This window comes from Planotetraspora phitsanulokensis (genome assembly GCF_016863295.1).
Classification (GTDB): Bacteria; Actinomycetota; Actinomycetes; order Streptosporangiales; family Streptosporangiaceae; genus Planotetraspora; species Planotetraspora phitsanulokensis.
Genome location: NZ_BOOP01000024.1, coordinates 1 through 57,671 on the forward strand (window position 1 = coordinate 1; position 57,671 = coordinate 57,671).

Consider the following 57,671-nt stretch of genomic DNA (forward strand, 5'->3'; position numbering starts at 1 on the left):
TGCACCCGATCCGCCCGGCTCACCTGATCCGCATGATCCGGCTGACCAGGCTGACCAGGCGGCCTCGGCGGAGAGGTTCGGCTCGGCGGGTGGATCCTGCTCGGCTGATGGATCCTGTTCGGGCGATGGGGTTTCTTCTGGTCGGCCAGGCTCGGCCGACGCGTTCTTCTGCCCTGGGTGTGCGCGGCCGATCGAGTCGAACGGCGATGAGCCGTCGGATGCGGAGTTCGGCGGCATCGAATCCGAGGATGGCAAGTCCGGCCACGGATCGGCCAGGGGTGGCGAGCTCAATGCCGAGCTGCCGTCTGATGACCAGGATCGGGCGCGTGCCGTCATCTGAGCCCACCACTGTGGGCCGCAGGGCAACTCATCGGCTGTCTCATCGGTTGACGAGAAGGAGTGACGTCTCCCGTGAGAGTCGGCCACGGCGGCACCCCTTCCGCTCATCCGTATCGAACGCCTGTCTGAATAATCTCGCGCTGGGTAATCGTTCCGCTACAAATATCGAACGAAGGTTCTAAGCCTGGAGCGAACAGATAGATCTGCGGCGGGCCGAGCACAAGCGGGTGCGCCAGGCGCTGTCCAGGGTCCGTCGAAGAACCACGCCACAAGGCAGGAAGAAGAGAAGCCGGAGACCTATCTGTTCATGGCGTGAGCAAGAGTCCGTCGCCGCTGACACTGCACGCCGTCCGGGTTCTCGCATCAGCGTTTAGTGGCCGCTTGGGACGTGCGCCCCTCTCGTCGATCGGGTGCGCCCGCGTGCGGCTGGACGCAAGGTTTGTCATGAAAACAGGCGGATAAGCTGGAAGAGAACTGAAATGGCGCCGGTTGGCTGAACTCCGCCGCCTACGCGGAGGACATTCGCCAGGCGTTCCTGGCGAAGCGATCGTTCCGCCTCGTCGTGTTCACGTAGTGAAGGCGTCGTATTCACGCCGTGAAAAGCGTTCACGCCGTGAAAGCGTCGTGATCAACGCCGTGAAAGGCGTCCTGTCCGTGGTGGGGGGCGCGGAAGGTCCAGAGGTGGCGGGCGAGGCGATGCCAGGGCCGGACCGGCTGACGTCGCAGGACGCTCGGGGCTGTGCCGTCCTGCCCGATCTCGGAGAGGGCACCCATGGAGACTGCCCCGAAGGCCATAGCAGGAGTCGCAGGGTTCCTCGACGACCGCCTCGGTACGGGCAGCTTCCTCAAACGGAACCTGAGGAAGATCTTCCCTGACCACTGGTCGTTCCTGCTGGGTGAGATCGCGCTCTACTCGTTCATCATCCTGCTGCTGACCGGCACGTTCCTGACGTTCTGGTTCAGGCCGAGCATGGGCGAGGTCACCTACTCCGGCTCCTACCAGCCCCTCGTGGGCGTCAAGATGTCCGAGGCGTACGCCTCGACGCTGAACATCAGCTTCGACGTGCGCGGCGGCCTGCTGATCCGGCAGATCCACCACTGGGCGGCGCTGCTGTTCATCGGAGGCATGACCATCCACATGCTGCGGGTGTTCTTCACCGGCGCCTACCGCAAGCCGCGTGAGCTGAACTGGCTCATCGGCCTCGGTCTGCTCACGCTCGCACTGCTTGAGGGTCTGACCGGCTACTCCCTCCCCGACGACCTGCTCTCCGGCGCCGGACTGCGGATCACCCAGGGAGTCATACTGGGAATCCCCGTTGTGGGGACGTATCTGGCATTCTTCTTGTTCGGCGGAGAATATCCAGGCCAGGACATCATCTCGCGGTTCTTCACGATCCACATCCTGCTGATCCCGGGCATCCTCCTGGCGCTGATCTCGGCCCACCTGGTTCTCATGTGGATGCAGAAGCACACGCAGATGCCGGGCACGGGGCGGACCGAGAGGAACGTGGTGGGTGCCCCGTTCTTCCCGTCCTTCATGGCCAAGTCGGGTGCGTTCTTCCTGTTCACCTTCGCCGTCATCGCCCTCCTGGGGACGTTCGCCCAGATCAACCCGATCTGGCTGTTCGGCCCGTACACCCCGGCGGACATCTCGGCGGGCAGCCAGCCCGACTTCTACATGGGATTCCTGGAGGGCTCGCTGCGGTTGATGCCCGCCTGGGAGATCAACTTCCTGGGTTATACGCTCTCGCTGAGCGTGCTGATCCCGGCCCTGTTGCCCATGGGGCTCATCCTGACCGGCCTGGCGCTGTATCCGTTCATCGAGCAGTGGGTGACCGGCGACCGCCGCGAGCACCACACCGCTGACCGGCCGCGCAACAACCCGGTCCGCACCGCGATCGGCTTCGCGGGGATCACGTTCTACGGTGTCCTGTGGCTGCTCGGGGCCAATGACGAGATCTCGGCCAACTTCCATATCAGCCTGTACTGGACGACGATCTTCGGTCGCTTCGCGATCTTCCTTGGCCCGGCGATCGCCTTCTTCGTCGCGTACCGGATCTGCATCGGCCTGCAGCACCGGGACGCGGACCTCTTGTCCCACGGCGTGGAGACGGGTGTCATCAAGCGCCTTCCGCACGGCGAGTACATCGAGGTCCACACCCCGTCCGCACAGGACATCGCCGACCACATCCGGGGCAAGAAGGAGATCCCGATCATCGAGAGCGGCGTCGACGGCGGGGGCGTTCCGCCGAAGGAGACCCGCACCGTCCTCGGCAGGCTCCGGGCCAGGATGAGCCGCGCGTACGGTACGGACCACGTCCCGCTCACCGAAGAGGGTGGAGAGGAGCGCGCCGCCATCGGCGCCGGCGACCACGGGCATGCCGGGGACCATGCGCACGCCGGCGAGCGCAGGCCGCTCACCGGGCGGCGGCGCTCCGGCAGGCCGGGCGGCGGGCGCCCCTCCCGGTAGGCCCCCTCCCGGTAGGCCCGGTGGCGGGCCCCCGACAGGCCCGAGCGGCCCGGCAGCCCGGTAGGCCGGGCAGGGCTGCCCGCCGAACGGATCACGGACTGGCGAGAGCCTCCGTCGGGGACAACCGGGCGGCGCGCCAGGCCGGATAGACGCCGGCGCAGCCGCCGATGACGAGCGTGGCGGCCACGCCTCCTACGGTGGCCCACGCGGGCACGACCGCGGGCCAGCCCTGATACGCCGTGTACGCCGCCGTCACTGCGACCCCGAGCAGCGCTCCGCCGAGGCCGCCGAGCGCCGACAGCAGGAGAGACTCGGCGAGGAACTGGATCCTGATGTGTCCCCGGGTGGCGCCGAGCGATCGGCGCAGGCCGATCTCCGCGCGCCGTTCGAGCACCGAGATGACCATCGTGTTCGCCACGCCGACGCCGCCGACCAGCAGCGCCACCGCGCCGAGGCCGAGCAGCAGCCCGGTCAAGGCCGTGTCCGTGGCCTGCTTGGCCGCGAGCGCGTCCGACGGCCGCGAGACGTCCACCTCGTTCGGGTTCTCCGGGTTGGCGGTGGCGCCCAGGACCGCCTTCACCGCCAGTACGGCGTCGTTCCGCGTACGGGTGTAGACGGTGGTCGGATACCCGTCGAAGCGCAGGGTGGACTTCGCCGCATGCCAGCCGACCAGGGCGGCGAAGTCCAGTTCCGGGGCGAGGGCGACCGGGCGCAGGACGCCGACGACGGTGAACCACTGGCCGCCCAGCCACACCTTCACGTCCGGGGTGGCTCTGACGACGCCGAGCCGTTTGGCCGCCGACGCCCCGAGCACCACGGCCGGGTACCGCGCGTTGGCCGCGTTGAGCCACGTTCCGTTGGCCACGCCCGCGCCCACCGTGCCGAGCAGGTCGGTCCGCGCGGCCATCACCGTCAGGTTGCCCGTCTCGCCCGGCGGGACACGGTCACTCCGGTACACATTGGCGGTGGCCAGCGTCGCCGTGGCCGTCACCGAGGTGACCGGGCCGATCCGGCCTATCATCGCCACCGACTCGTCCGGCAGGTGCGACTGATCGCCCTTGAGGGTGTGCCCGGGGGACACCCGCAGCAGGTTCGTGCCGAGCGCGGCGAACTGCCGGTTGAGGCTCTCCCGGCTGGAGCTCGCGATGCCGACCACGCACACCATCGCGGCGATGCCGATCGCGATCCCGAGCGCGGACAGGAACACCCGCAGTGGCCGGGCGCGCAGACCGGCGGCGCCGACCCGGAAGGCGTCCACGGGCGAAAGACGCGACGGCGCGGTCATGTGACCACCTGCCCGTCGCGTACGTGTACCAGCCGGTGCAGCCCGGCCGCGATGTCCCGGTCATGGGTGATCACCACGACGGTGGTGCCGGTGGAGTGCAGGTCCCGCAGCAGCCGCATCACCTCCGCGCCCGAGGTGGAGTCGAGGTTGCCGGTCGGCTCGTCGGCGAGCAGCACGGGCGGATCGCCCACCACCGCGCGGGCGATGGCCACCCGTTGTTTCTCCCCGCCGGAAAGCTCGTGCGGGCGGTGGTCCAGCCGGTCACCCAGTCCCAGCCCCTCCAGGGTGGCGATCGCCCGGCGGCGTCGCTCGCGCAGCCGGACGCCGGCGTAGAGCAGGCCGTCGGCCACGTTGTCCACCGCCGGCACGCCCGCCGCGAGGTGGAACTGCTGGAACACGAAGCCGACGGTGCGCCCCCGCAGCGCCGAGAGCCTCCGGTCCGGCAGTCGGGACACGTCGGTTCCGGCGATCGTCACCGTCCCGTTGGTCGGCAGGTCCAGCGCCCCGATGAGATGGAGCATCGTCGACTTGCCCGAGCCGGACGGGCCGACGACGCCGACCAGTTCGCCGGCGTCGATCGTCAGCGAGACGTCGCGCAGCGCCTGGAAGCCGCCCGGGTAGGTCTTGCCCACTCCGCTGAGGACGATCATTCGGGCACCCCCACGCGGGTGCCCTCGGTGACGCCGTCACCGCTGACCTCCACCCGGCCGTCGCCGAACATGCCCAGGCTCACGGGCACGTACCGGCTGGTGGAGCCGGTCACCACCTGCAGGCCGTACCCGCCCTCGGCGAGTACGACCAGCGCCGCGACGGGGACCGTGAGCACGTCGCGCACACTGTCCGACACCAGGCTGACGACGACCGGGGCCCGGTCCAACCGGCCGATCTTCGACTGGTCCCGGAGGGTCACGGTCACGTCGATCGTCGCGGGGTGCTGCTCGTCCTGCCCGGGGGTGGCCACGGTGCCCACTGTGGCGATCCTGCCCTTGACGGTCTTGCCGTCCGGGAGTTCGACCGTCGCGGGCAGCCCCCGCCTCACCAGGGTTTGCAGCGCCACGTCTAAGGCGATGCTGACCACCTTTGTGGTGCCGGTGTACGCGAGGATCGGCCCGCTCCCAGGGGCGCCGAGGTTGCCGGTGAGTGCCGCCACCCGTATCGCGCCGGGCGCGATCACCACGGACGCCGGGTCGAAGACCCCTGTCTGGGTCAGCCCGAGATCCTTCTGCCACCGGCGTATGGCGACCGCCGTGGCCCAGGTGTACCGGCGGTCCACGGTCAGACCCGGGTTGCCGAGGGCGGCCAGGTTGCGCTCCACCTCCTCGACGTCCCTGCCGGTGTCCCCGATGCGCAGCTGCCGGTAGAGCGGAAGCCTGCCGTAAAACAGCGGCACCGGGTCGTCGTCCGCCCGGTAGGCCGACCGGCCGCGTTTGATCGTGGCGCCGAGGCGCGGTAGCCAGGTGAGGGTGCCGGAGCCGCGTCCGGCGATGGTCACCGACGCCCCATAGCCCAGCACCCCGTTCACCTGCTGGCTCCGGGTCAAGGTGGTCCGGGTGACCGGAGCGGTGGCGGGAAGTGCCCGGGTGGTGCTCGACGAGGTCGCCGGGCTCCTCCCGCCGAAGCCGATCGCGGCGGCCGTCACCACCGCGACCGCCAGCAGAGCCGACCCGCCCACCAGCGCCGTCCGGGTCGGCCGGTTCACTTCCTCTCCTTCTGTTCCTGGGGCAGCTTGGCCTTGCAGGCCGCGATGGCCGCCTTGTAGACCGGGTCGCTTTCGAGCTGCGCCCGGGTGACGTTCGCGAATCGGCCCTTGATCACCATGTTTCCGTCAACCGCGGCGGGATCGGTCATCTCGATGTCGTGGGCGCGCATGCACACGGCGAAAGCTCGGAGCTGCTCCAGTTGCTCCGGCGGGGGGCCGGCCAGCCGTTCCCCCTCCGGGAGGAAGCGCTGGCACGCCTGCAGGGCGGTTCGCCACGCGCGTTCCAGCCCGCCGCGCGGCGGGACGAGCCGGAGAGGTTCGTCCGGGCCGAGATCCGGCATGGTCTGGCCGTGCTCCCGCATGCACCTCACGAAGGCGGCCGGATCACTGGTCGGGGATGCGGACGGGCGCGCGCTTGCGGTGCCGCTGTTCGCCGAGGCGATACCGCTGCCCTCGGGGGCCTTGGCGCAGGCGGCGACCGCCAGAGCGCACAGCAGGACGGGGATCACGAGAATTGGTCTCATGCCGTCGAGGTCTACGCCCCGGCCGGTGACAGCACCGCTACGTCCGATGTCGTACCGATGTCATGCCCAGCGACGCAGAATGACCTCATGCGAGTCCTGGTGGTCGAGGATCACGTCACACTGGCCCATCGGATCGCCGAAGGGCTCCGCGACGCCGGGATGGCGATCGACGTGGTCACTGACGGAGCGGCCGCCATGGTCGAGGCGGCCTCCACGGCGTACGACGTGATCGTGCTCGACCGGGACCTGCCCGAGGTCCACGGCGACAAGGTGTGCCGGTCGCTGGCCGGCGGTGCCGCCCGCATCCTGATGCTCACCGCGGCGGCCGGGGTCGACGACCGGGTCGACGGGCTGGAGCTGGGCGCCGACGACTACCTTGGCAAGCCGTTCGCGTTCCACGAGCTGGTCGCCCGGGTGCGTGCGCTCGGCCGCCGCGCGCCGTCCGCGCCGCCGATCGTGCGCCGCGGCGACCTGGTCGTGGACCGGGCCCGCCACCGTGCCGGCCGCGGCACCCGCACGTTGTCGCTCACCCGTAAGGAGTTCGGGATCCTGGAGATGCTCATGGCCGCCGACGGTGGCGTGGTCAGCACCGAGGAGCTGCTGGAGCACGTCTGGGACGCCAACGCCGACCCGTTCAGCAACGTCGTCTCGGTGACGATGACCCGGTTACGCCGCAAACTCGGCCCGCCGCCGGTGATCGAGACCGTCGTCGGACGGGGTTACCGGCTGTGACCCGGCCGCGCCTCACCATCCGGGTCCGCCTGACGCTGCTCTACACCGGCCTGTTCGCGGTGTGCGGGGCGATCGTCGTCGCCATCACCTACCTCCTCGTGGCCGGGCTTTCCGAGATCCAAGGCGCGACGCGCCAGACGGACAATGCCGAGCAGTTCCTCACGTACTGCAGGCAGGCCCTCCGCGTGAACGCCGACTCAGATCTTCGGCTCAAGTGCGACCTGACCTTCCTGGAAGGCGTCGTGGCCGGCGCGGCGGGCCAGCGCGAGGAGACCCTGTCACACCTGCTGTGGTACTCGCTGATCACCCTCGTGGCGGTCACCCTCCTCGCGGCGCTCGCCGGGTGGATCGTCGCCGGGCGGGTGCTGCGCCCGGTCCACCGCATCACCGCGGCGGCGCGCGCCGCGTCCGAGCACAACCTGTCGGCCCGGGTGTCGCTCGACGGCCCCCGCGACGAGCTGCACGAGCTGGCCGACACTTTCGACGACATGCTCGCCCGTCTTCAGGCCGCGTTCGAGAGCCAGCGGCGGTTCATCGCCAACGCCAGCCACGAACTCCGCACACCGCTCACCCTCATGCGCGCCACCGTCGACGTCGTCTTGGCCAAGCGGGCGCCGACGGAGGCAGAACTGCTCGGCATGGGGCGGGACGTCCGGACCGCCGTCGACCAGGCCGAGGCGCTCGTCGGCGCCCTGCTCACCCTGGCCCGCAACGAGCACGGGCTGAGCGTCCGCGAGGAGGTCGATCTGGCCACGGTCGCAGAGAATGTCCTCGACGACGTGCAGTTCGGCGACCGGCGACTCCACGCGTCGCTTCAGCCGGTGGTGACTTCGGGTGACCCGGTGCTGCTGGAACGGCTCGTCGCCAACCTCGTCGACAACGCCATCCGCCACAACGTGCCCGGCGGCGACGTCTGGCTCAGCACATCCGCGTCGGACGGACAGGTCGCGCTGGAAGTGAGGAACACCGGCCCGGCTGTCGGCGCCGACCAGATCGACGGCCTGTTCGAGCCGTTCCGGCGCCTGCACGACCGCACCACCCGCGACGGGTTCGGGCTCGGGCTCGCGATCGTGTCGTCGATCGCCGCGGTGCACCACGGCGCGGTCAGCGTCGCCCCTCGGCAGGACGGAGGCTTGCACGTCACGCTCACAGTCCCCGCGGTCCGGCTCACGCCACGCGAGTAGCCGTCAGATCGCGTCCCTTGAGGGGGCCCGGCACCGTGCCGGCGAGCTCAACGCTGATTCCACCTGCCGGCAGGCCACGCCGGTGTAAGCCGTCCGCAAGCAGGGCGGCCGGGCGCCGCAATCACGCTGCAAGGAGCGTGATCTATCTCTGTCGTGTGGCACCGAGAGCACCCGGTGCCGGCCCTCTCACTTCAGGAGAACAGATATGCGCCCCTTGCTTCGCACCCTGGCCGGAACCGAACCGGGCACCCGCCGCGTCGCCGTCCGCGCCGTCTCGCTCGCCGTCACCGGCGGCGTCCTCGGTGCCTCCCTCATGGGCTGCGGCGTCATCGGCCAGGTCTCGAACGTGGTGGATTCCGCCAGCACGCTGTCGACGTTCGCCGACAGGCTGGGCAAGTCGGCCGATCTCACCTTCACCGCCACGTACAAGTCCACCGACGGGGGCACGGTGACGCTGGTCCAGGAGCCGCCGAACTCGGCGTTCATCGGTCCCGACGGCAGGTACGTCTTCACGCCCGACCACATGTTGTTCTGCGAGAAGAACACCTGCACCAGCGCGCCGTCGGCCGGGACCGGCGACGCCGGGGCGATGACGGCCGCGACCGGGCCGGGCTTCGTCACGCCGGAGCTGGCGCTCGGTTTCGTCACGGCGGCCGCGGTCATCCCGGGTGCGGACATCGAGAGCGAGGAGAGGGAGATCGCCGGCCAGAATTCGCTCTGCGCCACCGCCACCGGGCTGGAAGCGGTCGCGTCGCCGGGCGACGGCGACGCGCCGCGGGACTTCTCGGTGTGCGTCACCGAGACAGGCGTCCTCGCCTCCTTCACCGGCACGTTGGCCAGTGGCGAGAAGGCGTCGATCGAGTTGGTGAGCTTCAAGGACGAGGCGGACGCCAAGGCGTTCGAGGCGCCCGAGGGCGCTGAGATCGCCGAGGCCACGGGCCTGCCGACCACCTGACCGGAGCCGGGCCCCCGGCTACCGGCCCACCGCGTAGCCCTGCGCGCCGCGCGGGTTGGCCGCCGCGTGGAGGAAGCCGCCCGGGGCCGTGTCCCGCGCGACCGCGCTCAGCCTGCCCAGCGACCACGGGCCCTGCACCTCCACCTGGTGGCCGCGCCGCCGCAACTCGGAGACGAGCGCCGGGTCGGCCCGCTCCTCGATGTGCAGGACACCGGGCAGCGAGCCACGCGGGAAGAACGAGCTGGGGAAGTGCTCGGAGTGGAACATGGGGGCGTCGACGGCCTCCTGGAGGCCGAGCCCGCCGTGGACCACGGAGAGGAAGAAGCTCAGGCTCCACTGATCCTGCTGGTCCCCGCCCGGGGTGCCGAACGCCAGCCAGGGTCTGCCGTCCCGCAGGGCGAACGAGGGGGACAGGGTGGTGCGCGGCCGGGCGCCGGGGCGTAGCGACGCGGGCAGCCCGTCCTGGAGCCAGAACATCTGGCCCCTCGTGCCCAGGCAGAACCCGAGCGAGGGGATCGTCGGGGAGCTCTGCAGCCAGCCGCCGCTGGGCGTGGCGGAGACCATGTTGCCGTGCCGGTCCACGACGTCCACGTGGCAGGTGTCGCCCCTGACCCGGCCGTCGCCGCTCACGGTCGGCTCGCCCACGGTCGGCTCGCCCACGCCTGCGGTCCGGCGCGTGCGTGACACCCCCGGCGCGTGGCTGACCGTGCCCGGCCCGGGCAGGTCGGGCAGCCGGGGAGCGCGTCCGTCCGGGGCGCCCGGCCGAAGCCCGTAGGACGCGTCCGCGCCGACCAGCGCGCGCCGCTCCGCGTTGTACGCCTCGCTCAGCAGTCCGGCCATCGGCACGTCGGAAAAGGCCGGATCCCCGTACCACGCCTCCCGGTCGGCGAAGGCCAGCTTGGCGCTCTCGATGACGGTGTGCACGTAGTCCGGGCTGAGGTGGCCCATCCCGCTCAGGTCGAACCCGGACAGCAGCGCGAGCTGCTGCAGGAAGACCGGCCCCTGGCCCCACGGTCCCGTCTTGCACACGGTGTGCCCGTGGTAGTCGAAGGTCAGCGGCTCCTCGACGGTGGCCGTCCAGCCGGCGAGGTCGTCGCCGGTGAGCAGGCCGGAGTGCGGCTCTCCCGAGCTGTCGCGCCAGGCCTTGCCGGCGCTGAACTGCGCGATCTCCTCGGCGACGAAGCCCCGGTACCAGGCGTCCCTGGCCGCGGCGATCTGCCCCTCGCGCGTGGTGGAGGCGCTTGTAGCCTCGGCCACCAGCCGCCGGTAGGTCGCGGCCAGCACCGGGTTGGTCAGCCGTGAACCCGGCTCCGGCACCCGGCCGTGCGGCAGCCAGGTGGCGGCCGAGGTCGGCCAGTCCTCGGCGAACAGCCGCTCCACCGTGCCGATCGTCGCCGAGATGCGCTCCACCACCGGGACGCCGTGCTCGGCGTAGGAGATGGCGGGCTCGAGGACGTCGGCCAGTGACCACGTGCCCCAGCGCTCCAGCATGAGCATCCACCCGCCGAAGGCGCCGGGGACGGTCGCGGGCAGCAGCCCGGTCCCCGGCACGACGTCGAGACCGAGGTCGGTGAACCGCTCGATGGTCGCCGCCGCTGGTGCCACACCCTGTCCGCAGACCACGAAGGGCCGTTGCTCGGCCTCGCTCCACAGCAGGATCGGCACCTCGCCGCCGGGTCCGTTGAGGTGCGGCTCGGCCACCTGGAGGACGAACCCCGCCGTCACGGCCGCGTCGAAGGCGTTGCCGCCGCGCTCCAGCACGCTCATCCCGGCCGCCGAGGCCAGCCAGTGCGTGCTCGCCACCATTCCGAAGTCGCCCGTCAGTTCGGGTCGTGTGGTGAACACCCGGTTCCTTCCTTCAGTATTCGATCAGTACTCGATCGTCCGCCCGGGGACGGCCGCGTCGGGCCGGTGTTCGGGCGTCACCAGGTGACAGGCGGCCGGATGGACGCCGCTCCGGGGGTCGGCCAGTTCCGGCTCGACCGTACGGCACGCGTCGAAGGCCAGCGGGCAGCGGGTGTGGAATCGGCAGCCCGCCGGAGGGTCGAGCGGGCTCGGGACGTCGCCGCGGAGCACGATCCTGCGGCGCTCGCGCGCCTTCACGGGGTCGGGCACGGGGGCCGCGGACAGCAGCGCCTGCGTGTACGGATGCCGGGGCTCGGCGAACAGGTCCGCGGTCGGCCCGGTTTCCACGATCCTCCCCAGGTACATGACCGCGATCCGGTCGGCCAGGAACTCCACCACCGACAGGTCGTGGGTGATGAACAGGCAGGAGAAGCCCATGTCCCGCTGCAGGTCGGTGATCAGGTTGAGCACCGAGGCCTGGACCGAGACGTCGAGGGCCGACACCGGCTCGTCGGCCACCACGAGCCTCGGCTCCAGGATCAGCGCCCTGGCCAGGCCCACCCGCTGCCGTTGGCCGCCGGACAGCTCATGGGGGAGGCGCGTCATCATCTCCGTGCGCAGCCCGACCTTCTCCAGCATCGCGGCGACGCGTCCGTACGCCTCCCGCCTGCTCGCCAGCTTGTGCCGCAGCAGTGGTTCGCTGACGATCTGTTCGATCGAGAAGCGCGGGTTGAGCGAGGAATAGGGGTCCTGGAACACCATGTGGACGTCCCTGCGCAGCGGGCGCATGGCCCGCCGCGACAGGTGGGTGACGTCCCGGCCGCCCAGCGTGATCGTGCCGGAGGTGGGCTCGGTCAGGCGCAGCACGCACTTGCCGACGGTGGACTTTCCGCTGCCCGACTCTCCGACCAGGCCGAGCACCTCGCCCTGGCCGATCGTCAGCGACAGCCCGTCCACGGCCCTGACCTGGCCGTAGTGCTTGACCAGGGAGTCGATCTGCAGGACGGGTTCGGTCACGGCTGTTCTCCGGAGTGCCCAGGGTGGAAGCAGGCGGCGAGGTGCGCCGGGCCGTGCCGTACGAGCGGGGGCCGGGCCGCGAGGCAGTCGTCCTGCCGCTGCGGACAGCGGGCGTGGAAGGCGCACCCGTCGAGGTCGGCGAGCGGCGAGGGGACCATCCCGGGGATCTCCGCCAGCCTGCGCCGCCCGGCCGGACCGGTGACGGCGGCGGCGGGCAGGGCCTTCATGAGCCCCAGCGTGTACGGGTGCCGGGGACGGGCGAACAGTTCCTCGACGGGGGCCTGCTCGGCCGCCCGGCCCGCGTACATGACCACGGCCCGGTCGGCGATGTCGGCGACGACGCCGAGGTCGTGGGTGATCAGGATGATCGCGGTGCCCAGCCGGTCACGCAGGTCGCGGAAGACGTCGAGCACGCCCGCCTGGATCGTCACGTCGAGGGCGGTGGTCGGCTCGTCCGCGATCAGCACGCGCGGTGAGCACGCCACCGCGATGGCGATCATCACGCGCTGGCGCATCCCTCCGGATAGCTGGTGCGGGTACTCCTTGATCCGCTGGGCCGGGGCCGGTATGCCGACGAGTTCGAGCAACTCGGCCGCTCGGTTGCGCGCGGCTGCCCGCGACAGGTTCTCGTGCCTGCGCAGCACCTCGGCGATCTGGAATCCGACCGTGAACGACGGGTTCAGCGAGGTCATCGGCTCCTGGAAGACGACGGAGACCTCCTTGCCGCGCACCTGGCGCATCAGCGGCTCGGGCAGGGTGGTGAGCTCGCGGCCGTCGAGCCGGATCGAGCCGGACAGGCGCGTGGTCTGGGGCGGCAGCAACCTCGGCACCGCCATGGCGGTGACCGTCTTGCCGCAGCCGGACTCCCCGCACAGGGCCAGGATCTCTCCCTCCTCCAGGCTGAACGAGATGCCCTTGACCGCGTGGACGTGGCCGTCCTCGGTGTCGAAGCCGACGGTCAGGTCGGTGACGTCGAGAAGACTCACAGGCCGCTCCTGGGATCGAGGACGTCGCGCAGCCCGTCGCCGAGCAGGTTGAAGCCGAGTGTGGCCAGCGCGATCAGCACGCCCGGCCAGATCGCCAGCCACGGGGCGACGTCGAGGTACTGCTGCGCGACGGTGAGCATGACGCCCCACGACGGGGTGGGCGGCTGCACGCCGAGGCCGAGGAAGGACAGCGTGGCCTCACCGATGATCGCCGTCGGGATCGCCACCGTGGCCTGGACGATGAGCGGGCCGGCGCAGTTCGGCAGGACGTAGCGGAGCAGGATGTGGCCGTCGGCGGCGCCGTCCGCGATCGCCGCCGAGACGTAGTCCATCTCCTTGATCGCCAGCACCTCGCCGCGGGTGATCCGGATGACGGCGGGGAGCTGGGCGAAGCCGAGAGCCAGCACGACGCCGGTGAGCGACGGGCCGATGATCGCGGCCAGGCCCACGGCGAACACCAGGAACGGGAACGCCAGCGTCACGTCGACCAGCCTCCCGACCACCGGGTCGAGCCAGCGCCGGTAGAAGCCCGCCAGCAGCCCGATCGGGATGCCCGCCGCCATCGCGAGCAGCGTGGACAGCACGCCCGCCTGGAGCGAGATCCGCGCGCCCGAGGCGATCCGCGCCAGCGCGTCCCGGCCGAGGTCGTCGGTTCCCATCGGGTGGGCGGCCGACGGCGGCGCGAGTGTGGCCGCGTAGTCCTGGGTGACCGGGTCGCCGGTCACCAGCGGCCCGACCAGGGCGAGGAGGAGGAACCCCGCCACGAGCACGAGCCCGGTCATCGGCATCGGGCGGCGGCGGAAGCGCCGCCACAACCGGCGTCGCCGTTCCGCCGAACCCGGCGCGGGGACCGCGCCCACGGAAACCGCCATCTGGTCAGCCATGGGACGCCCCCGAGAGCCGGATGCGCGGATTGAGCAGGGCGTACGCGATGTCGACCAGCAGGTTGATCACCACGTACGCGGTCACGGTCACCAGCACCACGGCCTGGATGACCGGGTAGTTCCTGGTCAGCACGGCGTCCACGGTGAGCTTGCCGAAGCCGGGGATCACGAAGATCTGCTCGGTGACGACCGCTCCGCTGATCAGCGCGCCGAGCTGCAGGCCGAGCACGGTCACGACGGTGGTGAGGCTGTTGCGCAGCGCGTGCACGCCCACCACGGCGCGTTCCGCCAGGCCCTTGGAACGGGCCGTGCGGATGTAGTCGGCGGACAGGGCGCCCAGCATCGCCGAGCGGGTCTGCCGCATCAGCACGGCCGCGAAGCCCATGCCGAGGACCAGTGTGGGCAGCACCATGCGCTGCAGGTTTCCCGCCGGGTCCTCGGTGAAGGGGACATAGCCCGAGGCGGGTAGCCAGCGCAGCGTCACCGAGAACAGCAGGATGGCGAGCAGTCCGAGCCAGAAGTGCGGGACCGACAACCCGGCGAGGCCGAAGCCGGTGGCCAGGTAGTCGGCGAAGCGGCCGCGCCGTACGGCGGCGACGACGCCCGCGAGCACGCCCACAGTGATCGCCACCACCATGGCGAGCACGGTCAGCTCCAGCGTCACCGGCAACCGCTGGGCCAGGATCGTCGTGACGGGCAGTTGATCCTGGGTGGACCGGCCCAGGTTGCCGGACAGGGTCTGCCGCAGGTACTCGACGTACTGGACGGGAAGCGGCTGGTCCAGGCCGTACTCCTCCCGTATTGCCGCGACCAGGGCCGGTGAGGCGTCCTCGCCGGCCATGACCACCGCGGGGTCTCCCGGGAGCGCCCTGACCCCGAGGAAGATCAGGACGCTGCCCAGAAGCAGCACCATCACCGCGGCGCCGCAGCGCCGCAGAATGAACCAGGTCATTTGGTGGTGAACCCAGCCGTGGTGAAGCGCGGCAGGCCGTCCTTGAAGTACTGGACGCCCGCGACGTTCTTCTGCATGCCCAGGTAGTACTTGTTGTGGTACAGGTAGATGAATCCGCGCAGGTCAGCAGCTTTCTGGATGGCCTTCGCGTACAACTCCGCCCGCTCGGCCGTGTCGGTGGCGGCCGCGGCCTGCTTGATCGGGTCGTCGATGCCGGGGTCGGACATGCCGGGGTAGTTGTTGCTGCCCCCGGTGGTGATGATGTTGGTCAGGTTGCCGTCCGGGTCGACGCGGCCCGACCAGCCGGTGAGCAGCGTGTCGTACTTGCCCGCCCCGCCCTGCTCCAGGGTGGCGACGAACTCGGCGGTCTCCACCTTGACGTCGAAGCCGACCTCCTTGGCCATCTGCTGGATCACCTGGGCGAGCCGCTGGTTGGTGGCGTCGTTCGGCGTGGTCAGGGTCACCGGGATCGGCGTCGCCACGCCGGATGCCTGGACGAGCTGCTTGGCCTTGGCCACGTCGCGCGGGGCGCACTGGAGGCTCGCCGCGCGGTACGGGCTGTCGGCCGGCAGCGGGAAGCAGTCGGACTCGTACAGGCCGTTGTAGACGGTCTTGTTGATCGCGTCACGGTCGAGGGAGAGCTCGAACGCCTCGCGGAGCTCCGGGCTCTTGCCGAGCGCGGTGTCCACCGTGCCGTACTTCTCCGTGGAGCCGGCGACGTTGCCGATGTTGATGTTGATCCCGAAGTAGCCGAGACCGCCGCCCGACACGACCTTGAGGGCGGGGTCGGACTGCACCCCGGCGACCGTGGTGGTGGCGAGCTGGTCGCCGACCTGTACGTCCCCCGACCTGAGGTTGGCGGCGCGGACGTTGGGGTCGACGATGATCTTGTAGACGAGCTTGTCGAGCTTGACCTTGGCGGCGTCGTAGTAGTCGGGCGCGCGCTCCAGCACGATCTCGCTGCCGGAGGTCCGGCCGGCGAACTTGAACGGCCCCACGCACACCGGGTTCGCGCCGAAGGTGTCCCCCTCGCTGTCCAGCGCCTTGGGCGACATGATCATTCCGGCCCGGTCGGCGAGTTGGGCGGTGAGCGGGGTGGCCGGCCGCGACAGGGTGAGCTTGATCGCGTCCTCGCCCACCGTGGTCACGTCGGTGACGGCGGCGAGATCGGCCTGCCGGGCGGACTTCTCCCAGGAACGGTGCCGGTCCAGCGACTTCTTGACCGCGGCCGCGTCCAGCACGGTGCCGTCGTTGAACTTGAGGCCCGTCCGCAGCTTGATCGTCACTTCCTTGCCGTCGTCGGACAGCTGGGGCATGGCGGCGGCGAGCTGGGGGACCAGCGTGGAGGTCGCGTCGATGTCGTAGAGCTTCTCGCACATGTTGACGAAGACCTCGCGGCCGACGAGCGTCGTTGCGGTGCTCGGGTCGAGTGCGTCGGGGTCGGCGTTCAGGGCGACGGTGAGCGTGCCACCGCTCTGGACGGTGCGGTTGTCGGCGGTGGCGTCGGCCACGGAGGGGGCGCTGGTGGGGGCGCCGCCACCGCCGCAGGCCGCGAGGGCCAGGGAGAGGGCGACGAGCGGCACGGTCAATGTCAGGTGGCGCGCGGACTGCATCCGTTCCTCCTGGAAGATTCTTGTGCAAGAACGTATACAGGGTCCGGTATTTCGTATTCGTTACATTTTCGTGGAGTTTTCTGACCCATGCAGTTATGTCAGGCTCTGATTCCCCTCGAGTCACAGGGCGGAAGCCGTCCCGGCTGCGCTCGAAACGCCGCCCTGTTTACTCCCCGGTGTTAACGTGTGACCGATTTGTCTTGTTAATTGGAGGGGTCACACAGGACGCGAGGTGACGACCGTGGTGGACGTCGAGAAGCTTGATCAGGGCCGGGTCGAGGAGTTCCTGGGGCGGGTGGCCGTCGACAGCGCCGCCGCGTTCGCGGGGCTGTCCACCTCGATCGGCGCCCGGCTGGGTCTGTACAAGGCGCTGGCCGGGGCCGGATGGCTCACGTCGGAGCGGCTGGCCGGGCGCACCGGCCTCAACGAGCGGTACGTACGGGAGTGGCTGGCCGTCCAGGTGGCCGGCGAATACGTGCTCTACGACGCCGAGACGGGCGCCTACCTGCTGCCGGACGAGTACGCCGCCGTCCTGGCGGACCCGGACTCACCCACGTACATGATCGGCGCCTTCACGATGCTCAAGCCGCTGTACGCCACCGAGGACGCCCTGGTGGACGCCTACCGTACGGGCGAGGGCGTGGGCTGGGAGGAGCACGGGCCCGAACTGTACGAGGGGGTCGCCGCGTTCTTCCTCCCCGGCTATTCGGCGATGCTGGTGCAGGAGTGGCTGCCCGCCCTGGACGGCGTCGTGGAGAAGCTGGAACGGGGCGCGTCGGTCGCCGACGTCGGATGCGGCTTCGGCCACTCCACCCTGCTGATGGCACAGGCGTTCCCGAACTCCCGCTTTCGCGGCTTCGACTTCCACACCCCCTCGATCGAGGCCGCCCGCCGGGAGGCGCGGGAGCGCGGCCTGAGCGATCGGGTGACGTTCGACCTGGCCGCGGCTCAGGACTTCCCTGGCGAGGGCTACGACCTGATCACCTATTTCGACTGCCTGCACGACCTCGGCGACCCGGGAGCGGCCTTCCGCCAGGCCGAGCGGACGCTGGCCGAGGACGGCGCCTGCATGGTCGTCGAGCCGAACGCCCCGGCCGATCCCGCGGGGCTGATCAATCCGATCGGCCGGTCCTTCGCGTCCGCGTCCGCCGTGCTCTGCCTGCCCGGCGCGATTGCACAGAACGGCCCCCAGGCGCTCGGCAACCACGCGGGGGAGGAGGCCCTGCGGACCCTCGCCGCGGAGGCGGGACTGCGCACGTGGAAGACGGCCGCGGAAACCCTCACCAATCGCATCTACGACGTCAGGCGATGACGCCGACCGAGAGCGATGACGCCCTCAGCGAGCCTTGGCGATGAGAGACGTCGTCAGGGCCGCGGCGGCGGGGATGAGGGTGAGAGCCACCAGGAACACCACGCCGACCGGCCAAAGGCCCTGGTCGTCTTCCCCGAGATCCCTGACGATGGTCGTCGCGAAATAGACGAAGAACGGAGCGGCGGCGAGCAGCCCCCACAGGATCCCCGTCTGAGGGACGAACCATCCGGCCAGGCCGGCCAGGACTCCCAGGCCCGCGAACGAGAGCAGGAGGTAGGGCGAGTCGAAGAAGTCGCGGGGGGCGTCGGGGGCGATCGTAGGAGCGGTGCGGACGCAGATGACCACCGCGAAGGACCCCGCGATGATGAGGCCCAGGGCCCATACGAGGGCGGAACGGGGCATGGGACTCCTCGACGTGAACGCCTGCTGCTCAAGACTCATCCTGATCGACCATGGCCCTTTCCGGCTAGCGCGGAGATATCGTCATGATTGAGTAGATTGTGATGTCGAGTCCGATGCGGTTCCGGTGAGCGCGTCCACTTCACGGCGTGCCCCGGCCGCCGCCGCGAGGTCCCCGGCCGCGGTGTACGCGTCAGCGAGGCTGCTCAGCGCTCCCGCGAGGAAGTCCTGCCAGCCACGGGTGCGCCAGAGCCGCACCGACTCCTCCAGATGGGTGACGGCCTCGCCGAACCTGCCCTCCGCCAGGTCGACGTCGCCGAGCACCCAGAGCGCGTCGGCCCTGTGGTGGGCCAGGTGATGGGAGCGGCTCAGCGCCTCGGCCGCCTCCGCCGCGGCCCTGGCCCGGGGGTCGCGGGCCACGCCGTAGAGCTTGGCCAGCGCCACCAGGCCCATCGCCTCCAGCAGCGGGTCGCGGAACTGGCGATAGATGGCCAGCGCCCTGACCAGATATTCCAGACCGGCCTCGAACTCTCTCGCATGGGCGTGCGCGAGGCCGAGGAACTGCAGCGTCGTGGCCTCGAAGCGCGGGTTGCCCAGCTTCTCGGCCAGCGGCAGGGCTTTCAGCAGGTGGACGATGGCCATCCTGATCTCCCTGGGGCCGTACGTCACAGCCATGCAGACGTGCGCCCTGGCCTGGCCGCTCATGTGGCCGCTGCCTTCCGCCAGGCGCAGCGCGATCTGCCCTGACCGAAGGCCCTGCGCCATGTCGCCCCGGGCCGCCTCCCCCCAGGCGCGCAGCACGTAGGCGTCGGCCAGGCCGCGCTCCTCGCCCAGTTCGGCGAACATGGCGATCAGCTGCTCGGCCCCGTCATACTGCGCGGCCATGGCCCCGCCGGTCTCCATCCACGTCGTGGCGTGCGTGAGCCCGCGCAGGATCATCGCTTCGCCGAGCCTGTTGCCCGCCTTACGGCATGCCTCCAGGACGCGCTCGTGCAGGGCGCGCCAGTCGTCGAACTGCCCGCTTACATCGAAGTAGCGTTCCACGCAGCAGGCCGTATCCCATGCGACCTCGGTCAGGCCCCGCGAGCAGGCTTGGAGTATCGACGCGATCAGCGCCGTGCGCTCGGTGTCGAACCAGGCCATCGGGTCCTGCTCGGCCACACCTTCCCAAGGGGCCCCGTCGGGGGAGTTCCAGCGAGGAGCGGTGCCGTGGATGATGGCGGAGGACGTGCCCTGCACCCTCTCAGTGGCACGTTCTGCCAGCGCGAGCCAGGCCCCGAAAGCCCTGCCCAGGGCCTCGGCCACGGTCTCCGGCTCGTCTTCGAGCCCGCTGCGCTCGCGGGCGTACAGGCGGACGAGGTCGTGGAAGCGGTATCGGGGCTGCCCTGCCGAATCCGTCCCGCTGATCAGCACGAGCTGCGTGTCCACCAGAGCCTCGACCAACTCCTCTCCCGCCGCCACCGGCAGGTCGAGCAGCGCACCGGCGACCCAGCCGGCGAATTCGGGCACGTCCAGCGAGCCGAGCAGCCGGAACGCCCTGCGCGTGACATGGTCGAGCCCCACATAGCTGAGCGCCAGGCTGGCCCTGACCGCGAGATCGCCGGTGGCGAACTGGTCGAGCCGGCGCCGCTCGTCGGTGAGTTGCCCGGCCAGGCGGGTCAACGACCACTGCGGCCGTGCGGCGAGGCGCGCTCCCGCCACCCGGACGGCGAGCGGGATGTGATCCGACAGCCGGACGATCTCGGCCGCCGCCTTCGGCTCCGCCGCCACCCGGCCGGCCCCCGCGATCCTGGAGAGCAGTTGCACGGCCTGCTTGGGCAGCAGCACGGAGAGTTCGATCAGATTCGCGACGGACAGCCCGTTCAGCCGGGACCTGCTGGTGACGATGACGGCGCAGCCGGGCGTGCCGGGGAGCAGTGGGCGGACCTGCTGCTCGGAGGCGGCGTTGTCGAGCACGATGAGCATCCGGCGTCCCGCCAGCAGGCTCCGGAAGAAGGCGGCCCGCTCCTCTGTGGTCTCCGGCAGTGTGGAACGCGGCGCGCCGAGCGCGGTGAGGAAGCCGGCGAGCACCTGGGAGGGGTCCGCGAGGGAGGCCTCGGCGCCGTGCAGGTTCGCATGAAGCTGCCCGTCGGGATAGTGCCGCGCGACCTGATGGGCGGCGTGTACGGCGAGCGTGGTCTTTCCGACGCCGCCCATCCCCGTGATGACGCACACACGCACGGGCCCAGGTCCCGGGGGAGGCTCCTTGCCGAGGAGGTCCGTCAGTTCGGCGAGGTGGTCGTCCCTGCCGGTGAAATCGGAGATGTCGGTCGGAAGCTGGGCGGGGGAGACATCACCTGACGAGACCGTGGAGGGGTCGACGGGGAGTGTGCCGGTGAGGATGGCCTGGTGCAGGTGGCGGAGCTCGGCACCGGGGTCCAGGCCGAGTTCGGCGGCGAACACCCGACGGGCGTCCTGGTAGGTGGCCAGGGCCTCTGCCTGGCGTCCCGACCTGGCCAGAGCGAGCATGAGCTGCATGCGTGACCGCTCTCTCAGCGGATGCTCGGCGACGAGCCCGATGAGCTCGGCGACGCACGCGGCATGCATCCCGCGTGCCAGGTCCGCCTCGATCCGGTTCTCCAGCGCGGTGAGCCGTTCCTCTTCGAGGCGGTGCGCGTGCTCGCGGAGTCCGGTGGTGAGATTCAGCCCCGCGTACGCGGGACCGCGCCACAGGTCCAGAGACTCCCTGAGCAGCGCGGCGGCCCGTTCGTGGTCTCCGGCGGCGAGGGCGGTCCCGCCCTGTTCCGCCAGGGTCTCGAACCGGCCGGCGTCCAACTCGCCCGGATGGATGGAGAGCACGTAACCGGTGCTGGTGCGCGTGATCCGGTCAGGGCCCAGCGTCCTGCGGAGCTGGTGCACATAGAGCCGGAGGTTGTCCGTGGCGGTTCGTGGCGGGGACTGCCCCCACAGCGCCTCGATGAGGGTGGAAGAGGACACGGCGCGCCCCCTATGGCAGATGAGTTCGGCGAGCAGGGTGCGTTGCTTCCCCGCGCCGAGGGGCAGAGGCCGAGCTTCGGCTGAGACGTGAAGCGGCCCTAGAACGGCGAACTCCATCGTGCTCCCGGACAAAACGATCGCGCACAAACAAGATCAAATCCGCCTTAATATGCACGATCGTTTTACTCCCGTCAACACATGAGTCGAACAGATTCGCTTGTGCACCGGCGGAAGCCGTCGTTTCGGCTCCCGCCGGTGCGGATTCAGTGATTCAGTGATTCAGCGGGAAGGCACGGCTAACCGAAGGCGCGAACCATGAGGTAGTACTTGTAGGCGATGCCTCTGCACGTCCCCTTCCAGAAGTAGTGCGAGCAGACGCCGTAGTAGAGGACGTAGTAGAAGACGTCGTCGACCTGGCGCTTGCTGGAGACGTAGCCCATGTTGCGCAGGGCCAGACCGTAGTCGTGCATCATGCACGCCTGCCGGAAGTCGTACCCGAGCGGCTTGTCGGGGGATTTCGTGCAGTAGTCGTACTTCACTCCGCGGACCCACCAGCCCGCAGGGGTCTTCGTCCAGTAGACCCAGCGCCAGCTCCCGTGATACCAGGCGTAGTTGATGCCGCAGTGGTTGAACGCGAAGTGCCAGAAGTTCGTGCACCAGTACCACTTCTTGCCGTCCAGGTCCGCGTTGGAGGTGGGCGCCTGGGCCGCGTAGTCGTAGGCGTTGGCGCTGCCGCCCTCCACCGGGTCGGTCTGGAGGAACCGTCCCAGCTTGGGCTGGTAGAGCCGGACACCCATGAGCATGGTGCCGTCGGGGGTGTCGGCGGCCCGCTCGGCCGCGCCGTGCCAGCCGTACCTCGTCGTGGGCTGACCCGCGCGCGGGTTGCCGAACTCGTCGAAGTCCAGCGCCAGCGGGACCCCGCCGGCCAGGCTGTACACCACGTTGATGTCGTCGTGCAGGTTGGTGAGTTGCAGCCGGACGTCTCCCGTCGCCGACGTCACCGCCGCCAGGCCACCCGAGATCGAGTGGACGTTCCTGGTGACGACTCCGGATGTGGCGTCCTCCACCACCCACGCGGGCGTGTCGTCGTCGGCGTCGAAGTGATCGATCCGCTTTCCGACGTTGTTCCAGGTGCCGCCGGACAGCTGTGCCACCACGGTGGTGTTGCGCCGGAGTTGCGGGTCGAGCGTGTAGGACTGCCGCACCGAGCCGGAGGTCATCGACTTGACCAGGTCGGTGTTGTAGTACTCCGTCGTCAGCCCCGAAGGCGTGGCCGTGGTGCGCCCGTAGGCGTCGTACACGTAGCCGGAGTCGGCCAGCCGGTCCCCGCCGTCGTAGACGTGGGTCTCGGTGACCGCACCCGAGCCGTCGCAGCGGCTGCCGGTCAGCGCGGTCCGGTTGGAGTTGGCGTCGTACCCGTAGGTCCGGCGAGCGCAGGTCCCGCTCACGGTGTCGTCCACCGAGCTGATCCTGCCCAGCTTGTCATAGCCGATCTGCTGGGCCGAAAGCCCGTTGTGCGACACCTGCTGGCCGTGGATCGACCAGGTCACCGAATCGTCGACCAGCTTGACGCCGGTCGCGGTCTGGTAGCCGCGCCAGGTCGGCGCGCCCGACGGGTCCCTGGTGACGCTGTAGGAGACGCCTCCGGGAAGGTTCTCGTGGCTGACGCCGCCGTCCAGGTCGTAGGTGGCGGTGAACGAGCCCGCGATCGAGTCGGTCATCGAGGTGAGCACGCCCCGGGGGTCGGCCGCGGTGTCGTAGACGTAGGTCACCGTGGACGGTGCGCCGTCCGTCTTCTTGGTCACCCGGTCGAGCGCGTCGTACTCGACCCTGGTCACACCGCCGTCGGCATCGGTGTAGGACACCTGGCGTCCCAGCACGTCGTACTCCCGGGTGATCACCTTTCCGTCGGACGTGCTCGTCTTCAGGGTGCGTCCGGCCGAGTCGTATGTCGCGGTCACCGTGGGCACTCCCGTTCCGACACCACCGGTGACCGCGGTCTCCACGGTTCGTCCCGCCGCGTCGTACTTGGTGGTCGTGGTCCTGGTGACACCGTTCGCGGTCTCTGTGACCGCGGACAGGAGGCCGCCCGGCTCGTAGGTGTAGACCTTGGTGACCAACTCGGCGGGGTTGGAGCCGCTGTTGGAGATCGTGGTCTTCGCCTTCGTACGGCACAGCAACCCGGCCCATTCGGCCTTGCCGCCGCAGGTTCCGGTGCCGTCGGCGGTGTAGTAGTCGGTGGTCGTCGTGCCGGCGTCGTCGCCCGACGACTTCGGCATGGTGCTACTGATCACCCTGCCTTCCGTGTCGTAGCCGGTCGTCTTGGTGATCGCCAGGCCGCCGGGGTCGTCGACGGTCTTGGTGACCTTGCCTGAGGTCCAGTCGTAGTACGTCTTGCTCACCCTGAGGTCGGCGTCCGCCGTCGAGCCGGGAACCGAGGCGCCGGTGGTGACGGTGGTGACCAGGTTCGCCACCTTGGCGTCCGCCGGCCGACCTTCGTCGAAGGTGTTGACCGTGTGCTTTCTGGCGGGGACCTGGGCGCCGTTCAGCTGGATCAGGTGCAGCGGTCCGGACTCGGACTGCTCGCGCTGCCCGTCGGCGCTGTATGTGGTCTCGTCGGAGAGCAGCCGGGCTCGCTCCGCCGTCGGAGTGTTGAGCAGGCCGAGCCGGGTCAGATCGTTCGCCGCGTTCGGCCCCTGACCCAGGGCGAGGGCCCGGTTGCCCGCGGAGAGTGAGAGCACGGTGTTGCCCTGCGCGTCGTACTGGCTGGTGGACACGGCGCCACCCGGATCCGCGCGGTTGACCACCTGTCCGGACGCGTTGAGGTAGGTGATCATGGCGCGGCCGTAGTCGGATCCGGCCAGGCCGCCGCGCCCGGTGTTGTTCGCGGGCACCTGGTCGGCCGGGAAGATCGCGGTCGCGTCGGCGGGCGCGTCGCTCTGACCCCACGCCGCCGTGGTCGCCGCGGCCAGGTTGTACGGCGAGCCGCTCCCGCTGATCGGGACGTCGTACACGACCGAGACGGTCCCCGTGCCGTTCGTCTCGTTCAGGGTTCCCGGACGGAGTGTCGGCCGGGATGCGCTGAGCAGCATCCCGTCGGACGCGATGTCGGGGTTGCCCGCCTTGCCGTAGGTGAAGGTCCACGGCAGCTCGCCGGGCGGGGTGTACCGGTTCACCCGGCCCCCGAGGTCGTAGTCGTAGCGGGATTTGACGTCAGGAGTGTTGGGGTTCCACTGCTCGCGGAGACGGCCCAGGTCGTCGTAGCGGTACTCGGCCAGACCCTGCGGAGCGCTCGCCCCGCCCTCCCAGAGGCTGATCTGCTTGAGCTGGCCGGCCACGTCGCCGAGTTGCGCGCCCGCGGTCGTCGTGGCGGCATAGGTCATCTTGATCAGCCTGCAGCCCTCGGGCAGGTCGGCGAGGACGTCCACGTCGCAGGCGGTCTGCGAGACCGACCAGGACGGGGCGATGATCTTGAGTGGCCTGGCCAGCGGCGTCCCGTCGGAGCCGGTCACCGACTCCCAGACGAAAATCGTGCTGTCCTTGCCGCTCGCCGGGTAGACGGCGCGGACCAGGTAGGTCGTCGCCGAGGGGCCCACCTTGGCGAAGACCGTCCGCTCCGCGGAGCTGACGTCGGAGAGGGTGTAGCGGTCGGTCGCCGAGTCGAAGGTCAGTGCCAGATTGGCGGCGTCGGGCTGTGGGGTGAAGGATCCGTCGGTGTTCTTGGTGAAGGCCACGGATGAGCCGTCGCCGCTGAGCTCGACCGAGGTGGCAGAGGTGGGTCGCAGTTGCACGAAGGTGCCCTGCCCCGCCGTGGCGAGCCCGCTCGGGGTCCACTCGGTGCCGTAGATGGCCGCGACTCCCGGAAGTGACGAGCCCTTGCGCGGGTCGCGCGAGGAGAAGGAGCGCATGAGCCCGACGCCGAACACGTTGGCGTCCGTGGCCGCCATCTTGAAGTCACCGGTGAGCATGTTGACCACGCCCGGCCCGACGGGCTGGGTGGTCGCCCCCTCCGCGTCGCGGTCGACGATCAGGTCGACGGACTGGGACGCCGCCGTTCCCGTCGAGGTCGTGAATTCGGCACGCACCTGGATCACGCCGTCTTGGGTGAGCGTGTGCGTGGTGTCCCAGACCAGGTCGGGGGAGGAGCCCGACGCCATCGCCACCGGCCAGGTGATCGCCGTGCCGTCCGACTTCTTCCGGACGTCCGCGGCGGGAACCTGGTGCCAGGTGTCGGTCTCACCGCGCCGGTAGGAGAAGGTGACCGCGGTCAGTCCCGTGCTGCCCGTCGCGGCCAGCACGGTGCGGCGAGCGGTCGACTGCCCGTCCTTCGGCGAGGTGACGGCCGATGTGCCCACGTTGAAGGCATACGTGGTGGCGGACGACAGGTTGCCCGCCTTGTCCTTCACCCACGCCTTCAGGGCGTGCGGGCCGTCACTGCCGGGGGTCCAGTTGAGCGCGTACGGCGCGCCGGAGTTCGCGGCGGACTGCTGGGCGCCGCCGTCGAAGGACCAGAGCACTGCCGACACGTCGGTGCCGCCGGGCGTGATGGTGAACCTGCCCGCCTGGCCGGATCCCTTCGCCCACCCGTCCTCGGGGTAGTCGTCGGAGGAGACGGCGGGAGCGGGCGGAGGAGTGGCGTCCACGGTGAAGGTGAACCAGCTCGACCACGCGCTGTAGTCGGTGCCGTCGAAGGAGCGGACCCGCCAGTGATAGGAGGTGTTGGCGAGAGGCGTGCCCACCTTCCACGATCCGGTGGCGCCGGAGGCGATGTTCGAGACGGAGCCGCCGGTGACCTTGGTCACGTGGTCGGGAGTCCACACCTCGAAGTCGGCCCGCTGCGCCTGCGCGTCCGTGTCGCTGACCTTGGCGGACAGCGTCGGCTGGGGAGCGCTCACCAGAGCGGGACTGGCACACGTGGTGCACGGCGCGATCGCCAGGCTCGCGGGCGTCGCCGGGATCGTGTTGTAGGTGATGGAGATGCTCGGGTTGTTCTCGAACCGCTTCCAGTAGTAGTTGTCCGTCTCGCTGCCGGCCTTGACCATGAACGTGATGGACGTGCCGCCGGCGGTCACGGTGCTCTGCAGGGCGCTGGTCACGTCCCAGCCGACGACGGCCGCGGGGCAGGTCGAAGGGCCGCCGATCCCGCTGGACGACCAGCCGTAGGCGACGTTCTTCGCGCCGATGGACAGGTTGGAGGCGGGCTGGTTGTTCCAGTTGGTGGAGGAGCCCACCGCAGCGGTTCTGTGCAGCTCGACGTTCCTGGCAGAGCAGGACCAGGCCCAGGTCTCCTTGATGTTGAACGTCGCGGAGATGATGTGCTTGCCCGTGCCCATCCCCGACAAGCCCATGTTGAAGAACGAGCGCCGCTTGGCCGCTCCGGCGCTGCTTGTGCCGGCCGTGGCGTCGTTGGTGGAGTTGTAGTAGGCACTGGTCGGATAGGCCGAGTCGACGTACGTCCAGCCCGACTTGGCGGCGGTGAAGCTCGGGTCGATCGTCACAGGGAAGACGGTGGCGGGGTCGGTCAGCAGGGTGGCGTCAGGGGACACCGTGATGGCGCCGCCGGAAAGCCGCACGTCCATCTTGCTGCGCTTACCCGTCTGCGCGCCGACGGCCGAGGTGACGGGGTTCCGCGTCATGGCTCTTTCGGCGGTGGCGTCCCACATCTCCGCCGCCGAGGTGGTGAACACCAGGTCGTCCTTGGCGTTCACGATCGCGACATTGCCGTACTTGTCGGCCTTGATCTTGCCCTTCTTCAGGGAGGTGGCGAATGTCAGCGCCTTCAGCTTGGGATCGGCGGCCGCTTCGCGGGACTTGACCACGAGCTTCTCGGCGAACCCGTCGACATCGGCGGTCAGCACCAGGTCGACGCCGGGCAGCACCTCGGGGTAGGTGGCGGTCGCGCCGTTCAGCACCGGCTTGGGCAGAGCGCCGAGTGGCGAGTCCAGAGAGAACTCGGTGCCCTTCTCCGAGGCGCGTACCAGTGGGCCCTGGCCGCCGCCGGAGAAGCTGTAGGACACGGACGAGGCCTTCGGAGCGACCGACCCGTCCGGGTTCGCGACCAGCGTCGCGTCCGCGGCGGTCCACTCGTCGCCGCGCTTCACCCGCACGGGGCGGTAGCGATGCTCCTGAGTCATCGTGCCGTTGGGATTGACGAAGTACTCGTCGGTCTCCGAGGTGAGTGACGCCACCTTGATCCGCTTGTCGCAGACCGCGGCGGCCAGCTTGGCGGAGATCTCGGTCGGCATCTCGTCGGGACAGGTTGCGGCCGGCGCCTGGGCCTTGGTCGAGACCGGCACCGCCCTCGCTGGGAGCGGCACCACGACAGTGGACACCAGCGCCAGGGCTATGAGGGACGGTAACGCGGTTATCCGTCCCGCTTTCTTCAACACCTTGTACCTCCGCATAACGCGAACACACAGTCGGGGCCATGTTGATCAGCGGCTGTATAGGTGTCGTATAGATCGCGTTTGGCGCACAGATGCGTTAGACCCCCGATTGGGCGATTCGCACGCCGACGGTCTTGAAAATCGCACGATCGCGCTCTAACAATGTGACATTGCACTTGGCGCATAGGCACTGAGGAGAGCTCGGGATGACCACCTCCGCCCGGCCCTGGCGTGGCGTTCACGTCGCGACGGCCCTGCCCTTCAACGACGACCTGTCCGTCGACTACTCCGGATTCGCCGAGCACGTGCGGTTCCTCGCCGCGGGAGGCTGCGACGGCGTTGTGCCCAACGGATCGCTGGGCGAGTACCAGACGCTGACCCCGGAGGAGCGGGCCCGCGTCGTCGAGACGGCCGTCGAGGCCGCTCCCGAGGGGTTCGGCGTGATGCCGGGCGTCGCCGCGTACGGCGCGCTGGAGGCCCGCCGCTGGGCGGAGCAGGCCGCGGCCGCCGGAGCCACGTCCGTCCTGCTCCTCCCGCCGAACGCCTACCGCGCAGGCAGGGAGGCCGTCGTCGGGCACTACCGTGAGGCGGCCAAGGCCGGCCTGCCGATCGTCGCGTACAACAACCCCATCGACACCAAGGTCGACCTGACTCCCGGACTGCTCGCCGAACTGTTCCACGAGGGCCTCATCGTCGCCGTCAAGGAGTTCAGCGGCGACGTCCGCAGGGCGTACGAGATCGCCGAGCAGGCGCCAGGCCTCGACCTGCTGGTCGGAGCCGACGACGTGCTGCTCGAACTGGGCGTCGCCGGGGCCGTCGGCTGGATCGCCGGCTACCCGAACGCGTTCCCCGAGTCGACGTCCGCGCTCTACCGGCTGGTCACCTCCGGCGACGCCGCCGACATCGCCGAGGCGCTGCCGATGTACCGCGACCTGCACCCGCTGCTGCGCTGGGACTCCAAGACCGAGTTCGTCCAGTCGATCAAGTTGTCCATGGACGTCGCCGGCCGCAAGGGCGGCCCCTGCCGCCCGCCGCGCCTGCCGCTCCCGCCCGAACAGGCCGACCGGATCGCCGCCGACACCGAGGCCGTCATCGCGAAGGGGTACAAGTGAGATCCCGCCGCACCTTCCACGCCGTCGACTCGCACACCGAGGGCATGCCCACCCGCGTCATCGTCGGCGGCGTGGGGACGATCCCCGGCGAGACCATGGCCGAGCGCAGGCTGTGGTTCATGGACAACAGCGACGACGTCCGCACGCTGCTGATGTACGAGCCGCGCGGCCATGCCGCGATGAGCGGCGCGATCCTGCAGCCGCCCACCCGTCCCGACGCCGACTACGGCGTGCTGTTCATCGAGGTCTCCGGCCTGCTGCCGATGTGCGGCCACGGCACGATCGGGGTCGCGACGGTCCTCGTCGAGACCGGCATGGTGCCCGTCGTCGAGCCGGTGACCACGATCAGGCTCGACACCCCCGCCGGGCTCGTCGTCGCGTCCGTCGCGGTCGAGGACGGCGCGGCGACGTCGGTCACCATCCAGAACGTGCCGTCGTTCTCGTACGCGCTGGACCGGAAGGTCGAGGTCCCCGGCTTCGGCGAGATCGCCTACGACATGGCGTTCGGCGGGAACTTCTACGCGATCGTCGAGCTAGCCGACCTCCGCCTGCCCTTCGACCGGTCCCGCGCCGGCGACCTGCTGGCCGCCGGCCTGCGGATCATGGACGCGGTGAACGAGCACGACCGGCCCGTCCACCCGGAGCGCGCGGACATCAACGGATGCCATCACGTCTATCTGAAGGCGCCCGGCTCGACCGCGAAGCTGTCGCGGCACGCCATGGCCATCCACCCCGGCTGGTTCGACCGTTCCCCCTGCGGGACGGGCACGAGCGCCCGGATGGCCCAGCTCCACGCACGCGGACAGCTGGGCATCGGTGCGGACTTCGAGAACGAGTCGTTCATCGGCACGCGCTTCACGGGACGCCTGCTCGGCGAGACCACGGTCGGCTCGCTTCCCGCGGTGCTGCCGTCGATCACCGGCCGGGCGTGGGTCACCGGGACCTCGCAGTTCCACCTCGATCCCACCGACCCGTTCCCCGCCGGCTTCCTCCTGTGAATCCGGCCCCGGTCCCCGGCCTGGCGGGTATCGGCCGACGGGAGAACCTCCGCGACCGGGTCAGGGACGCCCTGCGCGCCGCGATCATCTCCGGCAGGCTGGAGCCCGGCGTCGTCTACTCGGCCCCCGCGCTGGGCGCCCAGTTCGGGGTCTCTCCCACCCCCGTACGGGAGGCCATGCTCGACCTGGTCAAGGAGGGCCTGGTCGTCGCGCACCCGAACAAGGGCTTCCGGATCACCGAGGTGTCCGACGAGGACCTCGACAACCTGGCCGCCGTACGGCTGCTCATCGAGCCGCCGACCGTGCGGGACGCCGTGAACGTGATCGCGGAACAGGACCTTCCCGGGCTGCGGACACTGGCGCAGGCCATCGTCGACGCCGCCGAACGCGGCGACCTCGTCGGCTACGTCGAGGCCGACCACGTCTTCCACCTGACCCTGCTCGGCTACAGCGGCAACCGGTTCCTGCTGGAGGTCGTCTCGGGCCTGCGCGCCCGGACCCGGCTGTTCGGCCTGGCGTCGCTGTCGCGCGGCGGCAGGCTGGGGGCCTCGGCAGCCGAGCACCACGAACTGCTCGACCTCATCGAGGCCCGCGACGCCGCCGGGGCCGAGGCCCTGATGCGCCGCCACATCGGCCACGTGCGGGGTCTGTGGGCGGGCGCCGCCGAGGACGCGCCATGACCGCTGACCTCGTCGTCGTCGGGGCGGGCGTGGTCGGCGCGGCCGGCGCGTACTTCGCCTCGCTGGCCGGGCTGCGCGTGGTCGTCGTCGAGCGCGGCGCGCTCGCCGGAGGCACGTCCAGCGCGGGGGAGGGCAACCTGCTGGTCTCCGACAAGGAGGCCGGTCCCGAACTCGACCTCGCGCTGTACTCGCAGCGGATCTGGCGCGAGGACCTCGGGGAGCATGCCGGCCTGTGGGAGTTCGAGTCCAAAGGCGGCCTGGTCGTCGCCGCGTCGGAGCACGGCCTCGCCTCGCTGCGCGAGCTCACCGTCCACCAGCGCCGATACGGGGTGGAGGTCCGCGACGTCGCGCGGGCCGAGTTGCGCGACTACGAGCCGCACCTGTCCGACGGGCTCGCGGGGGCCGCCTTCTATCCCCAGGACGCCCAGGTCCAGCCGATGCTGGTGGTCGCGCACCTGCTCCGCCTGGCCCGCGAGGCTGGTGCGCTGGTGCGCACCCGTACCGAGGTGGTCGGGTTCCTGCGCGACGGCGACCGGGTGACGGGCGTGCGGACCACCGGTGGCGACATCCCGGCGGGCGCGGTGCTCAACGCGACGGGCACGTGGGCCGGCGGCGTCGCCGATCTCGCCGGCGTGCACGTCCCCGTGCTGCCCCGCCGTGGCTTCATCCTGGTCACCGAGCCCATGCCGTCCCGGACGATCCGCCACAAGGTGTACGCCGCCGAGTACGTCGGGGACGTGGCCAGCTCCGACGCCGCCCTGCAGACCTCGCCCGTCGTCGAGGGGACCGGCAGCGGCACGATTCTCATCGGCTCGTCGCGCGAGCGCGTCGGCTTCGACCGGACGGTGTCCGGCAAGGCGATCGGCACGCTCGCGGCGAAGGCGATCGCGCTGTTCCCGATGTTGCGGGAGGTCCGCGCGATGCGTACCTATCTCGGCTTCCGCCCCTACTGCCCCGACCACCTGCCCGTCATCGGCCCGGACCCGCGCGCCCCCGGCCTGTGGCACGCCTGCGGACACGAGGGCGCCGGCATCGGCCTGTCCGCGGGGACGGGCAAGCTGATCGCCCAGGCCCTCGCGGGGGACGGGCCCGATCTGGATCTCACCCCGTTCGCCCCCGACCGGTTCCCGGAACCAGAGGAGGCGCTCCGGTGACGTACCAGATGACCTTTCGCGGCGCCGCCGTCCCCGCCGAGCCCGGTCAGAGCATCGGCGCGGCCCTCGTGGCGGCGGGAATCCTCGACTGGCGGACCACCCGGAAGGGCGGCAGGCCCCGCGGCATGTTCTGCGGCATCGGCGTCTGCTTCGACTGCCTGATCACGGTGGACGGCGTCCCCGGCCTGCGTGCCTGCCTCGTCCCGGCCGTGGACGGAATGACGCTCGGCGACGTGGGGGACACCGGTGGCATGGAGGACGGCGATGCCGGACACGTATGACGTCGCCGTGGTCGGCGCGGGCCCGGCGGGCCTCGCGGCCGCCGTGGAGAGTGCCGCGGCCGGGCTCGGCGTCGTACTCATCGACGCGGCCGGACAGCCCGGCGGCCAGTACTGGCGGCACTACGACGAGAACCACGCCCGCCCCGATGACCGTCGTGGCCACCATGGCTGGTCGACCTTCACCCGCCTGCGCGAACGCCTGGACGCCCTTACCGCCACCGGCCGGATCCGGTATCTCCCCGGCCACCAGGTGTGGCTCGTCACCCGCGACGAGAACGGGGCGTTCACGCTTCAGCTGACACCCACCACGTCAACGCGGGTGGACGGGGCCGAGGAGGCCGGCCTGAGCCGGGCGGAGACGGCGCGGGCGCTGATCCTCTGCCCGGGCGGATACGACCGGCAACTGCCCATTCCCGGGTGGGACCTGCCCGGGGTCATGGCCGCCGGGGGAGCGCAGGCGCTGCTCAAGGGCCACCGCACGCTCGCGGGCAGGCGCGCCGTCGTCGCCGGCACCGGGCCGTTCCTGCTTCCGGTGGCCACCGGCCTCGCGCGGGCCGGCGCGAGCCTGGCGGCCGTCGTCGAGGCCAACGGCACGCTCGGCTGGCTGCGTGACCCCGTGGGGGCGATGTCCGTCCCGGGCAAGGGAGTCGAGGCGCTGCAGTACGCGGCGCTGATGGCCCGCCACCGCATTCCGTACCGCCGTGGGACCGTGATCCGCGAGATCCTCGGCGAGGGCAGGGTCGAGGCGGTCAGGATCGCCAGGGTCGACCGGGTCGACGGCCGTCTCGCCGGGCCGGAGGAGGAGATCGCCGCCGACCTCGTGGCGCTCGGCTGGGGCTTCACCCCCTCGCTGGAACTGCCGCTCATGCTCGGTGCGGAGACCAGGAGGGACGTCGACGGCTCCCTCGTCGTGGTCGTCGACGACCTCCAGCGCAGCAGCGTCGACGGGGTGTACGTCGCGGGAGAGGCGACCGGCGTGGGCGGCGCCGCCCTGGCCGTCGCCGAGGGCCGCCTGAGCGCCGTCGCCCTCGGCGTCGCGCTGCGCCGTACGCCCGAGTCGTCGCGCCGGGCGGTCGTGGCGGTGATCGGTCGGTTGAGCAGGGAGATCCGGCGGGGGCGGAGGTTCGCCGCCGCCATGCACCGCGCGTACCCGGTGCCGGTCGCGTGGACGAGGTGGCTGTCCGACTCGACGCTGGTGTGCCGCTGCGAGGAGGTCTCCTACGGCGATCTCGTCCGCGCCCACCGAGACCTCGGGGCTGAGGATCCGCGCACGCTGAAGATGCTGGCCAGGCCGGGGATGGGCTGGTGCCAGGGCCGGGTGTGCGGCTTCGCGACCGCGGAGATATCGGCCTGCCTGAGCCGTCGCGAGACCACCGCGGAGGACCTGCGCCCGCTGTCCACCCGCAGCCTCGCGGTCCCGGTGACCCTGGGCGAGCTCGCCGCCCTCGCGGACGACTTGCCGGGGAACTGAGACCGGGCGAGCCGGTTCACGGGGAGTCCCGCCGGGCCTGCGACTGCTCGGGGCTGAACCCGAACCCGTGATGGGCGGGGGCGTGAACCAATGCCGCATCATGGACGTCTCGTGATCATGACGCTCAAGCGCTCTGCCCTGCTCGTCGCGGCTGTCGCCGTTCTGGCCTCGGCGGCGCTTGTGGTGTGGTTCACGACCGAGGACGATCGGCGGCTCGACGATCACCTGCGGCAGGCTCTTGAAGGTTATGAGCAGGCATTCGCGGCAGACGGCGCCCAGGCTGCCCCGACACCTCTCAGAAGGGACGGCCGCGGACGTGTTATCGGGGCTCCGGCCGTAGAGCGGGTCACCCTCCTTGAGGACGGAATCACACTCAGCGCCGAGTTCGTGGGGAGAAAGTCCACCGGCGGGTGTGGCGCCGACTACACCGCCCGAGCCGTCGAATCCGAACATGCGGCGCTGATCCTGGTGGAGGAGCACCTCCAGGCGGGGGAAGCCTGCACGGACGTGGGATACCGCAGGCGTGTGACCGTACGACTCAACCGGCCGCTGGGCGGGCGCGCGGTGCTGGAAGCCATGACGGGGACGCCGGTTCCCGTCGGCCGGGACGGCCGATCAGGGGACTGAGATCGGGTGAGCCGATTCACGTGGAGCCCCGGCTGGGCCTGAATCGTTTGCCTGGATTTGCTGGCATATATGCGCTGACCTTGGCATATGCTAATTCCTCATATCTTTGCGTAATCGAATCATCACTGTGGTGATCTACCAAGGCCTTCGTCTGGGGAGTCAGGAGCGTCATCACTCCGAGGGGACAACGATGAACGCCTGGTCCGTTCCGGGATACCGGGAAGAACGCGAGCTCGGGTCCGGCGCGACGGGCAGGGTCGTCCTGGCCACATACGTGGAGAACGGCGGCCGGGCCGCGATCAAGTATCTGAGCGACGAGCTCAGCTCCGACGCCAGCTTCCGTGTCGCCTTCCGCGACGAGGCCCGTCGGCTGGCCGAGATCGCCGATCCGAACATCGCGCGTGTCTACGGGTATGTCGAGAGCCATTTCGACTCCGCCGTCGTCATGGAGTTCGTGGACGGCGTGCCCCTCAGCGAGGTCCTCCGCGAGCGTGGCGCCCTCAGCCCGGAGGCCGCGCTGGTCGTGCTGAAGGGCTCGCTGCTCGGGCTGTCGGCCGCCCACGACGCCGGCATCGTCCATCGCGACTACAAACCCGGGAACGTCCTCGTCCGGGCCGACGGGTCGGTCAAGCTCACCGACTTCGGCATCGCCGTCGCCGCCGACCCCGGCATGCCCGCGGGCACTCCGCTCTATATGGCCCCTGAGCAGTGGAACGGCGCGCCCGCGGCCCCCGCGACCGACCTGTATGCCGCGACCTGCGTCCTCTTCGAGTGCCTCACCGGGCATGTGCCGTACGACGCGGACCATGTGGCGACCCTGCGGCAGCTGCACCAGGGGGCGAGGATCCCTGTGGACGGCGTGCCGGACCCCCTTCTGGACCTGGTGATCCGTGGACTGGCCAAGAATCCGGCGAACCGTCCCACGACCGCGAGGGCGTTCATGGGCGAACTGGAACGGGCGGCGTACGACGCGTACGGGCCGCAATGGGAGCATCGCGGCCACCGTCAACTCGCTGAGCCGGCCGCTCCCGCCGATCGGGATCTTTGGGCCACCGACCTGGGTTTCCCGCCTGACGACCGGGTCCTTTCTCCGGCGGAGTCGGAATTCTTCCGGGAGGAGCCGGAGTCGGAATTCTTCCTCGAGGAGCGGGAACCGCGGACGAGCACCGGCTCGAGGCGGGCCGTGGTCCGCCGGCCGAGGCGTTACGGCACGCCGATCCTGATCGCGGCCGGCGTGGTCGCGGTGGGCGCCGTGGCGGCCGTGCTCGCCGTCAACCGCGACACCGCGCCAACGTCGCAGATCTCCGCGGAGCAGGCGAGGCCGGGCGGTGCGACGGCCGCTTCGGCCGGGAGCGCGACGCCGGCCGCGAGCCCGGCGCACACCCGGGCCACCTCCCCTGCCGGGGCAGGTGGATCGAGCCCCGCCCCCGCGAGCCCCGCCCCCGCAAGTCCCGCCCCCGCGAGCCCCGCCCCCGCGAGTCCCGCCGCCACGAGCGCCGCTCCCGTCACGCCGAGCGACCTGAAGGTCGCCGAGTTCGACGGGCGTACGGCCACGGTCAGGGTGAAGACACCGACATCGCAGAGCATCACGCTCACCGCACGCTTCGCCGAGGGGCCGTCTCCGTCGAAGCTCACCGTCAGCGGCAGGAAGACGTTCGAGCTCGACGGCTCCACGTCGTACCACCGGTCGATCGCAGGCGGGTTCGCCGCGCCGGACTGCGGGCAGACCGTGTACCGCCAGGTGACGATCGCGGCGGGCACGCCCGTCACCAGGGCGCGGAGCAAGGTCGTCGAGGTGACGGGCGACCCGTGCCCGGCGCCTGCGGTCGACAAGGCCACTGTCGACTGGGACGGACGGACCGCCCAAATCACCGTGAGAACGGACGGCCCCGGCGAGGTCCACCTGGCGGCGGAGTTCACCCGCCGGGAGAAGGGCGGGCCGGCGAAGGTCGTTTCTCATGCGAGCCGCACATTGTCCGGCGACACGACGTACAACATTTCGCTGCCGGGTCATCTCGGCACGGTCGACTGCGGTGAGACCGCCTACTTCGGGGTGAAGGTGACCACCGACCCCGCCGCGGCCAACGGGCCGCAGACCGAGGAGGTGCAGCTCTTCGGGTCGAAGTGCGGGCCGCCCACGGTGTCGATCGCCTCGTGGAACGGCAGCACGCTTTCGGTCAAGGTCACGAATGCCTCACCCGATCCCGTCACGCTCACGGCCGACTTCCGTCAGACGGTCACCGCGGGCAGGCGGACCGTGCAGCGCAACTCCCGCCACGAGACCGCGCTGTCGGGCAATTCGGCGTACAACCAGCTGTTCACCGTGCGGTTCGCCACTCCTCAGTGTGGATACGCGGACGTCAGAGACGTCGTCGTGAACGTCAGCTCCGCTCTCGGCGCGGCGAGCGACTCCGCCAGCAGCGTGCACAAGAGCGACGCCTGCGACGGAGCGATGCGGCAGCCGACCGGGGGACGTCCCGTCGGCAAGCCGGCGCGCGGCCTGGCCGGCCGGCCAGGCGACAAGTCGAGCGCGCGATCCGACGACAGACCGAGAGCCGAGTCCGGCGACGAGACCAACTGAAGCCCGGAGGCATGCGGGTCGACGACCGTGGCCGTGCCCCGGGTTCGCCAGCCGCTCATTCCCGTGAGTTGCCGGCTGGGCCGCCGATGACAAAGGGCGTCGTGACGCCCTCGTACATGAGGTGGGCGAGGAGCCCTTCCCCCGCGTGGGGCAGGTTGTGACAATGATCGACCCAGATTCCCGGGTTGTCGGCGACGAACGCGATGTCGTAGGACTCGCCGTCGCCGACGTTCAGGGAGTCGATCCACCATGGGCTTCCGGTGGCGGCCACTCCGTTGCGGGCGAGGACCACCGCGTGGTGGCCGTGCAGGTGCATCGGGTGAACCTCGCCGCTGCTGTTGACGACGGTCATGCGGACGACGTCGCCTTCGGCGACCACGAACATCGGCACATCCGGGAAGAGATGGCCGTTGACGGTCCAGTAGAGCCCGGGGCGGCCGTCGAGGAAGCCCGGTCGGCGTCCGATCTCGTACCGGAAGGTGCGGTCCGGGCGGGCCGCGTCGAAGCCGACTGAGGTCCGAGTGCCGTAGGTCAGCAGGTCCAAGGTCGTCGTCGGCCGGGCGCTCACCGGAGCGGCGGCGGAGCCCAGCACCACCGACAGCGGACCGCCGATCTGTACTCGGACGGGTGTGCCGTCGGAGGGCATGGTCACCTCGACGTCGGCACGGCCACCGGCCGTCACGAGGATCGCGGCCTGCTCGATGGGCGGCGGGTCGTGCAGGTCGGTGCCGTCGACGGCGACCAGGCGCGGTGCGGTGCCGGCGACCCATATCGAGGTGGGTCCGTTGTCGGTGTTGATCACGCGTACCCGCGCCCTGGCGCCCGGCGGCGCCGGGACGGTGATGTCGGATTCGGACCCGTTGACGGTTCGGATCCCGTGGTAGAGGTGCGTCAGGGCGACCACATCGACGGTGGCCTCGGGTTCCCCGGTGGGCCGGACGACCAGGCCACCGAGCAGGCCGTCGGCGACCTGCTCGTGGGATACCTGGTGGGAGTGATACCAGAAAGTACCGACCTGGCGGGCGACGAACCGGTAGGTGAAGTCGTGGCCGATCCCGACCGCGTCCTGGGTGACTCCGGCGACCCCGTCCTGGGAGGCGGGGACGTCGACGCCGTGCCAGTGCAGGGTGACTCCGTCGGGCACCGACTCGTTCACCAGTCTCACCTGCACGAGCTGACCCGCCGTGGCCTGGATCTGCGGGCCGGGCGACCGGCCGTTGAGCGTGTACCCGTCGACCTCGCGGCCCGACGCCAGCCGGAACCGCTGCTTGCGCGCGGTCAGCGTCACGTCGACGTCAGGCTTGCGCCGCGGGTCGGCGACCAGGTCGACCACGCTGCGGGTCCCGCCGGCGTGGCGCATGTGCGAGTGCTGCGCATGTGGCGCCGCGCTCGCCTGCAGGCCCCCGTCGGCGTACCCCATGTCCATCACGGAGTACGCCGATGGCAGCAGGCTGGCCTGCCACAGCCAGGCCAGGGGGCCGGCGATGGCCAGCGTCGCGGCACATGCCACGGCGATTCGCAGGCGACGGGTACGGGTCATCGCCTTCCGCCCTCAGACCGATGTCGCGGTCGGCGTACCGGCGGGTGCGCCGGTGGTCCCGGGCTGCGCCCGGCGCGCGGTGTGCAGGGCGGCGGTGAACAGCAGCAGCGCGTTGAGTCCGTGCATGGCACCCAGGGCGGGCAGTTCGTGCCCGGCATACCCCAGGGTGACCTGGACGGCGACGAGCAGCAGTACCACCGCGGCGAACTTCACCCCGCCGGAGACCTGGGCGAAGAACGAAACGATCAAAAGGAGGAGCGCCAGGGCGGGGATCACCATCCCCCCGTTGACGCCGTGCAGGATGAAGCCGATGATCTCTGGGAACGCGAACTCGTCGCTCTCCATGACGGCCTTGTCGAGCACGCCGCCGTCCGTGACCCATTTGCCTAGCCCGGCGTTGGCCAGGACCACCAGCGACGCCTGGACGGCCACCTCGACCGCGATGATGTACGCCAGCACCTTGTAGACAGTTCTCATGTTGTCCGTCCCTTCGACATGCGTGATCGGATCGCTCGGGCGAGCAGAACGGCGCCGAGGGGACCGGCGCCGAGGAGGTAGGGGGCGCCGGGATCGGCGGTGAGCGTGCTGAGCAGCGCGGCGATCGCGATGATCATGCCGGTCGCCGGATGGACCAGTTCTGCCCGGCCGGCCGCGTACGCCAGCTGCGCGTTGCCGATGGCGGCGACGCCGACGACGGCGAACAGCGGGCCGGGGTGCGCCGTGATCCACGGCTGGCCGGCGACCCGTAACGTCGCCTCGACCGTCCACGCCGAAGCGACGAAGCCCAGCAGGGCGAGAGCGACGGCGCTCGGCACACGGCGGGCGTGCCGCGCGATGTCGCGGTACGCGATCGCGCTCACCACGACGGCGAGCCATGCACCGGCGCTCCACATGACCTCGGCGGATGCCGATTCCGTCAGAGACCCGATGAGGCAGATCGCCGCCGAGGCCATGAGGCCCGGCCCGCTGACCGCCTTCGTCTTCATGACCGTCAGGGTCTGCGATGCCGCGTCCCGGCGTCACGGGACGTTGTCCCGGCCGGTCCGGGAGGTTGTGCCGGGCCGGAGGGCGCTACCGGGATTCGGGCGGCCCGCCGAGTCCCGCCTCGCGGGCCCGGATGATCGCGGCGGACCGGTCGGCCACGTGCAGCTTCGTCAGAACATTCGAGACATGGTTGCGTACGGTCTTGCCGCTCACTCCGAGGCGCCGTGCGATCGCCATGTTGTCCAGGCCCTGGGCGACGAGTCCGAGTACCTCGTGTTCCCGTTCGGTGAGCTGCGGGAACGGGGACGCGGCCGTGGTGCGCGCGAAATGGGCGAGCAGTTGCGCGGCCACGCCGGCGCCGAAGACCGCCTCGCCGCGGGCGACCGCGCGTACCGCGGCGACGATCTCCTCGCCGCCCGCGCCCTTGAGCGCATACCCGTGGGCGCCCGCTCGAAGGGCGGCCAGGACGTTCTCGTCGTCGTCGTACATCGTCAGGATCAGCGAACGGGTGGGCAGCCCGGCGGCGCGCATGCGTGCGGTGACCGTGAGCCCGTCACCGCCGGGCATGTTGATGTCGAGCACGGCGATGTCCGGCCGGTGCTCGACGGCCGAGCGCAACGCGTCCGAGCCGGTGTCGGCGACGGCGAGCACCTTCATGTCGGACTCGGCGTCGAAGAGGGCCCGCAGGCCCGACACGTACATCGGATGGTCATCGGCGAGGATCAGCCGGATCATCGTGCCCTCCGAGACTCGTCGGCAGAAAGGCGCGCACGAGGGTGCCGCCCTCGGCAGGGGAGCGTATCGACCAGACTCCGCCCACCTCGGCCGCCCGCTCCCGCATGGAGCGTAATCCCACCCCGGCCGCCCGATCGGGGTCGAGCCCGCGGCCGTCGTCGCGCACCGTCACCTCGACGCCGCCGTCCGACAGCGTTATCACCGCGGTGCAGCGGGTCGCGCCGCTGTGGCGGACCGCGTTCGTGATCGCCTCCACGGCGATCCTGTACGCCGCCGTCTCGACGGCGGCCGGCAACGCCGGAGTGCTCTCCGCGCCGATCACCTCGATGGACATGGCGCCCGCCAGAGTCGCCGCGCGGGACCGGACGGCGCCGACGATGCCGAGCTCATCCAGCGCGGGCGGGCGCAGCGCCTCGACGAGTCGCCGCACGTCGGCGAGTGACGCGGTCACCTCCGCGGAGATCTCGTCGAGCAGGCCACGAGCCTCCGAGTCCCCTGGTACGGCGCGGACCGCGAGACCGGTCTTGAGCCCGATCGCCGCCAGGGTCGGTCCGAGTCCGTCATGCAGGTCGCGGCGCAATCGGCGGCGCTCGTCCTCCCGCGAGGCCACCACCTCGGCGCGGGATCTGACCAGATCGTCGTGCAGCCGCACCGCCTGCACCGCGGTTCCGACCTGTTGGGCCAGCGAACCGATCAGGCGGAGGTCGACGGGATCGAGCGGGTCGTCGTCGCCACGCGCCGAGACCCGTAGACGCCCGATGAGCATTCCGTGGTGAAGGAGCGGCTCGACGTGCTCCGCGCCGACCGCGACGCCGTGCTGGGTGGCCTGATGGCAGGCGCCCGCACCGTCCACCAGATCGATCGCCGCGTACGGCACGCGCAACGACCGCGCCACGGTCTCGACGATCGCCGGCAGCACATCGGCGGGCAGCAGGACCGCCTGCAGCCGGGTGCCGAGGCGGGTCAGCGCCGCCGCCGGATCGTGGCGATCCCCGTACATCACCCGGTTGACCGTGCTCTGCGCCGCGCTGCGCAGTGGCGCCAGTACGAGCGCGGCGCCCGCGGCGGCGAGCGCGGCGGCCACCGTTTCCGACAGTCTCAGCCCGCTGACCAGCAGCGCCACCACGGCCGCGTACCCCGCGACCAGGACCGCGACCACGGCCGCGTACACCAGGGACCGGTTCGCGAGCCGCTCGATGTCGAACAGGCGATGGCGGCGTAGCGCGACCCCGATGCCGGCCACGAACGGCAGCCCCGACAGGCCGAGGGCCCCCCACGGCAGCGAATGCCCGCCGACCAGTTCCGGGAGATGCCAGCCCGCGATACCGAGCAGGGCCGCGAGTGCACCGCCGCCCAGCAGCCAGCGCATTCTGCCGCGCAGCAGCGGGTCACGATTGCCGCGGTAGCTGACCGCGCCCCACACCGTGGCCGTGATCAGGGCCAACGCCGTGACCGCCGTCTGACCACTGTTCACGAGGCCAAGCCGGCGAAGCGTGTCGGGCACCGCCACGGCGGCGACCGCGCTCCATGCGGCCATCGCGGCCAGTGGTGCGGCGTAGGCGACCGCGATCGCCTTTCGGTCCCGGCTCGACGGGGGCCGGCGGGCGGTGAACGCGATCGAGAAGGCCAGCAGCGCGCCCCAGGCGATCGAGTACGAGACGATCGAGTTGAGGTGGAACAGCCACAGCTGAGGACCGCCGGTGGCCAGGGCGAGGGCGGGAAGTCCAGCGGTGACGGTGAGCGTGCTGCCCAGCAGCCCGGCCGCGAGGACCAGCAGCGGGGCCGTCGCGGGTTCCTCGGGGCGCCGCAGATACAGCGCGGCGGCCAGCCCGGCGAGCGCGAGAACGAAGACGAGATTGCCCCAGCCCTGCACAAGAAGCGGGTACGGATCGGGGCGCTCGAGCCGCACCGTCACGACGCGCGCATCATGGCGCACCACGTCATACCAGACGGTCGCTCCCGGTCGCGGGGGAGAAACGGCGCCGAGTCCATCGGCGAGACGACTCCCGGAGACGCCGGTCACCACGTCACCGGCTCGCAGCCCTGACTCTTGTGGCGATACCGGGACGTCCACCACTACGCCGTCGAGGTGCCAGGTGGACCAGCCCAGCCGCACGATACTGCCGTCCGACGGCCCATCCAGCAGAGCAGCGGTCGCCACGACGCCCAGCACCACCAAGACGATCGCGACAGCCGCGGGAGCCCTACGCGACCACCGCAACTGCGACAGTCGCGCGGACATGACCCCATTCAAACCGACAGCCGAGCAGGAAACCATTACCTGGATTCCCTTGTCTGCTCACCTTCAGGTCGGGTGAACCGCCCTGGCGTCCGGCTTCATCGCAGTTCTTGCATACGGCGGATTTCAGCCGTCTGCTCCGCGATGACGTCTTGGGCCCACTGCTGGACGGTGATGTGCGAGCCGCCGGTCAGTTCGTCGGTCGCCATGGTGATCGCACCCTCATGGTGATTGATCATCAACTGGAGGAAGAGCCGGTCGAAATCCGCGCCTGAGGCCGCCTTGAGTGCGTCCAACTGCTCGGGCGTGGCCATGCCCGGCATGTTCGTGTGATCCGTGTGGTGGCCGGGCTGCTGGAGGTTCTCCCGGTCCAGCCAGGCCGTCATGGTGCGGATCTCCGGCTCCTGCACGGCGAGAATGCGGTCGGCGAGGCCCTTGACCTTCGGGGAACCGACCCGTGACGGCGCGAGGGCCGCCATGTCCAAGGCCTGCCGATGATGAACGATCATGTCCTGGGCGTACCGGACGTCGGCCGCATTCACGGCGGGTGACGGGACGGCGGTGACCGCCTCTCCGGGGCTGAGCGTTCTGGCCGCCTCGCCGGGCCGGCCCGGAGCGATCACGGGCGCGGTCGACTGTGCGGCGGCGTCATTCCCGTCGTTGGAACAGGCGCCCAGAAACAGGGCGGCGCCGGACATCAGGATAAGCGCGGCGCGCACCCTACCTCCTTGCGAAAAGGCGATGAAGATCGACACTAATCGATACGGACGCCCTTGAAAAGATGACATGTCTGAAGAATTTGCTGACATGTTGCTATCTGGCCAAAGGAATTATTGCGGGTCATGATCTGGTCATTTATGTCCCCTTTATGAGGAGGCTTCTACGTGTTCACCTCCCGCCGGCGTGGCCTGACCGGCCGTGTCCTGGCCGTGACGGGTACGGTGCTGGCCATCGGGCTGGCCACCGTCCCGGCTCAGGCCGCGGACGTCCTGGCGCCCGACGAGATCGCGATGAGCAGCAACGTCACGCACGTCGCGAACGTGCCCAAGCCGGCCGCCCTCGCCGCCACCATCAACACCGACATCGCCTTCCAGGGCGACTACGCCTACGTCGGCAACTACGGTGGCTTCAGCATCGTCGACATCAAGCATCCGAAGAAGCCGGAAGTCGTCAGCTCGGTCGTGTGCCCGGGCTCCCAGATGGACATGTCCGTCTACGGCGACCTGCTCTTCGGCTCCGTCGACTCCTCCCGCAGCGACGACTCCTGCAACAGCGTCGCTCAGAGCGCCGCCAACAAGGCGTCCTGGGAGGGAATCCGCATCTTCGACGTCAGTGACAAGTCCAACCCGACGTACATCAAGTCGGTCGAGACCAACTGCGGTTCGCACACCCACACCCTCGTGCCGGACAAGCACGGCAAGGCGGTGTACATCTACATCTCCTCGTACAGCCCCTCCGCGGCATTCCCCGACTGCCAGCCGCCGCACGACCTGATCTCGATCGTCAAGGTCCCGCTCGACAACCCCACGGCCGCGTCTGTGGTCGCGACGCCGAACCTGTTCCCGGACGGCGGCAACCCCGGGGAGAGCCTGCCCTACCCCTACCGCACGTCGGCGACCACCGGCTGCCACGACATCACGGCCTACCCCGCGAAGGGTCTTGCGGCGGGGGCCTGCATGGGTGACGGCATCCTGATGGACATCAAGGACCCCGAGCACCCGAAGGTCCTCGACGTCGTCCGCGATGACGAGAACTTCGCGTTCTGGCACTCGGCGACCTTCAACAACGAAGGCACCAAGGTCATCTTCACCGACGAACTGGGTGGTGGATCGGCGGCCACCTGCAACGAGGCCATCGGCCAGAACCGCGGAGCCGACGCGATCTACGACATCGACGACAACCAGTTCACGTTCAAGAGCTACTACAAGATCTCGCGTTACCAGGACGACACGGAGAACTGCGTGGCCCACAACGGCTCGCTGATCCCCGTAAAGGGCCGCGACATCATGGTCCAGGCGTGGTACCAGGGTGGCGTCTCGATCTGGGACTTCACCGACTCCGCCAACCCGCACGAGATCGGCTACTTCGAGCGTGGTCCGTGGGAGCAGCCGCTGAACGGCGGTTACTGGTCCGCGTACTACTACAACGGCTACATCTACGGCAGCGACTTCAACGAGGGATTCGACGTCTTCAAGATCAACGATCCCCGCACCAACCAGGCGCGCAGCGTGAAGGTCGACCAGCTCAACGTGCAGACGCAGGGCTCGTACGCCGAGCACGGCCATGGTGTGCCCGGAGGCCACTGACGGGTCACCTGGCGACGCCACGCGATGAGTGACAGGTAACGAGAAAGGAGCGGGCACTGGCCGGTGCCGCCTCTCGGCAGGACCGGCCAGTGCCCGCCTCAACCTCCCCCGAGCGCCGTCAGACGACCGCCAGCACGCCCGCGACGGCTTCGCCGGTCTCGGGATGCGCCGCCAGCAGCCCCGCCACCTCACCGCCTGCGCCGGCGATCGTGACCGGCTCACAGCCCAGCAGTCCCGCCACCGCCGCAACGGTCCCGGGATGTACGGCCAGCAGCTCGCCGACCGGTTGTGACGCGGGCGGCGTGATCACCTTCGCGGGCACCCGCTCCAGCCAGGGCGGCGTGAAGGAGTCAACGTCGGCCAGCCGGGCAGGGAAGGTCCGCCCCGCCTCCCGCACGAGCATCGGCACCAGCTCGGGCGCCTGGGCACGCAGGGTCGTGATCAGCTTCGGCAGCCAGGGAAGCAGCACGTCGTCGGGAAGTCGCCCGAACGCCCTGGACAGCACCTCGACCACGAACGGCGTCAGCGTGGGAGCGGACTCCAGCGCCTGGACGAACCCGCTGACGTACTGCGGCACCGACGGCACCACCAGGGGGTTGCCGAGCAGCTCGATCATCCGCTCGCGCAGCCCGGCCATGCTCAGCAGACCGAGCTGGAAGTGTGCCGTCCACAACAGCGCCACTTTGGCGGGGGCTTCGGGTCGCGACTGTTGTACGGCCAGCTCGAGCTGGGTCCGGTCGCAGCCCAGTGACAGCGCCAGGCTCTCCATCGTGAACAGGAACCCGAGCATCGCGCCCACCTGGCGCACCCCGGTCTCCTCCTCCGCGAAGGCGGTGGGCAGCAACGTGCAGTAGTGCGCGTACCCGGTGGTCACGAACGACTTGGCCCACGCGGGCAGCTCGGGTTCCACGGCCCGGTAGTGCGCGAGCAGCCGGCGGATGCGTCCCAGCACCTCCGGCGCGTCGTCCACGGTTCGCTCGCCCGCCAGCAGTTCGACGGCCCGGGCCCCGAGCTCGTCGGTGAAACGCCGATTGCGCAGGTAGAGGATCGAGTCCTCGACCGCGTCGAGCGCGGTGGCCGCGGTGGCCTTCTCGTCCCAGCACGTGCGCCGCAGCCGCTGTTCCAGCACCTGCTCGATGGTGACGCCCTCGTAGCCGAGTTCGATGATCGAGCGCTGGTTGCGCCCGATCGCCAGATCCCAGCTCTCCTGGTGGGAACGCTCGCCCAGCCTCCGCGAGCCCATGATGGGCCGCACGGCGTCGTCCGGCAGCAGCCGGCGCAGGATCCACAGCAGATGGGAGCAGGGTTCCAGTTCGGGATGGGCGTCGAGGTCGATCAGCGCCCGCTGGATCGTCCGCTTCTCCAGGTCGAGGCCGAGCGGCTGGAGCCGGTCGAGCACGTCGCGGGCCAGCGGCGGCAGCGAGTCGTAGCCGACCTGGCCGATCTTGTCGCCGCCGAGCAGGATCTCGCACAGCCGCCGCACGTCGCGGCGGCCGGGCACGACGTCCTTCTCGATGCAGGTGACCGCCGCGTCCTGGAAGTCGTACGGCGTGGGCCGCTTCCTGCCGCGCATGCCCGCCAGCAGGATCGAGGTCTCGTAGACCGCGATGGCGTCAGCCGTACTGGCGAGATAACCGTTGCGGCGGGCCAGTCTGACGATCTCCACGCACCAGCCGAGCAACTCCGCCTCGTCGAAGCCGTCCAGGACGGGCGGCCGGGTGAGGAAGCCGGACAGCCGGTCCTCCGTCTCCGGCTCCGTATCTGTCTCCGCGGGCGTGCCCGGCGGCGAGGCCGCACGCTTGCTCCTGCCGCCCAGCGTGTACGGCGTGAGCCGGCCGCGCCTGAGGGATTTGCTCCAGGTGGCCGCGGCGATCGACACCGAGCCGGGAGCCAGCCCGAACTGCTCCTCGATCGCCGAATGGCTGGAGGGGATGAGCCCGTAGAGCCAGGCGGTGGAGGTACGCGGGCTGATGTCGAGGTGCTCGTCCATCACCGGACTCGCGGCGTGGAAGGCACCGCACACGTACAGGCACTCGGCCGGGTCGGTGCCCGTCGCCGCCAGGTGCTCGCGCATCCTGGTCCACATGTAGCGCTCGCGATCCTCGTCCACCTGGTGGCCCTCAGGACCGAGCCGGCGGAAGAGACTGCCGATGAGCACCATGACCTGGCGGTAGGTGTCATAGTCCGCGCCGGACAGCGGCTGCTCGACGTACTGGTCCCACCACTCCGACCAGTGCCGCACCTTGCCGTGGTGGAGCAGGTGCTCCTCCAGCGCTGCGAATCCGGGCCGCAGATCGCCGATCTCGATGCCGACGTCCGCCGCGCCGGCGCGCGGCTCCCACTGGAAGACGTGGTCGACCGACCGGTCCACCAGGACGATCTCCACGCCTGGAGTGTCGAGGGCGTAGGCGATGGCCTGGTATTCCGCCGAGGACTCGGTGATCGGCGCGATCACGCTCAGCGGCGCCCACTCGGGCGGGAAGCCGTCGATGTCGGAGGCGAACGCCTGCAACGCGACCGGCAGCCTGCAGTTGCGCAGCTCCTCCAGCACCGGCCGCAGGTCCTCGCAGAGCTCCAGGTAGACGACCTTCGGTTGTTTCTCCCTCAGCCGCCTGACCATCGCCAGCGCGGAGGCGGGCGAGTGGTGGCAGACGGGGAAGATCTCCACGTCCGTGCGCAGCGCCTGCTCCACGTCGTCGACCAGGCCGTCGCCGAAGGCCGCGGCGGCGCTCGCGAGCTGCTCGCGCAGGGGAGCGAAGGGGCTCATGACGGCGTCGCTCATGACGGCGTCGCTCATGACGGCGTCGCTCATGACGGCGTCGCTCATGACAGGGTGGCGATCGCGTCACGGCCGCCGTCGAGGAATTCCCTCCACGATCCGCTGTCGTCCTGCCTGCTGCGCGGCTCGACGACGCCGTGCAGGTACTTGTTGAGGATGGCCAGGTCCTCCGGGCTGCGCCGGGCCAGGGAGCCGACCATCGAGCCGGCCAGAGTGGCGGCCTTCAGCGTGCTGTCGCCGAAGAACCTGCTGTGCAGGATGGCGTCCTCGAGGACCCCGATCTGCTCGGCCGTGGACAGCGCCGACTCGAGCTTGTCGTCGTCGCTGGTTGCTGAGGCGGCGGCCGCTCGCAGGTCGGCGAAGCTCTGCAGCAGGATGTCCAGCAGGGTGGGGGGCAACTCCAGGTCGATCTGGTGCCTGCGCAACAGCTCGGCCGTACGGAAGCGGACGATCTCGGCCTCGCTCTTCTTGTTCGTCACCACGGGGATGCGGACGAAGTTGAAGCGCCGCTTCAGGGCCGAGGACAGGTCGTTGACGCCGCGGTCGCGGCTGTTGGCGGTGGCGATGACAGAGAAGCCGGGCTGGGCGAAGACGATGTTGTCGTCGTCGAGTTCGGGGATGGAGACGTACTTCTCGGAAAGGATCGAGATCAACGCGTCCTGGACGTCGCTCGTCGATCTGGTCAGCTCCTCGAAGCGGCCGATCACGCCCTGCTCCATGGCGGTCATGATGGGCGAGGGGATCATCGACTCCCTGGACTGGCCCTTGGCGATGACCATGGAGACGTTCCAGGAGTACTTGATGTGGTCTTCCGTGGTGCCCGCCGTGCCCTGCACGACCAGGGTGGAGTTGCGCGAGACGGCGGCCGCCAGCAGTTCGGCCAGCCAGCTCTTGCCGGTGCCGGGGTCGCCGATGAGCAGCAGGCCGCGGTCGGAGGCGAGGGTGACGATGCTGCGTTCGACGAAGCCGCGGTCGCCGAACCACTTCTGCGGGATCTCACGGTCGAGGCCGTCGGAGCGTTCGGAGCCGAGCACGAAGATCCGCACCATGCGCGGGCTGAGCCGCCAGGAGAACGGCTTGAAGCCGGTGTCGATCGACTCGAGGTAGTCGAGTTCGTCGGCGTACTTGATCTCTGCGGGGGCGCGCAGCAAGGAGGTCTCCTAGGTGTTCAGAAAGGTCTTGAGCTCGAGCACGAGCTTGCGGATGTGTCCGGAGATGACCGGAGTGCCGAGGGCTTTGAACTTCTTCCGGAACCAGGGGTTCACGCTCTGATGGCCCGAGCTGTTCACCGAGCCGACCGGGATGAACTTGACTCCGGAGCGGTGAACGGACTCGATGCCGTCGAACAGGGGCTGCGACCGGTCGAACTCATAGAAATCGGAGATCCACACCATCACGGTGTTGCGTGGATCGGTGATCTTCGGCCGCGCCATGGCCATGGCCACAGGACCGTCGTTGCCGCCACCGAGCTTCGTCCTCAGCAGCACTTCGAACGGGTCGTTCACCCACGGCGTCAGGTCGATGGCGCGCGTGTCGTACGCGATGAGGTGCACGTGCACCTTGGGCAGCCCGGCGAAGATCGAGGCGAGGATCGTGCAGTTGACCATCGAGTCCACCATCGACCCCGACTGGTCGACCACCACGATCATCTTCGCCGGCGTGGTGCGCTTGGCGGTCTGCTTGTAGAAGAGCCTGTCGACGTAGAGCCGCTCGTCCTCGGGGCTCCAGTTGGTGAGGTTCTTCCAGATCGTGCGCTCGAGGTCGAGGTTGCGGAAGACCCGCTTCGGCGGCACCGATCGGTCGATCACGCCCGTGCTGGTCTTCTCCACCTGTGTGCGCAGCACCTCGGCGACCTCGTCGACGAACCTGCGGATCAGCGCCTTGGCGTTGGCCAGGGCCACTCCCGACAGGTTGGACTTGTCGCGCAGCAGCTGCTCGATGAGCGACATGCTCGGTGTGAGCTGCCTGGCCAGCGCCGGGTCGGCGAGAACCTCGCGCAGGTGCATGCGCCTGACCAGGTCGGCCTCGACGGCGGCCAGATCGCCCGCGGACTCCTCGCCGAGCGCCTGTCGCAGCCAGCCCGCATCCTGCTTCCATCCGGCCAGCTGCGTGGCGGTGACCGTGCCCCCGCCCGTCGCGAAGACGTTGAGCAGCAGCTTCGACACCAGGGCCGCGTTGTGCACCTCGTCGCCGTCCAGGTCGCGCAACCGCTCGCCCAGCTCGGGGAAGCGCTGCACCAGGTTGTCCACCGAGACGCCCGGGTCGACCAGGGCGGCCGGCAGCCCGAGGTCCTCGACGATGGCCAGGCTCGCGGTTTCCAGCGACGGCTGCTCCTCGGGGTCGAACACACGCGCCAGCAGGCGCCAGTAGAGGATCTGACGTCTGGTCTCGGTCATCTTCTCAGCAGCCGCCCTGCTCGCTCCTTCAGCACGGCGACGGGATCGCCGGCCTTGGCGCCGCTTCCGCGCGCCTTCTGGTCGGTGGGCCCCAGAGCCCAGTCGCCGTTGTGCACGGCAAGCCGCTCCTTCTTCACCGTCGCCTGTACGGCCAGCGGTTGCAGCCGCCACTGTCCGCCGTCCCAGCGCATCAGCCCGATGCACGCGGTCGACGCCTTGAGCAGCTGAGGCGTCAGCGGCCCCGACTGCGGCAGCCGGTCGAGGTCGAAGGCCAGACCGGAGCCGTCGAGCTGGAGGGTCTTGCCGTCGCTCTTGTAGCCCTCGACGAACACCGGCTCGGCGATGCGGACCGGGTGGCGTTCGAGCGGCGGCACCGCAGGCGAGACCGCCCCGGTCAGCTGGACCCTGGCGGTGGCGAACGGGTCGGTGTACGCGCCCGCGCTCGCCCTGCCCTCGTGCCACAGCAGGTCGCCGCTGGGCAGCAGCGGCATGTCGGTGACCTCCAGGCTGAGACGCCGGGCCAGCGCGTCCAGCAGCACGGGGTAGGAGCTCAGCAGTTGCCAGACGAACGGGCCGGCGATCGTGTCGACCTTGGCGGCGGCGACACTCGTGCGGACCAGGCGGCCGTGGGGCTCCAGGATCGCGTGGATCTGGATCTGCACCGCCGTACCGTGCTCGTGGACGTCGACGCCGAGCGGCAGGAGGCGCCCGGAGACCAGCTCGGTCGCTTCGAGGCCGCCCGTCCGGGTGAGAAGCAACCCGCGCGCCCACAGATCGGCCCAGCGACGGGCGGGCAGCCGCTCCATGGCGCCGACCGGTGAGGAGGCCCTCAGCTCGGCGGCGAGCCCGTCGAGCAACATCGCCGGGCGCCGCAGCCGCGGCTCCGCGAGCAGGTTCTGGATCGCCTGGTCAGCGGAGGAGGCGAGGCCGTGGTCGACGCCGCGCCATCCGGTGATGGCCAGCTCGGCGAGCCAGGAGCGGCACGCGCCGGCGAGGGGGTCGCCGCTCTGGGGTTGCGTGCCCTCCCAGTCCGCCCTGGAGCGGCCGAGTGCGTCGTCGAGCCGGGCGAGGAGCGCGTCGTGCACCGCGCCGAACAGCGCGGTGCGTGCTCCGGCCAGAGTCGTCAGGTGCTCATCCGTGATCGAGCCGACCGTGACCTTCCCGGCGGCCTCCGCGGCCGATGGCCCGAGAGGGGTGCCCCCCAGGGCCCCGGCCAGCGCGACGAGGGCCGCGGCCCGCTCCTCACCCAGGCGGGCGAATCCGCTCACCAGCGCGTCGTCGAAACCGGCGATCAGGTCGAGCGCCTCGTCGACGCCGGGCAGGGCGCCGTCGTGCAGTGCGGCCAGTTGTGCTCCGAGCATCAGCTCACCGCCCCAAGTGAGGGGAACCAGTGCAGTTCGGCGACCGGCTCGGAGGTGTCGGGCAGCTCCAGGTAGGCCAGGTGCCGGAGGAAGCGGCTGAAGACCACGGCGGCGGGGATGGACTCGTGCCCACCACTCAAGATGCGCACCAGGGTCGCCGCGCTGTCGCCCTCGGCGCGCAGGTATCGCGCCACGCGCTCCAGGCCGTACTGCAGGACGGCCTCCTCGACCAGAGACTGCAGGTGCTTGCACGGTGTTCCGCGCAGCCCGCCGCAGGGCCGGTTGTTGTTGGTGCTGCAGTTGTAACCGTGCGTCCCGGCGGTGATCGAGGAGACGTACACCCGCTCGATGTCGGAACCGCTCGACACGACGCCCTGCAGCCGGCCCTCCGCCATCTCGACGAAGGGCACTTTCGCCAGCTTGCGCGGCTGGACGGGAGAGAGCACCCGTGCCCCGCTGAGCTGCTCCCACGCGGGTCTTTCCGCGTTCAAAAGGACGGCCTCACCTTCGGTAGCGGTCGATCGGTGAACGGGAACCTACTCGAGCCGTCCGACAAATTCCGATCAACGAAGGCTTCGGCCGATCACGCGCCGCACCGGACGCGCCGCCGTTCCACCGCGCACTCGGCTTCGCAGGTCGCGACCCCGCGTGGACGGCCCCATCGGCGTAACCGTCGACGGTGGCAGGAAAGGCTCACGGCTCGCCATGACAGGACTGAAGACTCATGTAAAGAGCGATTGTTGGTGAATATCGAGCTCGATCTCGATGGAGATCTGTTCGGGGTTTCGAGGAAGTTTCGCCTCATTGTTTTGCGGTGGAAGACCCCCTGCAGCGAGTGGCATCCCCCGGACAAAGGAAGAGCCCCATGGTCAAGCGAGGCCTTGTAATCGCCGCCCTCTCCATCGCCACGTTATTCGGATTAACATTACCCGCACACGCGGTGACGCTGGAGCAAAAGGTCGCCGCACTTTCCGGTTTCACCCAGCCCACGAGCGCCAGCGCCGCCAGCTGGCTCTCCGCCTGGCAGAACCAGGCCGCCTGGTCGGCATACGCCTTCGACTGGTCGACCGACCTGTGCTCGACCAGCCCCGACCAGCCGCTCGGATACGATTTCAGAACTCCTTGCAGGCGTCACGACTTCGGCTACCGCAACTACAAGGCGGTGAACCAGTTCCCGTCGAACAAGTCGCATGTCGACGACGCGTTCTACTTCGACATGAAGCAGGTCTGCGCGAGATATTCCGGCGTCAGCAAATCCACCTGCGACGGCCTCGCCTGGACCTACTACCAGGCGGTCAAGCAGTTCGGTTCGCTCAACGTCACCCAGGCCCAGATCGACCGGGTCCGCGTGAGCGCTGAACGAGCCGCCCAGAACGCCGAGGCGTGACGGGTCGTTTTCAGCACGGTTTTCAGTACGGTTTACTGCACTGTTTTTCGTCACAGAGGGGCCGGACAGTCGCACAGCGACTGCCCGGCACCCTGGTGCTGAGCGGGCGGCCCTGGACCAGACCGAGCACTCGTGAAACTTGACACGAACGTCCAGAAGCCCCGCAACCAGAGATCGTCAGTGCGAAATGACGCCTGCCAGTAGTGCTGGGTGCGGAGCGACGGCGTCAGTGGTGCATGTTCATCGAGTGGTCCGGAGCGCTCCCGTTCGACTGCTGCATGTCCATCGGGTGGCCCGGAACGTTGCCGTTCTCGTCGGTCACCATGAACACCCCGGCCATTCCCATGTCGGAGTGGCTCTGGACGTGGCAGTGGTACATCCACATCCCGGGCCCGACGCGCTCGCCGGCGATCACCTGGAAGCCGAACGACTCGGCCGGTCCGGTGATCTTGGTGTCGATGATCCTGCTCGGGTCCTGAGGGCCTTCCAGGAGGCCGGTACGGTTGTCGGCCCAGCGGTGCCCATGGATGTGGAACGTGTGGAAGAAATCCCCGTGGGTGATCACGATGAACTCCACTCGCTCACCGATCTTCGCCATGAAGTGGGGTCCCTCGTGGGACGTGCTGTTGTTGATCGTCATGTCGTTGAAGACGACGGTGAACTGCTTGTCCGGCAGCACATCGCCCTTTCGGCGGACCACCAGCGGCCCATAGAGCCCTGCCCGGATGCCGCCTGTGCCGTGGTCGGTCCCCACGACGTGGTCGTGGTAGTGCCAGTAGCCGGCGCTGCCGGGTTCGATGGTGCCGCCGGGGCGGCGGCCCTGCGCGTGAGTGCGCCAGGTGAAGGTGCGTCGGCCCCCAGGTTCCACCACGCCGTCGTTCATCCTCGTGCCGTCGCTGGCCACGTCGTAGTCCACGCCGTGCACATGGAGGCTGGCGGCCACGTCCAGATTGTTGACCATCTCGATCTCGAGCGTCTCGCCCTCGATCATCTCGATGAGCGGCCCGGGGATCGTGGCCTTGCCCGGCTCCAGGCCGTAGCCCAGTTGCCCACCCGGCAGCTTCTCGGCATAGAGGGTGATGCGGCGGACGTCGCCCCCCGGCTTGCCCGCGGACTTCTCGGCCGGGGCTGCGCCGGCCGGAACCGATGCCACTAACGGTGCGAACGCGGCCACTGCCGCGGACGCGGTGAAAGCGCGCCGGGAGAACAAGCCTCGCGCCATGCCTCTGCCTACCTCGGTCATGGTTCCCCAATCGGTGACGGCGCCCCACCTGCGTGAGGCGAGCTGCTGCAGTTCGTGATGCCGACGGCGAGCCGGCCTGAACGACGTGGTCGAGCCGGCCTGCGGAACGTGTCCGTTGCGGGCCGGGCTGGAGGAACAGGGCGAAGTCGGTGGTGTTCGTGGTCGCGGTGAGGGACTTTCGATGGAAGTAGGCGCCACTTTTGCCTAAATGTCAAGAAGTCTTGCGGCAAATAGCGGAACTTTCTCACAAGTCTGGATGAAGTCAGGTGAAGCTGTTACGTTGCTCCACAACCGGCCATTGCACGCAATCTGGACAGCCACCGTCCACGCCACCCGCGGGAAACACATGCCGGCGGCACGGAAGTGCCCCGAGCGCCATCGATGGTCCTCGACCCACCCATCCGCCACACGCAACCATCCGCCACGGGCGTCGCCGGCGTGCCCGGCGCCACCAGCACGAGGCCAGGGGCAGGCCGCCGCCCAGGAGCCGACCTGAAGCCGGCGACGTACCCCCCTCCGCCGGCTGACCAGACAGCTCTCCGCAGGTGCCGATGTAACCCCCCAACCCGAAGGAGCGCACGATGGGTCGAATAGGCCTTTTCGTAAAGCCCCGACCACCCGCCTGGCGGCGCGCGCTGATCATGGCGTCGAGCGCCGCCCTGATACTGGGACTGGCGACTCCGTTCGCCGTGCCGGCACAGGCCCAACCCACCGACCAGTCGACGGTCGCCGCCGACGCCTCGGTCAACGTGCTGGTCTTCCATGGTCCGGCGGCCAAGCAGGACGACCCGGTCGAGCAGGCCACGGCCTCGGTCAAGGAGCTGGGCAAGAAGAACGGCTTCTCCGTCGACGTGTCCGAGGATCCGGCGGTCTTCACCTCCGGCAACCTGGTGCGCTACCGCGGCGTGGTGTTCCTGTCCGCCAAGGGCGTGACGCTGAACCAAGCCCAGGAGGCCGCTTTCCAGGCGTACATCAAGGACGGCGGCGGGTTCGTCGGCGTCCACGACGCCGTGCGCGCGCAGCCGGACTCGTCCTGGTTCACCGAGCTGCTCGGGACGCGCCCCGCGGGCAGCCTTCCGCCGCCCGAGAAGGTCGTGGAGAGCTCGGCGAGCGGGAACAACCCGCCGAACGAGACCGTGGACAAGCTGTTCGACGGGAACAACAACAGCAAGTGGCTGGTCCGGACGCCGACCGGGTGGGTCCAGGCCAAGTTGGAGAAGCCGGCGGCGATCGCCCACTACGCGCTGACGTCGGCCAACGACTTCGACGGCCGTGACCCGAAGAACTGGACCCTGCAGGGCTCCCAGGACGGGAAGAGCTGGACCGATCTGGACAAGCGGAGCGGAGAGACCTTCCCCCAGCGCTTCCAGACCAAGGAATACACGTTCGACAACAGCACGGTGTATGCGTACTACCGGCTGGACATCACCGCGAACAGCGGGGAGCCCCTGATCCAGCTGGCCGAGCTGCGGCTGTTCGGCCCCGCCGCCGGGCCTCCTCCGGAGAGCACCGTGCAGAAGGCGACCGTGGACCTCACGGACCGCCAGCACCCGGCGAACAAGGGGCTGCCGCTCACCTGGGAGCGGTCGGACCAGTGGATGAACTGGAGCCCTAGCCCCCTGGGCAAGGTCCAGACGGTCGCGCAGGTCGAGGAGCGGACCTACAACGCGGGTCTGAACGGCAATGGCGCGTTCCACCCGATCTCGTGGTGCCGCGACTACGACGGCGGCCGGTCGTTCTACACCGGCATGGGCGGCACCGAGGCGAGCTACACCACCGACGAGAAGTTCCAGAGCCACCTCAGCGGCGCCATCCAGTGGGCGGCCGGTCTCGTCCGCGGTGACTGCCAGGCGACCATCGCGTCGAACTACAAGACCGAGCGGTTGACCGCGCAGAACGCGTCAGGTCAGCTCGACCAGATCGGCGAACCCCATGGCCTGACCATCGCAGCGGACGGCAAGGTGTTCTACATCGGCAAGGCGGCCTGCCCCACCGGCCCGATCGCCGACTGGAACAACCCGAACGTCGGCCTGGGCTGCGGCACCATCCACCAGTGGGACCCGAAGACCAAGCAGGCCAAGCTCCTCACCACCCTCCCTGTCATGGGCAACCGCGGCAGCGGCGACGAACTGGTGAAGAACGAGGAAGGCCTGGTCGGCATCACGCTCGACCCCAAGTTCGAGCAGAACGGCTGGGTCTACGTCTACTGGATGCCGCACGAGTCGATCGACAGGGACAAGCGGATCGGCCAGCGTACGGTCTCGCGGTTCACCTACGACGCCGCCAAGCAGTCGATCGACCAGAGCACCCGCAAGGACCTGCTGCACTGGGACACCCAGATCCACAGCTGCTGCCACGCGGGTGGAGGCATGACGTTCGACAAGGACGGCAACCTCTACATCGGTTCCGGTGACAACAACTCCTCCGGCGGCTCGAGCGGTTACTCCGGGAACAACTGGACCCAGGACTACAAGGGCACCTCGTTCCAGGACGCCCGCCGTACGGCCGGCAACACCAACGACCTGAACGGCAAGATCATCCGGATCCACCCGGAGGCCGACGGCACGTACACCATCCCCAAGGGCAACCTGTTCACCGGACAGGAAGAGGGCGGGGGCAAGGCCCGCCCGGAGATCTACGTGATGGGTGTCCGCAACATCGCGCGGATCGCCTGGGACAACGTGAACAACTGGCTGACCGCGGGCTGGGTCGGTCCGGACGCCGGGGGCCCGAGCGAGACGTGGGGTCCGGCGAAGTACGAGACCGCGACGATCCTCACCTCGGCGGGCAACCAGGGCTGGCCGTACTGCATGGGCAACAAGCAGCCCTACCGCGACCGCAGCAACACGGACGCCACGCAGCCTGCCGACTGGTACGACTGCGACCACCTGAAGAACACCTCACCGCGTAACACCGGCCTCGTCGACATCCCGCCGGCGCGCAGCAACATGATCTGGTACTCGCCGCAGGGCGGAGGCCCGGTCTACCCGAAGCGCACCGACGGCAGCGGCCTGCCGACGTACAAGCTGGGCGACGAGACCTTCACCCAGCCCTACTTGAGCGGCGGCGGCCAGGCGATCATGTCGGGCCCGACGTATCACCGCTCCCTGGTCGACACCGACAGCGGTGTCGCGTGGCCGGCCTACTGGGAGAACAAGTGGCTCATCGGTGACGAGTCCAACGGCAACAACCGCGTCGCCGTGACCGTCGACCCGAAGACCGTCCCCGACGCGGGCGCGCCGGCCTTCGCCGAGGACGTGCGCAGCATCATCCAGCCCGGCGGCGGCGCCACCCAGCTCCAGGCGTGGATGGACGCGAAGTTCGGCCCGGACGGCGCGCTCTACATGCTCGACTACGCCGGCGGCTTCTTCAGCCTCAGCTCGAACCAGAAGCTGATCCGCATCACGTATCAGGGTGGTCCGGCGACGCCGAACCCGAGCGCCGCGGATGCGCGCCCGGTCAGCCAGAGCACGCCGAAGAGCATCCGGTTCTCCAACACGAAGGCCGGCGGCGTGTCCTGGGAGTGGAACTTCGGTGACGGCAGCACGCCGTCGACGGAGGCCAACCCGACGCACACCTACGCGAACTTCGGCACCTACAAGGCGACGGTGAAGGTCACCTACGCCAACGGCGAGGTGGCCACCGGGACGATCAACGTCAACATCGGTTGCCCGGCGCCCGACGCCCGGCCGACGGTCCGGCTGCTGGACACCGACACCGGTGTGGCCAACCGCGTGGTCGGCGGCGGCTGCACGATCAACGACCTGATCGACGACGAGCGCGGCTGGTCGAACCACGGTGAGTTCGTGAGCCACCTCAACGGTCTGGTGAACGAGTTCCGCAAGGACGGCGTCATCGACAACAAGGAGGCGGCCGCGCTCAGCAAGGCGGCAGCCCAGTCCGAGATCGGCAAGACGAACGGGTACGAGTCCATCTTCGACGGGACGGCGCAGTCCCTGCAGGGATGGTCGCAGGCTCCGACCGGACAGTTCACTCTGCAGCAGGACGGCACGATCCGCGGCTCCGGCGGTCTGGGAATGTTGTGGTACTCCCAGAAGGCGTACGCGGACTTCTCCGTGAGACTGCAGTTCCGTGACGTCGCGCCCACCGGCTTCAACGCCAACAGCGGAGTCTTCGTACGGTTCCCGGACCCGAGAACCCCGCTCGAGCAGCGTCCCACGGGAAGTTGCGGGACCGTCGGGTCGGCCCGCACGTCCCCCGCATGGGTCGCGATCTTCT

42 protein-coding genes (1 of these 42 running past the window's edge) are annotated in these 57,671 nt (G+C 69.8%); 17 read left to right on the top strand and 25 right to left on the bottom strand.

What is annotated here, in order from left to right; translation table 11 throughout:
- Both Pph01_RS26040 and qcrB read left to right on the top strand, forming a co-directional pair.
- Window positions 1–340, top strand: a 340-nt coding sequence (locus Pph01_RS26040; protein ID WP_373315684.1) for a hypothetical protein, incomplete at its 5' end; no start/stop codon positions are given.
- 771 nt (window positions 341–1,111) lie between these two features.
- On the top strand, window positions 1,112–2,809 hold the full coding sequence (gene qcrB, locus Pph01_RS26045; protein WP_204075795.1) for a cytochrome bc1 complex cytochrome b subunit: 1,698 nt from the start codon (window positions 1,112–1,114) through the stop codon (window positions 2,807–2,809).
- Between the two features lie 91 nt (window positions 2,810–2,900).
- Here qcrB and Pph01_RS26050 read toward each other — a convergent pair whose 3' ends face one another.
- Genes Pph01_RS26050 through Pph01_RS26065 form a run of 4 tightly spaced genes read right to left on the bottom strand, consistent with a single transcriptional unit; the run spans window position 2,901 to window position 6,317 of the window.
- The gene (locus Pph01_RS26050) at window positions 2,901–4,094 is read right to left on the bottom strand and encodes an ABC transporter permease (protein ID WP_204075796.1); all 1,194 of its coding nucleotides are present in this window, start codon (window positions 4,092–4,094) and stop codon (window positions 2,901–2,903) included.
- The gene (locus Pph01_RS26055; protein WP_204075797.1) at window positions 4,091–4,744 is read right to left on the bottom strand and encodes an ABC transporter ATP-binding protein; all 654 of its coding nucleotides are present in this window, start codon (window positions 4,742–4,744) and stop codon (window positions 4,091–4,093) included. Before Pph01_RS26055 ends, Pph01_RS26050 begins: the two co-directional genes overlap by 4 nt.
- A complete protein-coding gene (locus tag Pph01_RS26060; RefSeq protein WP_204075798.1) occupies window positions 4,741–5,793 on the bottom strand; it encodes a peptidoglycan-binding domain-containing protein in 1,053 nt (350 codons plus the stop codon). The genes Pph01_RS26055 and Pph01_RS26060 overlap by 4 nt, the downstream gene beginning before the upstream one ends.
- Window positions 5,790–6,317 (bottom strand): hypothetical protein, encoded by a 528-nt coding sequence (locus Pph01_RS26065; RefSeq protein ID WP_204075799.1) that lies wholly within the window; start codon window positions 6,315–6,317, stop codon window positions 5,790–5,792. Before Pph01_RS26065 ends, Pph01_RS26060 begins: the two co-directional genes overlap by 4 nt.
- 87 nt (window positions 6,318–6,404) lie before the next feature.
- Between Pph01_RS26065 and Pph01_RS26070 the strand changes: the two genes are divergently transcribed.
- The 3 genes from Pph01_RS26070 to Pph01_RS26080 all read left to right on the top strand — a co-directional run bounded on the left by Pph01_RS26070 (window position 6,405) and on the right by Pph01_RS26080 (window position 9,188).
- Window positions 6,405–7,049, top strand: coding sequence for a response regulator transcription factor (locus Pph01_RS26070; protein WP_204075800.1), 645 nt, complete (start codon window positions 6,405–6,407; stop codon window positions 7,047–7,049).
- Window positions 7,046–8,233 (top strand): sensor histidine kinase, encoded by a 1,188-nt coding sequence (locus Pph01_RS26075; protein WP_204075801.1) that lies wholly within the window; start codon window positions 7,046–7,048, stop codon window positions 8,231–8,233. The genes Pph01_RS26070 and Pph01_RS26075 overlap by 4 nt, the downstream gene beginning before the upstream one ends.
- Window positions 8,234–8,438: 205 nt before the next feature.
- Window positions 8,439–9,188 (top strand): hypothetical protein, encoded by a 750-nt coding sequence (locus tag Pph01_RS26080; protein WP_204075802.1) that lies wholly within the window; start codon window positions 8,439–8,441, stop codon window positions 9,186–9,188.
- 18 nt (window positions 9,189–9,206) lie between these two features.
- On the opposite strand, the gene Pph01_RS26085 is transcribed toward Pph01_RS26080, so the two are convergent.
- The 6 genes from Pph01_RS26085 to Pph01_RS26110 form a co-directional block, all read right to left on the bottom strand.
- Entirely contained in the window at window positions 9,207–10,994 is a 1,788-nt protein-coding gene (locus Pph01_RS26085) for a gamma-glutamyltransferase family protein (RefSeq protein WP_204075831.1), read from the bottom strand.
- Window positions 10,995–11,057: 63 nt separating this feature from the next.
- Window positions 11,058–12,050, bottom strand: a complete 993-nt coding sequence (locus tag Pph01_RS26090) for an ABC transporter ATP-binding protein (protein WP_204075803.1) — start codon at window positions 12,048–12,050, stop codon at window positions 11,058–11,060.
- Window positions 12,047–13,036: an ABC transporter ATP-binding protein gene (locus Pph01_RS26095; protein ID WP_204075804.1), complete on the bottom strand. Its 990-nt coding sequence runs from the start codon at window positions 13,034–13,036 to the stop codon at window positions 12,047–12,049. Before Pph01_RS26095 ends, Pph01_RS26090 begins: the two co-directional genes overlap by 4 nt.
- Window positions 13,033–13,920, bottom strand: a complete 888-nt coding sequence (locus tag Pph01_RS26100; RefSeq protein ID WP_204075805.1) for an ABC transporter permease — start codon at window positions 13,918–13,920, stop codon at window positions 13,033–13,035. The genes Pph01_RS26095 and Pph01_RS26100 overlap by 4 nt, the downstream gene beginning before the upstream one ends.
- Window positions 13,913–14,872, bottom strand: coding sequence for an ABC transporter permease (locus tag Pph01_RS26105; protein WP_204075806.1), 960 nt, complete (start codon window positions 14,870–14,872; stop codon window positions 13,913–13,915). Before Pph01_RS26105 ends, Pph01_RS26100 begins: the two co-directional genes overlap by 8 nt.
- Window positions 14,869–16,485 carry an ABC transporter substrate-binding protein gene (locus Pph01_RS26110; protein ID WP_204075807.1) on the bottom strand — a complete coding sequence of 539 codons (1,617 nt, stop codon included), beginning with the start codon at window positions 16,483–16,485 and terminating at the stop codon, window positions 14,869–14,871. Before Pph01_RS26110 ends, Pph01_RS26105 begins: the two co-directional genes overlap by 4 nt.
- Window positions 16,486–16,717: 232 nt before the next feature.
- Between Pph01_RS26110 and Pph01_RS26115 the strand changes: the two genes are divergently transcribed.
- A complete protein-coding gene (locus tag Pph01_RS26115) occupies window positions 16,718–17,797 on the top strand; it encodes a class I SAM-dependent methyltransferase (protein WP_204075808.1) in 1,080 nt (359 codons plus the stop codon).
- Window positions 17,798–17,821: 24 nt separating this feature from the next.
- Here the strand turns inward: Pph01_RS26115 and Pph01_RS26120 are convergent, their stop codons facing one another.
- From Pph01_RS26120 to Pph01_RS26130, 3 genes are all read right to left on the bottom strand, one after another.
- Window positions 17,822–18,199: a hypothetical protein gene (locus Pph01_RS26120; protein WP_204075809.1), complete on the bottom strand. Its 378-nt coding sequence runs from the start codon at window positions 18,197–18,199 to the stop codon at window positions 17,822–17,824.
- An 81-nt stretch (window positions 18,200–18,280) separates the two neighbouring features.
- Window positions 18,281–21,289, bottom strand: coding sequence for an AfsR/SARP family transcriptional regulator (locus tag Pph01_RS26125; RefSeq protein WP_204075810.1), 3,009 nt, complete (start codon window positions 21,287–21,289; stop codon window positions 18,281–18,283).
- 179 nt (window positions 21,290–21,468) lie between these two features.
- Complete coding sequence (locus Pph01_RS26130; protein WP_204075811.1) at window positions 21,469–27,489, bottom strand: phospholipase A2; 6,021 nt, start codon at window positions 27,487–27,489, stop codon at window positions 21,469–21,471.
- 275 nt (window positions 27,490–27,764) lie between these two features.
- Between Pph01_RS26130 and Pph01_RS26135 the strand changes: the two genes are divergently transcribed.
- The 8 genes from Pph01_RS26135 to Pph01_RS26170 all read left to right on the top strand — a co-directional run bounded on the left by Pph01_RS26135 (window position 27,765) and on the right by Pph01_RS26170 (window position 36,462).
- On the top strand, window positions 27,765–28,670 hold the full coding sequence (locus tag Pph01_RS26135; RefSeq protein WP_204075812.1) for a dihydrodipicolinate synthase family protein: 906 nt from the start codon (window positions 27,765–27,767) through the stop codon (window positions 28,668–28,670).
- The gene (locus Pph01_RS26140) at window positions 28,667–29,668 is read left to right on the top strand and encodes a proline racemase family protein (RefSeq protein ID WP_204075813.1); all 1,002 of its coding nucleotides are present in this window, start codon (window positions 28,667–28,669) and stop codon (window positions 29,666–29,668) included. The genes Pph01_RS26135 and Pph01_RS26140 overlap by 4 nt, the downstream gene beginning before the upstream one ends.
- Window positions 29,665–30,348 carry a GntR family transcriptional regulator gene (locus Pph01_RS26145; protein ID WP_204075814.1) on the top strand — a complete coding sequence of 228 codons (684 nt, stop codon included), beginning with the start codon at window positions 29,665–29,667 and terminating at the stop codon, window positions 30,346–30,348. Before Pph01_RS26140 ends, Pph01_RS26145 begins: the two co-directional genes overlap by 4 nt.
- Window positions 30,345–31,502 carry an NAD(P)/FAD-dependent oxidoreductase gene (locus Pph01_RS26150; protein ID WP_204075815.1) on the top strand — a complete coding sequence of 386 codons (1,158 nt, stop codon included), beginning with the start codon at window positions 30,345–30,347 and terminating at the stop codon, window positions 31,500–31,502. Before Pph01_RS26145 ends, Pph01_RS26150 begins: the two co-directional genes overlap by 4 nt.
- Entirely contained in the window at window positions 31,499–31,783 is a 285-nt protein-coding gene (locus tag Pph01_RS26155) for a (2Fe-2S)-binding protein (protein WP_239117022.1), read from the top strand. The genes Pph01_RS26150 and Pph01_RS26155 overlap by 4 nt, the downstream gene beginning before the upstream one ends.
- The gene (locus tag Pph01_RS26160; RefSeq protein ID WP_204075816.1) at window positions 31,767–33,254 is read left to right on the top strand and encodes an FAD/NAD(P)-dependent oxidoreductase; all 1,488 of its coding nucleotides are present in this window, start codon (window positions 31,767–31,769) and stop codon (window positions 33,252–33,254) included. Before Pph01_RS26155 ends, Pph01_RS26160 begins: the two co-directional genes overlap by 17 nt.
- A gap of 111 nt (window positions 33,255–33,365) precedes the next feature.
- Window positions 33,366–33,881: a hypothetical protein gene (locus tag Pph01_RS26165; protein WP_204075817.1), complete on the top strand. Its 516-nt coding sequence runs from the start codon at window positions 33,366–33,368 to the stop codon at window positions 33,879–33,881.
- Between the two features lie 190 nt (window positions 33,882–34,071).
- On the top strand, window positions 34,072–36,462 hold the full coding sequence (locus Pph01_RS26170; protein ID WP_204075818.1) for a serine/threonine-protein kinase: 2,391 nt from the start codon (window positions 34,072–34,074) through the stop codon (window positions 36,460–36,462).
- Window positions 36,463–36,517: 55 nt separating this feature from the next.
- Here the strand turns inward: Pph01_RS26170 and Pph01_RS26175 are convergent, their stop codons facing one another.
- The 6 genes from Pph01_RS26175 to Pph01_RS26200 all read right to left on the bottom strand — a co-directional run bounded on the left by Pph01_RS26175 (window position 36,518) and on the right by Pph01_RS26200 (window position 42,715).
- Window positions 36,518–38,002, bottom strand: a complete 1,485-nt coding sequence (locus Pph01_RS26175; protein WP_204075819.1) for a multicopper oxidase family protein — start codon at window positions 38,000–38,002, stop codon at window positions 36,518–36,520.
- A gap of 12 nt (window positions 38,003–38,014) precedes the next feature.
- Complete coding sequence (locus Pph01_RS26180) at window positions 38,015–38,479, bottom strand: hypothetical protein (protein ID WP_204075820.1); 465 nt, start codon at window positions 38,477–38,479, stop codon at window positions 38,015–38,017.
- Entirely contained in the window at window positions 38,476–38,988 is a 513-nt protein-coding gene (locus Pph01_RS26185) for a hypothetical protein (RefSeq protein ID WP_204075821.1), read from the bottom strand. The genes Pph01_RS26180 and Pph01_RS26185 overlap by 4 nt, the downstream gene beginning before the upstream one ends.
- Before the next feature lie 85 nt (window positions 38,989–39,073).
- The gene (locus Pph01_RS26190; protein WP_204075822.1) at window positions 39,074–39,721 is read right to left on the bottom strand and encodes a response regulator; all 648 of its coding nucleotides are present in this window, start codon (window positions 39,719–39,721) and stop codon (window positions 39,074–39,076) included.
- Window positions 39,696–41,963, bottom strand: coding sequence for a sensor histidine kinase (locus tag Pph01_RS26195; RefSeq protein ID WP_204075823.1), 2,268 nt, complete (start codon window positions 41,961–41,963; stop codon window positions 39,696–39,698). The genes Pph01_RS26190 and Pph01_RS26195 overlap by 26 nt, the downstream gene beginning before the upstream one ends.
- A gap of 95 nt (window positions 41,964–42,058) precedes the next feature.
- The gene (locus tag Pph01_RS26200) at window positions 42,059–42,715 is read right to left on the bottom strand and encodes a DUF305 domain-containing protein (RefSeq protein ID WP_239117023.1); all 657 of its coding nucleotides are present in this window, start codon (window positions 42,713–42,715) and stop codon (window positions 42,059–42,061) included.
- A gap of 129 nt (window positions 42,716–42,844) precedes the next feature.
- Here Pph01_RS26200 and Pph01_RS26205 point away from each other — a divergent pair, with 129 nt between their 5' ends.
- Window positions 42,845–44,266, top strand: coding sequence for an LVIVD repeat-containing protein (locus tag Pph01_RS26205; protein WP_239117024.1), 1,422 nt, complete (start codon window positions 42,845–42,847; stop codon window positions 44,264–44,266).
- 118 nt (window positions 44,267–44,384) lie between these two features.
- Here the strand turns inward: Pph01_RS26205 and Pph01_RS26210 are convergent, their stop codons facing one another.
- Genes Pph01_RS26210 through Pph01_RS26230 form a run of 5 tightly spaced genes read right to left on the bottom strand, consistent with a single transcriptional unit; the run spans window position 44,385 to window position 51,293 of the window.
- Window positions 44,385–47,093, bottom strand: a complete 2,709-nt coding sequence (locus Pph01_RS26210) for a DUF5682 family protein (protein ID WP_373315685.1) — start codon at window positions 47,091–47,093, stop codon at window positions 44,385–44,387.
- Window positions 47,090–48,196 (bottom strand): ATP-binding protein, encoded by a 1,107-nt coding sequence (locus Pph01_RS26215; protein WP_204075824.1) that lies wholly within the window; start codon window positions 48,194–48,196, stop codon window positions 47,090–47,092. The genes Pph01_RS26210 and Pph01_RS26215 overlap by 4 nt, the downstream gene beginning before the upstream one ends.
- A 9-nt stretch (window positions 48,197–48,205) precedes the next feature.
- Window positions 48,206–49,441 carry a vWA domain-containing protein gene (locus Pph01_RS26220; RefSeq protein WP_204075825.1) on the bottom strand — a complete coding sequence of 412 codons (1,236 nt, stop codon included), beginning with the start codon at window positions 49,439–49,441 and terminating at the stop codon, window positions 48,206–48,208.
- Window positions 49,438–50,802, bottom strand: a complete 1,365-nt coding sequence (locus Pph01_RS26225) for a hypothetical protein (protein ID WP_204075826.1) — start codon at window positions 50,800–50,802, stop codon at window positions 49,438–49,440. The genes Pph01_RS26220 and Pph01_RS26225 overlap by 4 nt, the downstream gene beginning before the upstream one ends.
- Complete coding sequence (locus tag Pph01_RS26230; protein WP_239117025.1) at window positions 50,802–51,293, bottom strand: hypothetical protein; 492 nt, start codon at window positions 51,291–51,293, stop codon at window positions 50,802–50,804. The genes Pph01_RS26225 and Pph01_RS26230 overlap by 1 nt, the downstream gene beginning before the upstream one ends.
- 374 nt (window positions 51,294–51,667) lie before the next feature.
- Here Pph01_RS26230 and Pph01_RS26235 point away from each other — a divergent pair, with 374 nt between their 5' ends.
- Window positions 51,668–52,189, top strand: a complete 522-nt coding sequence (locus tag Pph01_RS26235) for a phospholipase (protein ID WP_204075827.1) — start codon at window positions 51,668–51,670, stop codon at window positions 52,187–52,189.
- A 226-nt stretch (window positions 52,190–52,415) separates the two neighbouring features.
- Here the strand turns inward: Pph01_RS26235 and Pph01_RS26240 are convergent, their stop codons facing one another.
- Window positions 52,416–53,411 (bottom strand): multicopper oxidase domain-containing protein, encoded by a 996-nt coding sequence (locus tag Pph01_RS26240; RefSeq protein WP_204075828.1) that lies wholly within the window; start codon window positions 53,409–53,411, stop codon window positions 52,416–52,418.
- 602 nt (window positions 53,412–54,013) lie between these two features.
- Here Pph01_RS26240 and Pph01_RS26245 point away from each other — a divergent pair.
- Window positions 54,014–57,671: the 5' portion of a ThuA domain-containing protein gene (locus tag Pph01_RS26245; RefSeq protein ID WP_204075829.1), read on the top strand. It continues 335 nt past the right edge of the window; the window shows 3,658 of its 3,993 coding nt (coding positions 1–3,658); it begins with the start codon at window positions 54,014–54,016; its stop codon lies beyond the right edge, outside the window.

What these genes read in the sequence shown, in the direction of transcription:
- qcrB (WP_204075795.1), top strand. Translation starts at nt 1,112, where the DNA reads ATGGAGACTGCCCCGAAGGCCATAGCAGGAGTCGCAGGGTTCCTCGAC.
- Pph01_RS26050 (WP_204075796.1), bottom strand. Translation starts at nt 4,094, where the DNA reads ATGACCGCGCCGTCGCGTCTTTCGCCCGTGGACGCCTTCCGGGTCGGC.
- Pph01_RS26055 (WP_204075797.1), bottom strand. Translation starts at nt 4,744, where the DNA reads ATGATCGTCCTCAGCGGAGTGGGCAAGACCTACCCGGGCGGCTTCCAG.
- Pph01_RS26065 (WP_204075799.1), bottom strand. Translation starts at nt 6,317, where the DNA reads ATGAGACCAATTCTCGTGATCCCCGTCCTGCTGTGCGCTCTGGCGGTC.
- Pph01_RS26070 (WP_204075800.1), top strand. Translation starts at nt 6,405, where the DNA reads ATGCGAGTCCTGGTGGTCGAGGATCACGTCACACTGGCCCATCGGATC.
- Pph01_RS26080 (WP_204075802.1), top strand. Translation starts at nt 8,439, where the DNA reads ATGCGCCCCTTGCTTCGCACCCTGGCCGGAACCGAACCGGGCACCCGC.
- Pph01_RS26085 (WP_204075831.1), bottom strand. Translation starts at nt 10,994, where the DNA reads ATGGTGGCGAGCACGCACTGGCTGGCCTCGGCGGCCGGGATGAGCGTG.
- Pph01_RS26100 (WP_204075805.1), bottom strand. Translation starts at nt 13,920, where the DNA reads ATGGCTGACCAGATGGCGGTTTCCGTGGGCGCGGTCCCCGCGCCGGGT.
- Pph01_RS26105 (WP_204075806.1), bottom strand. Translation starts at nt 14,872, where the DNA reads ATGACCTGGTTCATTCTGCGGCGCTGCGGCGCCGCGGTGATGGTGCTG.
- Pph01_RS26110 (WP_204075807.1), bottom strand. Translation starts at nt 16,485, where the DNA reads ATGCAGTCCGCGCGCCACCTGACATTGACCGTGCCGCTCGTCGCCCTC.
- Pph01_RS26120 (WP_204075809.1), bottom strand. Translation starts at nt 18,199, where the DNA reads ATGCCCCGTTCCGCCCTCGTATGGGCCCTGGGCCTCATCATCGCGGGG.
- Pph01_RS26125 (WP_204075810.1), bottom strand. Translation starts at nt 21,289, where the DNA reads ATGGAGTTCGCCGTTCTAGGGCCGCTTCACGTCTCAGCCGAAGCTCGG.
- Pph01_RS26135 (WP_204075812.1), top strand. Translation starts at nt 27,765, where the DNA reads ATGACCACCTCCGCCCGGCCCTGGCGTGGCGTTCACGTCGCGACGGCC.
- Pph01_RS26150 (WP_204075815.1), top strand. Translation starts at nt 30,345, where the DNA reads ATGACCGCTGACCTCGTCGTCGTCGGGGCGGGCGTGGTCGGCGCGGCC.
- Pph01_RS26160 (WP_204075816.1), top strand. Translation starts at nt 31,767, where the DNA reads ATGCCGGACACGTATGACGTCGCCGTGGTCGGCGCGGGCCCGGCGGGC.
- Pph01_RS26170 (WP_204075818.1), top strand. Translation starts at nt 34,072, where the DNA reads ATGAACGCCTGGTCCGTTCCGGGATACCGGGAAGAACGCGAGCTCGGG.
- Pph01_RS26175 (WP_204075819.1), bottom strand. Translation starts at nt 38,002, where the DNA reads ATGACCCGTACCCGTCGCCTGCGAATCGCCGTGGCATGTGCCGCGACG.
- Pph01_RS26180 (WP_204075820.1), bottom strand. Translation starts at nt 38,479, where the DNA reads ATGAGAACTGTCTACAAGGTGCTGGCGTACATCATCGCGGTCGAGGTG.
- Pph01_RS26185 (WP_204075821.1), bottom strand. Translation starts at nt 38,988, where the DNA reads ATGAAGACGAAGGCGGTCAGCGGGCCGGGCCTCATGGCCTCGGCGGCG.
- Pph01_RS26190 (WP_204075822.1), bottom strand. Translation starts at nt 39,721, where the DNA reads ATGATCCGGCTGATCCTCGCCGATGACCATCCGATGTACGTGTCGGGC.
- Pph01_RS26195 (WP_204075823.1), bottom strand. Translation starts at nt 41,963, where the DNA reads ATGTCCGCGCGACTGTCGCAGTTGCGGTGGTCGCGTAGGGCTCCCGCG.
- Pph01_RS26210 (WP_373315685.1), bottom strand. Translation starts at nt 47,093, where the DNA reads ATGAGCGACGCCGTCATGAGCGACGCCGTCATGAGCGACGCCGTCATG.
- Pph01_RS26220 (WP_204075825.1), bottom strand. Translation starts at nt 49,441, where the DNA reads ATGACCGAGACCAGACGTCAGATCCTCTACTGGCGCCTGCTGGCGCGT.
- Pph01_RS26225 (WP_204075826.1), bottom strand. Translation starts at nt 50,802, where the DNA reads ATGCTCGGAGCACAACTGGCCGCACTGCACGACGGCGCCCTGCCCGGC.
- Pph01_RS26235 (WP_204075827.1), top strand. Translation starts at nt 51,668, where the DNA reads ATGGTCAAGCGAGGCCTTGTAATCGCCGCCCTCTCCATCGCCACGTTA.
- Pph01_RS26240 (WP_204075828.1), bottom strand. Translation starts at nt 53,411, where the DNA reads ATGGCGCGAGGCTTGTTCTCCCGGCGCGCTTTCACCGCGTCCGCGGCA.